At 71.5% G+C, this 48,009-nt stretch carries 46 protein-coding genes and 1 tRNA gene (1 of these 47 only partly in view); 9 read left to right on the top strand and 38 right to left on the bottom strand.

Annotated features, from left to right (window positions below; translation table 11 throughout):
• The 10 genes from JNB62_RS13630 to lepA form a co-directional block, all read right to left on the bottom strand.
• On the bottom strand, positions 1–589 hold the 5' portion of the coding sequence (locus JNB62_RS13630; RefSeq protein WP_220301448.1) for a hemolysin family protein. It extends 764 nt beyond the left edge of the window; the window shows 589 of its 1,353 coding nt (coding positions 1–589); its start codon is at positions 587–589; its stop codon lies off the left edge, out of view.
• A complete protein-coding gene (ybeY, locus tag JNB62_RS13635; RefSeq protein ID WP_141894442.1) occupies positions 586–1,056 on the bottom strand; it encodes an rRNA maturation RNase YbeY in 471 nt (156 codons plus the stop codon). Before ybeY ends, JNB62_RS13630 begins: the two co-directional genes overlap by 4 nt.
• Positions 1,053–2,159, bottom strand: coding sequence for a PhoH family protein (locus JNB62_RS13640; protein ID WP_220301449.1), 1,107 nt, complete (start codon positions 2,157–2,159; stop codon positions 1,053–1,055). The genes ybeY and JNB62_RS13640 overlap by 4 nt, the downstream gene beginning before the upstream one ends.
• Complete coding sequence (locus JNB62_RS13645; RefSeq protein WP_220301450.1) at positions 2,137–2,484, bottom strand: HIT domain-containing protein; 348 nt, start codon at positions 2,482–2,484, stop codon at positions 2,137–2,139. The genes JNB62_RS13640 and JNB62_RS13645 overlap by 23 nt, the downstream gene beginning before the upstream one ends.
• Before the next feature lie 55 nt (positions 2,485–2,539).
• Complete coding sequence (locus tag JNB62_RS13650) at positions 2,540–3,277, bottom strand: 16S rRNA (uracil(1498)-N(3))-methyltransferase (RefSeq protein ID WP_220301451.1); 738 nt, start codon at positions 3,275–3,277, stop codon at positions 2,540–2,542.
• Between the two features lie 3 nt (positions 3,278–3,280).
• On the bottom strand, positions 3,281–4,396 hold the full coding sequence (gene dnaJ, locus JNB62_RS13655) for a molecular chaperone DnaJ (protein WP_220301452.1): 1,116 nt from the start codon (positions 4,394–4,396) through the stop codon (positions 3,281–3,283).
• A gap of 49 nt (positions 4,397–4,445) precedes the next feature.
• The gene (gene hrcA, locus JNB62_RS13660; protein ID WP_220301453.1) at positions 4,446–5,486 is read right to left on the bottom strand and encodes a heat-inducible transcriptional repressor HrcA; all 1,041 of its coding nucleotides are present in this window, start codon (positions 5,484–5,486) and stop codon (positions 4,446–4,448) included.
• 120 nt (positions 5,487–5,606) lie between these two features.
• Entirely contained in the window at positions 5,607–6,824 is a 1,218-nt protein-coding gene (gene hemW / locus JNB62_RS13665; protein ID WP_220301454.1) for a radical SAM family heme chaperone HemW, read from the bottom strand.
• Positions 6,825–6,837: 13 nt separating this feature from the next.
• Positions 6,838–7,488 (bottom strand): DUF1990 family protein, encoded by a 651-nt coding sequence (locus JNB62_RS13670; RefSeq protein ID WP_220301455.1) that lies wholly within the window; start codon positions 7,486–7,488, stop codon positions 6,838–6,840.
• A 10-nt stretch (positions 7,489–7,498) separates the two neighbouring features.
• Positions 7,499–9,349, bottom strand: a complete 1,851-nt coding sequence (gene lepA, locus JNB62_RS13675; RefSeq protein WP_220301456.1) for a translation elongation factor 4 — start codon at positions 9,347–9,349, stop codon at positions 7,499–7,501.
• 63 nt (positions 9,350–9,412) lie between these two features.
• On the opposite strand from lepA, the gene JNB62_RS13680 reads away from it, so the two are divergent.
• Positions 9,413–10,132: an alpha/beta fold hydrolase gene (locus tag JNB62_RS13680; RefSeq protein ID WP_220301457.1), complete on the top strand. Its 720-nt coding sequence runs from the start codon at positions 9,413–9,415 to the stop codon at positions 10,130–10,132.
• A gap of 117 nt (positions 10,133–10,249) precedes the next feature.
• The gene (gene rpsT / locus JNB62_RS13685) at positions 10,250–10,510 is read left to right on the top strand and encodes a 30S ribosomal protein S20 (RefSeq protein ID WP_018170963.1); all 261 of its coding nucleotides are present in this window, start codon (positions 10,250–10,252) and stop codon (positions 10,508–10,510) included.
• A 78-nt stretch (positions 10,511–10,588) separates the two neighbouring features.
• Here rpsT and holA read toward each other — a convergent pair whose 3' ends face one another.
• From holA to JNB62_RS13710, 5 genes are all read right to left on the bottom strand, one after another.
• Positions 10,589–11,626 (bottom strand): DNA polymerase III subunit delta, encoded by a 1,038-nt coding sequence (gene holA, locus JNB62_RS13690; RefSeq protein WP_220301458.1) that lies wholly within the window; start codon positions 11,624–11,626, stop codon positions 10,589–10,591.
• 37 nt (positions 11,627–11,663) lie between these two features.
• The gene (locus JNB62_RS13695; RefSeq protein ID WP_220301459.1) at positions 11,664–14,009 is read right to left on the bottom strand and encodes a ComEC/Rec2 family competence protein; all 2,346 of its coding nucleotides are present in this window, start codon (positions 14,007–14,009) and stop codon (positions 11,664–11,666) included.
• A 1-nt stretch (position 14,010) separates the two neighbouring features.
• Positions 14,011–14,631 (bottom strand): ComEA family DNA-binding protein, encoded by a 621-nt coding sequence (locus JNB62_RS13700; RefSeq protein ID WP_308291808.1) that lies wholly within the window; start codon positions 14,629–14,631, stop codon positions 14,011–14,013.
• Positions 14,632–14,799: 168 nt separating this feature from the next.
• Positions 14,800–17,376 carry a leucine--tRNA ligase gene (gene leuS / locus JNB62_RS13705; protein ID WP_220301460.1) on the bottom strand — a complete coding sequence of 859 codons (2,577 nt, stop codon included), beginning with the start codon at positions 17,374–17,376 and terminating at the stop codon, positions 14,800–14,802.
• A 102-nt stretch (positions 17,377–17,478) separates the two neighbouring features.
• Positions 17,479–18,780, bottom strand: coding sequence for an anthranilate synthase component I family protein (locus JNB62_RS13710; RefSeq protein ID WP_220301461.1), 1,302 nt, complete (start codon positions 18,778–18,780; stop codon positions 17,479–17,481).
• A 42-nt stretch (positions 18,781–18,822) separates the two neighbouring features.
• Between JNB62_RS13710 and JNB62_RS13715 the strand changes: the two genes are divergently transcribed.
• The 4 genes from JNB62_RS13715 to JNB62_RS13730 are packed head-to-tail and all read left to right on the top strand — an operon-like array spanning position 18,823 to position 22,238.
• Complete coding sequence (locus JNB62_RS13715) at positions 18,823–19,512, top strand: DedA family protein (RefSeq protein ID WP_220301462.1); 690 nt, start codon at positions 18,823–18,825, stop codon at positions 19,510–19,512.
• 5 nt (positions 19,513–19,517) lie between these two features.
• Entirely contained in the window at positions 19,518–20,564 is a 1,047-nt protein-coding gene (locus tag JNB62_RS13720; RefSeq protein ID WP_220301463.1) for an App1 family protein, read from the top strand.
• Between the two features lie 45 nt (positions 20,565–20,609).
• On the top strand, positions 20,610–21,323 hold the full coding sequence (locus JNB62_RS13725) for an SOS response-associated peptidase (RefSeq protein ID WP_220301464.1): 714 nt from the start codon (positions 20,610–20,612) through the stop codon (positions 21,321–21,323).
• Positions 21,324–21,341: 18 nt separating this feature from the next.
• Positions 21,342–22,238: a 3-methyladenine DNA glycosylase gene (locus JNB62_RS13730; RefSeq protein WP_220301465.1), complete on the top strand. Its 897-nt coding sequence runs from the start codon at positions 21,342–21,344 to the stop codon at positions 22,236–22,238.
• A 3-nt stretch (positions 22,239–22,241) separates the two neighbouring features.
• Here JNB62_RS13730 and JNB62_RS13735 read toward each other — a convergent pair whose 3' ends face one another.
• From JNB62_RS13735 to JNB62_RS13765, 7 genes are read right to left on the bottom strand one after another with little or no spacing between them, the layout of a single operon-like run.
• Positions 22,242–23,447: a glycoside hydrolase family 3 N-terminal domain-containing protein gene (locus JNB62_RS13735; RefSeq protein ID WP_308291809.1), complete on the bottom strand. Its 1,206-nt coding sequence runs from the start codon at positions 23,445–23,447 to the stop codon at positions 22,242–22,244.
• Between the two features lie 27 nt (positions 23,448–23,474).
• On the bottom strand, positions 23,475–25,115 hold the full coding sequence (locus JNB62_RS13740) for an acyl-CoA dehydrogenase family protein (protein ID WP_220301466.1): 1,641 nt from the start codon (positions 25,113–25,115) through the stop codon (positions 23,475–23,477).
• Positions 25,112–26,197 carry a zinc-binding metallopeptidase family protein gene (locus JNB62_RS13745; protein WP_220301467.1) on the bottom strand — a complete coding sequence of 362 codons (1,086 nt, stop codon included), beginning with the start codon at positions 26,195–26,197 and terminating at the stop codon, positions 25,112–25,114. Before JNB62_RS13745 ends, JNB62_RS13740 begins: the two co-directional genes overlap by 4 nt.
• 45 nt (positions 26,198–26,242) lie before the next feature.
• Positions 26,243–27,385 carry a PQQ-dependent sugar dehydrogenase gene (locus tag JNB62_RS13750; protein WP_220301468.1) on the bottom strand — a complete coding sequence of 381 codons (1,143 nt, stop codon included), beginning with the start codon at positions 27,383–27,385 and terminating at the stop codon, positions 26,243–26,245.
• On the bottom strand, positions 27,382–27,858 hold the full coding sequence (locus JNB62_RS13755; protein ID WP_220301469.1) for a VOC family protein: 477 nt from the start codon (positions 27,856–27,858) through the stop codon (positions 27,382–27,384). Before JNB62_RS13755 ends, JNB62_RS13750 begins: the two co-directional genes overlap by 4 nt.
• Before the next feature lie 56 nt (positions 27,859–27,914).
• Entirely contained in the window at positions 27,915–28,982 is a 1,068-nt protein-coding gene (locus tag JNB62_RS13760; RefSeq protein WP_276572297.1) for a sensor histidine kinase, read from the bottom strand.
• 10 nt (positions 28,983–28,992) lie between these two features.
• The gene (locus JNB62_RS13765) at positions 28,993–29,673 is read right to left on the bottom strand and encodes a response regulator transcription factor (RefSeq protein WP_220301471.1); all 681 of its coding nucleotides are present in this window, start codon (positions 29,671–29,673) and stop codon (positions 28,993–28,995) included.
• A gap of 86 nt (positions 29,674–29,759) precedes the next feature.
• On the opposite strand from JNB62_RS13765, the gene JNB62_RS13770 reads away from it, so the two are divergent.
• Entirely contained in the window at positions 29,760–30,392 is a 633-nt protein-coding gene (locus tag JNB62_RS13770; protein WP_220301472.1) for a M15 family metallopeptidase, read from the top strand.
• Positions 30,393–30,450: 58 nt separating this feature from the next.
• Here JNB62_RS13770 and JNB62_RS13775 read toward each other — a convergent pair.
• The 10 genes from JNB62_RS13775 to rplU all read right to left on the bottom strand — a co-directional run bounded on the left by JNB62_RS13775 (position 30,451) and on the right by rplU (position 37,414).
• A tRNA-Ala gene (locus JNB62_RS13775) sits at positions 30,451–30,523 on the bottom strand.
• Positions 30,524–30,593: 70 nt separating this feature from the next.
• Entirely contained in the window at positions 30,594–30,974 is a 381-nt protein-coding gene (gene rsfS / locus JNB62_RS13780; RefSeq protein WP_220301473.1) for a ribosome silencing factor, read from the bottom strand.
• On the bottom strand, positions 30,974–32,218 hold the full coding sequence (locus JNB62_RS13785; protein ID WP_220301474.1) for a hypothetical protein: 1,245 nt from the start codon (positions 32,216–32,218) through the stop codon (positions 30,974–30,976). The genes rsfS and JNB62_RS13785 overlap by 1 nt, the downstream gene beginning before the upstream one ends.
• A complete protein-coding gene (nadD, locus tag JNB62_RS13790; protein WP_220301475.1) occupies positions 32,215–32,811 on the bottom strand; it encodes a nicotinate-nucleotide adenylyltransferase in 597 nt (198 codons plus the stop codon). The genes JNB62_RS13785 and nadD overlap by 4 nt, the downstream gene beginning before the upstream one ends.
• Before the next feature lie 10 nt (positions 32,812–32,821).
• On the bottom strand, positions 32,822–33,046 hold the full coding sequence (locus JNB62_RS13795) for a hypothetical protein (protein WP_141894414.1): 225 nt from the start codon (positions 33,044–33,046) through the stop codon (positions 32,822–32,824).
• 55 nt (positions 33,047–33,101) lie between these two features.
• Positions 33,102–34,361: a glutamate-5-semialdehyde dehydrogenase gene (locus tag JNB62_RS13800; RefSeq protein WP_220301476.1), complete on the bottom strand. Its 1,260-nt coding sequence runs from the start codon at positions 34,359–34,361 to the stop codon at positions 33,102–33,104.
• 33 nt (positions 34,362–34,394) lie between these two features.
• On the bottom strand, positions 34,395–35,219 hold the full coding sequence (gene proB, locus JNB62_RS13805) for a glutamate 5-kinase (RefSeq protein ID WP_220301477.1): 825 nt from the start codon (positions 35,217–35,219) through the stop codon (positions 34,395–34,397).
• A complete protein-coding gene (gene obgE / locus JNB62_RS13810; protein WP_220301478.1) occupies positions 35,216–36,736 on the bottom strand; it encodes a GTPase ObgE in 1,521 nt (506 codons plus the stop codon). The genes proB and obgE overlap by 4 nt, the downstream gene beginning before the upstream one ends.
• A 93-nt stretch (positions 36,737–36,829) precedes the next feature.
• Positions 36,830–37,087 (bottom strand): 50S ribosomal protein L27, encoded by a 258-nt coding sequence (rpmA, locus tag JNB62_RS13815; RefSeq protein ID WP_220301479.1) that lies wholly within the window; start codon positions 37,085–37,087, stop codon positions 36,830–36,832.
• Positions 37,088–37,105: 18 nt separating this feature from the next.
• Complete coding sequence (rplU, locus tag JNB62_RS13820) at positions 37,106–37,414, bottom strand: 50S ribosomal protein L21 (RefSeq protein WP_141894409.1); 309 nt, start codon at positions 37,412–37,414, stop codon at positions 37,106–37,108.
• 161 nt (positions 37,415–37,575) lie between these two features.
• Here rplU and JNB62_RS13825 point away from each other — a divergent pair, with 161 nt between their 5' ends.
• The gene (locus JNB62_RS13825; RefSeq protein ID WP_141894408.1) at positions 37,576–37,842 is read left to right on the top strand and encodes a DUF4031 domain-containing protein; all 267 of its coding nucleotides are present in this window, start codon (positions 37,576–37,578) and stop codon (positions 37,840–37,842) included.
• A 6-nt stretch (positions 37,843–37,848) separates the two neighbouring features.
• Here JNB62_RS13825 and JNB62_RS13830 read toward each other — a convergent pair whose 3' ends face one another.
• Together JNB62_RS13830 and JNB62_RS13835 are read right to left on the bottom strand one after the other, a co-directional pair.
• Complete coding sequence (locus tag JNB62_RS13830) at positions 37,849–38,937, bottom strand: glycosyltransferase (RefSeq protein WP_220301480.1); 1,089 nt, start codon at positions 38,935–38,937, stop codon at positions 37,849–37,851.
• 72 nt (positions 38,938–39,009) lie between these two features.
• A complete protein-coding gene (locus tag JNB62_RS13835) occupies positions 39,010–41,457 on the bottom strand; it encodes an Rne/Rng family ribonuclease (protein ID WP_220301481.1) in 2,448 nt (815 codons plus the stop codon).
• 317 nt (positions 41,458–41,774) lie between these two features.
• On the opposite strand from JNB62_RS13835, the gene JNB62_RS13840 reads away from it, so the two are divergent.
• The gene (locus tag JNB62_RS13840) at positions 41,775–42,383 is read left to right on the top strand and encodes a vitamin K epoxide reductase family protein (protein ID WP_220301482.1); all 609 of its coding nucleotides are present in this window, start codon (positions 41,775–41,777) and stop codon (positions 42,381–42,383) included.
• Positions 42,384–42,450: 67 nt separating this feature from the next.
• On the opposite strand, the gene ndk is transcribed toward JNB62_RS13840, so the two are convergent.
• The 4 genes from ndk to ileS form a co-directional block, all read right to left on the bottom strand.
• On the bottom strand, positions 42,451–42,864 hold the full coding sequence (ndk, locus tag JNB62_RS13845; protein ID WP_141894404.1) for a nucleoside-diphosphate kinase: 414 nt from the start codon (positions 42,862–42,864) through the stop codon (positions 42,451–42,453).
• Positions 42,865–42,881: 17 nt separating this feature from the next.
• Positions 42,882–43,334: a DUF4233 domain-containing protein gene (locus JNB62_RS13850; protein ID WP_308291810.1), complete on the bottom strand. Its 453-nt coding sequence runs from the start codon at positions 43,332–43,334 to the stop codon at positions 42,882–42,884.
• Positions 43,322–44,680, bottom strand: coding sequence for a bifunctional folylpolyglutamate synthase/dihydrofolate synthase (locus JNB62_RS13855; RefSeq protein ID WP_220301483.1), 1,359 nt, complete (start codon positions 44,678–44,680; stop codon positions 43,322–43,324). The genes JNB62_RS13850 and JNB62_RS13855 overlap by 13 nt, the downstream gene beginning before the upstream one ends.
• A partial coding sequence (gene ileS, locus JNB62_RS13860) for an isoleucine--tRNA ligase (RefSeq protein ID WP_220301484.1) occupies positions 44,677–48,009 on the bottom strand: 3,333 nt, incomplete at its 5' end. The genes JNB62_RS13855 and ileS, both read right to left, overlap by 4 nt.

Consider the following 48,009-nt stretch of genomic DNA (forward strand, 5'->3'; position numbering starts at 1 on the left):
TGTCGGTGAAGTCGAACACGGAATGGATGAGCTCACGGTCGTCCTGCTCGATGAGCTCGTTCTCGGCGGCCTCGTCGATGATGCTGAGCAGCTGCTCCTCGGAGGCGAAGGACGAGCCGCGCGACCCGCCAGGCGTGATGCGGGTCCCGATCACCACGAGGCCGTGCGCCAGCGGGCCGAGGATGATGCGCACGCCGCGGATCACGGGAGCTGCGCTGCGCAGCAGGCCCTTGGCGTGCAGGCGGCCGACGGTGCGAGGGCTCGCGCCCACGACGACGTAGGACACGCCGGTCATGAGCACCGCGGCGGCGAGCATCGCCCACCAGATGTTCGAGAACAGCAGCGTGAACGCGACCGTGACGAGCACGGCCGCCGTCGTCTCGGCCAGGACGCGGATGAAGAGCACGGCGTTGCTGTGCGCCTCGGGATCGGCGGCGATCCGCTGCAGCGCGTTCGCGTTGCGGCCGCCGGCACCGAGTTCGGACAGGTCGGCGCGCGAGGTCACGCCGAGCGCCGCGTCGATCGCGACCATCAGCGCGCCGAAGGCGAGCAGCAGCGCCGCCGCGACGAGGAGCAGGGCAGCGGTCATGCGCGGGGTCGTCGGCGTTCGGACGCCTGGAACGACGCGATGAGCTCGCGCTGCAGGCCGAACATCTCGCGCTCCTCTTCGGGCTCGGCGTGGTCGAAGCCGAGCAGGTGCAAAAGCCCGTGGGTGGTGAGGAGGATGAGCTCGTCGAGCGTCGAGTGCTTCGCGGCGACGGCCTGCGTCTCGGCGACCTGCGGGCACAGCACGATGTCGCCGAGGAGACCGGCCGGCGTGGGCATGTCTTCGGTGCCGGGGCGCAGCTCGTCCATGGGGAAGCTCAGCACGTCGGTCGGGCCGGGCTCGTCCATCCACTGCACGTGCAGCGCCTCCATGGCGCCCTCGTCCACAAGCAGGATCGCCACGTCGGCGTCGGGGCTGACGTGCAGCTCGGCGAGATTGTGCTCCATGAGACGCAGCAGCACCGCCTCGTCGACGGCGATGCCCGACTCGTTGCCGATCTCGATGGTCATGAGCGTCCTCGCTTCGGAAGGTGGTCACGGGGGCCGCCGGAGCGCGGCATCCCCGCGCGCCGCTCGGCGCGGTTGGCGAACTCGGACGCCTCGTCCCGCTCGCGGCGGGCGGCCAGACGCAGCTCGTCGTACTCGCTGTACGCGTCGACGATGCGCCCGACCAGGTTGTGGCGCACGACGTCGTCGCTCGTGAGGTAGGCGAAGTGGATGTCGTCGATGTCCTTCAGGACGCGCGTGACGAGCCGCAGCCCCGACGCGCCCTGCGGCAGGTCGACCTGGGTGATGTCGCCCGTCACGACCATGCGCGTGCCGAAGCCGAGCCGCGTGAGGAACATCTTCATCTGCTCGGGCGTGGTGTTCTGCGCCTCGTCGAGCACGACGAACGAGTTGTTCAGCGTGCGGCCGCGCATGTACGCCAGCGGTGCGACCTCGATGGTGCCCGTCGCCATGAGCTTGGGCACGATCTCGGGGTCCATCATCTCGTTGAGCGCGTCGTACAGCGGCCGCAGGTACGGGTCGATCTTGTCGGTCAGGGTGCCGGGCAGGAACCCGAGCCGCTCCCCCGCCTCGACGGCCGGACGCGTGAGGATGATGCGGTCGACCTCCTTGCGCTGCAGGGCCTGCACCGCCTTCGCCATCGCGAGGTAGGTCTTTCCTGTGCCGGCAGGTCCGATGCCGAACACGATCGTGTTCTCTTCGATCGCATCGACGTATGCCTTCTGCCCGAGGGTCTTGGGGCGGATCACGCGTCCGCGCGACGACAGGATCGCCTCGCCGAGCACCTCCGAGGGGCGCGGTCCGCCGTCCGAGCGGAGGATGCGATTGGATGCCGCCACGTCGGCCTCGCCGAGCGCGTGCCCGGCCTGGGTCATCGCGAGCAGCTCGTCGACGAGCGAACGCGCCGCCGCGACGGCGTCGGCCTCGCCGGTCAGGGTGATCTCGTTGCCGCGCACGTGGACGTCGACGCCCGGATGCTCCTTCTCGACGACGCGCAGCAGGCGGTCCTGCGGACCGAGCAGCTGCACCATGGCGACGCCGTCGGCGTAGACCCGGTCGGTGACGGGATTGTCAGCAGGGTGTTCAGGCACCGAGGCTCTTCTCATCGAGTCCGCCTGCCAGGACGTGCGCGTGCACGTGGAAGACGGTCTGGCCCGCGTGCGGGCCGGTGTTGAATACGAGGCGGAAGTCGCCGTCGGACAGTTCGGCGGCGACGGTGTTGGCGAGTCCGACGAGCTCTGCCATCAGGTCGGGGTCGGCTGCGGCGAGCTCGACGACGTTGCGGTACTCCTGCGAGCGCGGAAAGACCACGACGTGGACAGGAGCCTGCGGGGCGATGTCTTTGATCGCGACCGCGTTCTCGGTCTCACCGACGAATTCGGCAGGGATCTCTCCGTTCAGAATGCGGGTGAAGATCGAGGGTTCGGTCATGCGGCAAGTCTACCGACGCGGCCCCCGAGCGGGCCCAGGGGCCCACGCAGCCGGTTCACCAGCGTCCGAGGAGCGTGCTCACGACGGCGAGGGCGGCGGGTCCGGCGGTCGAGGTGCGCAGCACCGTGTCGCCCAGACGCACCGGCCGTGCGCCGCCCGTGGTGAGGGCGCCCAGCTCTTCCGGTGCGATCCCGCCCTCCGGTCCGACCACGAGCACGATGTCGCGGCCGTCCGCGGCGTCCAGCGCGAGGTCGCTCAGCGCGTCCTCGGCCGTCGGCTCCAGGACGAGGACGAGGGATGCCGCGGCCCGCTGCACGAGCGCGGCGGTGGTGGTGAGCTCCACGACATCGGGCAGCCACGCGCGGTGAGCCTGCTTGGCCGCCTCGCGGGCGATCGTCGCCCAGCGCGCCCGGCCCTTGGCGGCCTTGGCCGCGTCCCACCGCGACACGCTGCGCGACGCCTGCCAGGGCACGATCTCGTCCACGCCGAGCTCGGTCGCCGCCTGGACCGCCAGCTCGTCGCGGTCCCCCTTGGCCAGCGCCTGCACGAGCACGACGCGAGGGCGGGGGGCGGCGGCATCCATCCGCTGCTCGATGCGGACGACCACCTCGCGGGGCGCGACGGACTCGACCCTGCCCGTCAGCCACGCGCCGCGGCCGTCGCCGAGGGTGACCTCCTCGCCGACGCGCACGCGGCGGACGGTCGCGGCATGGTGCGCCTCGGTGCCCGTCAGCGTCACCGCGTCGCCGGCCGCGGCCGTCGCCGGCTCGTCGAGGAGGAAGTGCAGGGCCACGGATCAGCCGTTCCGGAAGCGGTCGCGCAGCTTCGAGAAGAGCCCCTGGTGGAACTCCGCGAGCTTCGGGGCCGGAGCCTTCGTGCGCTTGGCGAACTCCTCGATGAGGGCGCGCTCCTTGTGGTCGAGCCGCGTCGGCGTGACCACGTGCACGCCGACCTTGAGGTCGCCGCGCTGCGAGCCGCGCAGCGGTGTGATGCCGCGGCCCTTGACCGTCAGGACGTCGCCGGCCTGCACGCCCGGGCGCACCTCGAGGTCGACCGGACCGTCGAGCGACTCGATCGTCGTTGTGGTGCCGAGGATCGCGTCCGGCATCGACACCTCGAGCGTCGCGAGCAGGTCGTCGCCGTCACGGCTGAACACCTCGTGCGGCGTGACGGTGACCTCGATGTACAGGTCGCCGTTGGGACCGCCCGCGGGACCGACCTCGCCCGAGCCGGGCAGCTGCAGCCGCAGGCCCGTCTCGACGCCGGCGGGGATGTCGAGCGACACCGTGCGGCGCGAGCGCACGCGTCCCTGCCCCTGGCACGTGGCGCACGGGTATGGGATGGTCGTGCCGTAGCCCTGGCATACGTTGCAGGGCTGGGTGGTGACGACGTTGCCGAGGAGGCTCCGCACCTGGCGCTGCACGTGACCGGTGCCGTGGCAGATGTCGCAGGTGACAGGGGTGGTGCCGGGTTGGCAGCACGAGCCCTCGCACGTCTCGCACAGCACCGCGGTGTCGACCTCGATGTCGCGGTGCACGCCGAACACGACGTCGCCGAGCTCGAGGGTGACGCGCACGAGGGCGTCCTGGCCGCGCTCGCGGCGCGAACGGGGTCGCCCGCCGCGTGCGCCGCCGGCCGCGCCGAAGAAGGTCTCGAAGATGTCGCCGAACCCGCCGAAGCCGCCGGCTCCGCCGCCGAACGGCGAGTCGCCGCCGCCCATGTCGTAGCGGGCGCGCTGATCGGGGTCGCTCAGGACGTCGTACGCATGGGTCACCAGCTTGAACCGCTCGGATGCCTCCTCACCCGGGTTCACGTCCGGGTGCAGCTGGCGCGCCAGGCGCCGGTAGGCCTTCTTGATCTCGTCGGGGGTGGCGTCGCGTGAGACGCCGAGGACCTCGTAGTGGTCAGCCACTTTCGCCTTCCTGCCGCGGCCGGGCCGCGGGATCGTGTCTGCGCGTGTGTCAGCGGGAGGGATCGTCCTGCTCGAGCATGCGCGTGAGATAGCGCGCGACGGCACGGACCGCCGCGAGGTTCGTCGGGTAGTCCATACGCGTCGGCCCCAGCACGCCGACGCGGGCACGGGAGCCCGTCGCGTCGTAGTCGCTCGTGACGACGGATGCCTCGCCCAGCCCGAAAGGCTCGTTCTCGCGGCCGATGCTGGCAGCGAGGCCCTGTTCGTCGGCGACCATCTCGCCCATGAGGCGCAGCAGCGTCACCTGCTCCTCGATGGCCTCCAGGAGCGGGTAGATGCTGCCGCGGAAGTCGGACTCGCGCCGCGCCAGGTTGGCGCTGCCGGCCATCACCAGCTTGTCCTGGCGGAACTCCTCGAGCTCCTCGGCGACCGCCCGCACGATCTCGTCCGTCGCGCGCACGTGGGCCGGCGCCTGCGCGGACGGCGCCGCGAGGCGGTCGGCGATGCGCTGCAGCCCGTCCCGCACCGGGCGTCCGACGAGCAGCGTTCCCAGCTCCGCCCGGATGCGTGCGAGGTCGGCGTCGTCGAACTCGTCGCCGACGAACGTCAGCCGCTGAGACACGCGGCCGGTATCGGTGACGACGATCACGAGCATGCGGCCCCCGCCGAGCTGCACGAGCTCGACGTGCGTGACGTTCGCGCGGGCGAACGACGGGTACTGCACGATGGCCACCTGGCCGGTGAGCTGCGTGAGCGCTCGAACCGTGCGGACGAGCACGTCGTCCAGGTCGCCCGAGCCATCGAGGAACGACGCGATCGCCGCCCGCTGTCCGGGGCTCAGCGGGCGCAGCTCGGCCAGGTGGTCGACGAAGACCCGATAGCCCTTGTCGGTGGGCACGCGGCCCGAGGACGTGTGCGGGGCGACGATGAGGTCCTCGTCCTCCAGCAGCGCCATGTCGTTGCGGATCGTCGCGGCCGACACGCCGAAGGCGTGGCGCTCGACGATGGTCTTGCTGCCGACCGGCTCGCGCGTGTCGACGTAGTCCTGGACGATCGCGCGCAGCACCTGCAGACCTCGCTCGCTGACCATCCCGCCTCCTCGCCTCGCCGTGGACGCCATGCACTGGCACTCGCATGTCTGGAGTGCCAATTCTATCCGATCGGCATCCGGTCATCGCCGAGCGCGCGGCGCGAGTCGGCGCAGCCTCCGTCAGTCGGTGAGCGCGCGCACGACGGCATCCGCGAGCAGCCGGCCGCGACGGGTCAGCACGATGCGGCCGCGCACGGCGTCAGCGCCCTCGATCAGTCCGTCCGCGATGAGGGCCGCCACCGCATGCCGGCCCTCCCCGAGCAGCTCCGACACGTCGAGCCCCTCGCGGATGCGGGTGCGCAGCAGCACGCCCTCGAGTGTCCGGGCCGCGGCATCCGGGATCTCTCGTCCGGCACCGGGCGACTCTCCCGCCGCCAGCCGCTGGGCGTACGCCGCCGGGTGCTTCACGTTCCAGAAGCGCACGCCTGCCACGTGGCTGTGGGCGCCGGGACCGAAGCCCCACCAGTCGGCGCCGGTCCAGTACGACAGGTTGTGCTGCGAGCGGTGCTCGACGCCGCGCGACCAGTTCGACACCTCGTACCAGTCGTAGCCGGCCGCTGCGAGCAGGTCGTCGGCGAGCTCGTACATGTCGGCCTGCAGGTCGTCGTCCGGCGCCGGCACCTCGCCGCGGCGGATCTGACGTGCGAGCTTCGTGCCGTCCTCGATGATGAGCGCGTAGGCCGAGACGTGGTCGGGCTGCAGCGTCACGGCGGTCTCGAGCGACGCGCGCCAGTCGTCCAACGACTCGCCGGGTGCGCCGTAGATGAGGTCGACGCTCACGTCGAGCCCGGCCTCACGCGCCGCGGCCACCGCCGTGCGCACGTTGGCGGGATCGTGCGTGCGGTCGAGGGCCGCCAGCACGTGCGGGACGGCGGACTGCATGCCGATCGACAGCCGCGTGACCCCCGCAGCAGCGAGCTCGTGCGCGACGGCGGGCGAGACGGTGTCGGGGTTCGCCTCGACCGTCACCTCGGCGCCGTCGGCCAGGCCGAACGCGCCGCGGACGCCGTCCAGCATGCGCGCGAGGTCGCCGGGGGGCAGGAGTGTCGGCGTCCCGCCGCCGAAGAACACGGTCGTCGCCGGGCGCAGCCCGCCCGCCGCGCCGAGCACCGACGTGGCCAGGCCGACCTCGCGCAGGAGCGTGTCGGCGTACTGGTCCTGCCGCGCGCCGCGCAGCTCGGACGACGTGTAGGTGTTGAAGTCGCAGTACCCGCAGCGCACACGGCAGAACGGCACGTGCAGGTACACGCCGAACGGCACGGCGGGATCGACGTGGATGCCGTCGGGCAGGGCTCCGTCCGTCGGCATCGGATCGCCCAGGGGCAGGGCGGAGCCCATCAGCGTCCCGCCTTCACGCGGGCGTCGTGTACAGCGGCGAGATGGCGCGCAGGTACCGGGTGAACAGCTCGCGCCGGCGCCGCTTCGTCAGTCCCGGCAGCACCTTGTACAGGAGGCCGTGGGGAGCATCGAAGGCGCGCACCGTGAACCACACCTCGTCGTTCTCGTACCACTCGAGCATGAACGACTCCTCGCCGCTGACCACGGAGTCGCCCACGGTGCCGAGGGCGAATCCCACGCGGCGGGGCTCCTCGATGGCGAAGATCACGCGCAGCTCCGCGTCGGCCTTGAGGCCCTTGACGCGGCCGTGGACGCGCACGGTCGTGCCCGCGCCGACGTAGGGCGTGCCGTCGGCGTCGAAGCGCTGCTCGGCCTCGGACCGGCTGGGCGCGATGGGGTTGCCTTCGGCGTCGAACCCGACGCCCAGGTACGCGGGCCCGGACGCGGGGCGGACGTCCGTGACCTCCAGTCCGGCACCGCGCTGCGCGGTCCACGACATGAGGGCTTCGGAGGCGGCCCGGAAGCGCGTCTCGCCGCTGCCGATGCGCCACGACTCCTCCGCCGGGATGCTGCGCTCCGGCGGATACTGCATCAGGTCGGGCGCCTGCGTCGCCCCGACGGCGGCGTAGTCGACGGTGTCGTCCCGGAAGGTTCCTCGACGCATGTGAACCAGCCTACTTGGCGCCCTTGCCCTCGACGTCGCCCGACAGCGCGGCGATGAACGCCTCCTGGGGCACCTCGACGCGGCCGACCATCTTCATGCGCTTCTTACCCTCCTTCTGCTTCTCGAGCAGCTTGCGCTTGCGCGTGATGTCACCGCCGTAGCACTTGGCCAGGACGTCCTTGCGCATGGCGCGGATGTTCTCGCGCGCGATGATGCGGGCGCCGATCGCCGCCTGGATCGGCACCTCGAACTGCTGACGAGGGATGAGCTTGCGCAGGCGCTCGGTCATCATCGTGCCGTAGGCATACGCCTTGTCGCGGTGCACGATCGAGCTGAAGGCGTCGACCTTGTCGCCCTGCAGCAGGATGTCGACCTTCACGAGGTCGGACTCCTGGCTGCCTGCGGGCTCGTAGTCGAGGCTCGCGTAGCCCTGCGTGCGCGACTTCAGCTGATCGAAGAAGTCGAAGACGATCTCGCCGAGCGGCATGTTGTACCGCAGCTCGACGCGCTCCTCGCTGAAGTACTCCATGCCGAGGAGGCTGCCGCGGCGCGACTGGCACAGCTCCATGACGGTGCCGACGTAGTCCTTCGGCAGCAGGATCGCCGCCTTCACCATCGGCTCCGAGACCGACGCCACGCGGCCGTCCGGGTACTCGCTGGGGTTCGTGACGGTCACGTGCTCGCCCGTGTCGGTGGTGACCTCGTACACCACCGACGGCGCCGTCGTGATGAGGTCGAGGTCGAACTCGCGCGACAGGCGCTCGGTGATGATCTCGAGGTGCAGCAGTCCCAGGAACCCGCAGCGGAAGCCGAAGCCCAGCGCGACCGACGTCTCGGGCTCGTACTGCAGCGACGCGTCCGAGAGCTTCAGCTTGTCGAGCGCCTCACGCAGGTCGGCGTAGTCGCTGCCGTCGATCGGGTAGATGCCCGAGAAGACCATCGGCTTGGGGTCGGTGTACCCGGCCAGGGCGTCGGTGGCGGGCTTGCGGGCGTTCGTGATGGTGTCGCCGACCTTGGACTGGCGGACGTCCTTCACGCCGGTGATGAGGTAGCCCACCTCGCCCACGCCGAGCCCCTTCGTCGGGATCGGCTCAGGGCTCGACACGCCGATCTCGAGCAGGTCGTGGGTCGCCTTGGTCGACATCATCTGGATGCGCTCGCGCGGCTCCAGCTTGCCGTCGACCATGCGGACGTATGTCACCACGCCGCGGTACGAGTCGTACACCGAGTCGAAGATCATCGCCCGGGCCGGGGCATCCGCGTTCCCCTTCGGCGCGGGGATCTGCTCGACGATGCGGTCGAGCAGATCCTCGACGCCCATGCCGGTCTTGCCCGAGACGCGCAGCACGTCGTCGGGCGAGCCGCCGATGAGATTCGCGAGCTCGGCGGCGAACTTCTCGGGGTCGGCCGCGGGAAGGTCGATCTTGTTCAGCACCGGGATGATGTGCAGGTCGTTCTCGAGCGCGAGATACAGGTTCGCGAGCGTCTGCGCCTCGATGCCCTGCGCGGCGTCCACGAGCAGGATCGCCCCCTCGCACGCGGCGAGCGAGCGACTGACCTCGTAGGTGAAGTCGACGTGGCCGGGCGTGTCGATCATGTTGAGCGCGAAGGTGCCGTCGGCGGTCGCCCACGGCATGCGCACGGCCTGCGACTTGATCGTGATGCCGCGCTCGCGCTCGATGTCCATGCGGTCGAGGTACTGGGCGCGCATGTCGCGCTCGGCGACCACGCCGGTGATCTGCAGCATGCGGTCGGCCAGCGTGGACTTGCCGTGGTCGATGTGGGCGATGATGCAGAAGTTGCGGATCAGCTCAGGAGGGGTCGCAGACGGCTCGAGAGGCTTCAGGGCGCGCGGTGACATGTCCAGACGATTCTACGGGTCAGGATGCCGGGCACCCCGCGAACCGTTCACTAGCCTGGCTGCATGACGGTTCAGGTCGTGCTCGTGCACGGCATCCGGACGTCCGCCACCATGTGGCGCGCGCAGGTGGAGTACCTGCGGGCGCGCGGCAACCCGGTCGTCGCCGTCGATCTTCCCGGTCACGGGGCGCGCATGGCGGAGACGTTCACGCTGGACGCCGCGTTCGCGACGATCGACGAAGCCGTGCGGGATGCCGCCAGCCGCGGCCCCGTCCTGCTCGTGGGCCACTCCATGGGCGGACTGCTGTGCATCGAGTACGTCGGGCAGGAGGACCGTCCGCCGGTCGACGCCTTCATCGCGGCATCCTGCACCGCGATCCCGCGCGGTGTCGGACTGGCGACCTACCGCATGCTGGCGCGCGGGTTCGACTCGCTCCCCGACCGCGGCATGTGGCTCACCGACCGGGTGCTCGACCGCACCCTGCCCGCCGAGACCCGTGCCGACTTCGGCGCCGGCGGATACGCGTTCGACACGCAGGACGTCGCGCTGCGGAGCCTGTCGGTGCTCGACTTGCTCGCGGCGCTGCGCCGCATCGACGTGCCGCTGTGGTTCGTGAACGGCCAGTTCGACCAGCTGCGCGTCAACGAGCGCCTCTTCGTCCAGGTCGCGAAGAATGCCGAGCTCATCGTCGTGCCGCGCACGAGCCATCTCGTGACGGCCATGCGACCGCGGGTCTTCAACGCCGTGCTGGGGCTCGCGCTCACGACGCTCGAACAGACCTGATAGAATCCTTGTTTGGCTTGCGTGTGGGTTCGTCCCTCACGACCGCCGCGAGGCGCCCTCTCTCGCCGAACGGCATCATCAAACCGATTCACCTCCGAACGAAAGAACCGTCGACACGTGGCGAACATCAAGTCGCAGATCAAGCGCAACAAGACCAACGAGAAGGCCCGCGAGCGCAACAAGGCCGTCAAGAGCGAGCTGAAGACCGAGGTGCGCCGCACCCGCGAGGCCATCGCCTCGGGTGACAAGGCTGCCGCCGAGAAGGCGCTGAAGACCGCGTCGAAGAAGCTCGACAAGGCCGTCAGCAAGGGCGTCATCCACCAGAACCAGGCCGCGAACCGCAAGTCGGCGATCGCGAAGCAGGTCGCCGCGCTCTGACGCAGCGTCCGCTCCTCCGAGCTTGAAAAGGCCCGTCCCGCAAGGGGCGGGCCTTTCTCGCGTACAGGGTGGCGAGGATCAGGAGCCGTAGGGCGCGCGGGTGGCGATGACCGTGATCATGCGCTCGAGGGCGAACACCGCGTCGCGCGAGCCGCCCTTGACCTCGGCATCCGCCCGCGCCGTCGCCTGGATGGCCCGCCCGAGGCTCTCTTCGTTCCAGCCGACGAGGTCGCGCCGCGCGCGGTCGATCTGCCAGTCCTTCATGCCCAGGCGCGAGGCCAGCGCAGCCGACGACTCCCGCGTGCCCGCGACGCGCGCCATCGAGCGCAGCTTCATGGCGACGGCGGCCACCAGGGGAACGGGGTCGGCGCCCGAGGCGAGGGCGTGACGCAGCGCGATGAGGGACTCGCCGTAGCGTCCCGCGATCGCCGTGTCGGCGACCGTGAACGCGGACGTCTCGACGCGTCCGCCGTAGTAGCGCTCCACCACCTGCTCGGTGATGTCTCCGGGGACATCCGCGATGAGCTGCTGGCACGCGGCAGCGAGCTCGGTGAGGTCGTCGCTGAAGGCCGACACGAGGGCGCGAAGCGCCGGCGGCGCGATGCGCTTCTTGGCCGCCTGGAACTCGCCGGCGGCGAAGTCGTAGCGGTCGGAGTCGCGCTTGATCGCGGGGCACGCGATCTCGACACCGGACCCCTCACCCGCCCGGATCGCGTCCAGGAGCTTCTTGCCGCGAACGCTCGCCCCCGTGTGCCGGAGCACGACCGTCGCGCCGTCCTGCGGCGTGGCGAGGTACGACACGGCCTCGGCGAGGAACGCGTCCGAGCACTTCTCGACGCCGCTCACCCGCACCAGGCGCGGCTCGCCGAACAGGGACGGCGACGTGACGGCGAGCAGAGTGCCCGCCGCGTAGTCGTCGGCGCGGAGGTCGGTGACCTCCAGGGTCGGATCCTCCGCCCGCAGATACTCCCGCACACCGGCGATCGCGCGCTCGGCGCACACCTCCTCAGGACCCGACACGAGGACGATCGGCGCGGGCTGCGGAGCGCGCCACGACAGCTGAGGGATGGCGCTGCGCGGGGCCTTGGAAGCGGGGCGACGCGCAGAAGATGCCATACTCCCAGCCTACCGAGGCCTCCGACATGGCATCGCGTCAGCCGCCGCGCTCGCGCCACACCGCGGCCCCGGTGCGGCCTGCCCAGACCGCGACGAGTCCGTCCTGGTCCGTCCGGGCAGTGCGCGCCCCGACGTCGTCGAGCACCGCCAGCGTCTCGTCGCGCGGGTGGCCGTAGTCGTTGCCCGCCCCGACCGTGATGAGCGCGACCGCGGGCGCGGCGGCGACATAGAGGGCGGCATCCTGATCCGCGCTGCCGTGGTGGGCGACCTTGACGAGCGCGTAGGGCGGGTCGAGCACGCCGGACGCGAGCAGCGCGCGCTGTGGTGACGCCGAGAGGTCGCCGAGCAGAAGCGTCGCCGGGATCGTGCCGCCACGGACGTCGAGGACCACGCTCGAGTCGTTGCCCACGCCGAAGGCGCGGCTGTCGCGCTTCGGCCACAGGACGCGCCACGTCGCATCGCCGAGCGCGCCCGACATCCCGGCCGACGCCTCCACGGGACGGGCGCCGGCATCGGCGAGCGAGCGCACGACGGCCGCGCCGACGCCGTCGACGGGGCCGTGCAGCACGGTGCCGACGCGACCGACGACCGCCGGCACGCCGCCGCGGTGGTCGAGATCGCCGTGCGTGAGCACCAGCAGATCGATGCGCGTCACGCCGACGCGGTCGAGGCATGCGGTCAGCGCTGCGGGCTCCGGGCCCGTGTCGACGAGCGCGACCGTCCCGGCCGAGCGCAGCAGCACCGCGTCACCCTGACCCACGTCGCAGGCGAGCACGGCCCATTCGCCGGGGATCGTCCACCGCCCGGCCACCGTCGTGAGCGCGGCCGAGCCGAGCGCTCCGCCGACCACCAGGCACACCACGACGACCGATCCGCCGCGCAGCACCCGTCGCCGACGTGGACCGCCGCGCGGCAGCACCAGGATCGCGCCGATCGCCGCCCCGACGGCGGCGAGAGTAGCGGCACCCGGCCAGCCCTCCAGCCACGGCAGGGCATCGGCGGGCAGCGAGGCGACGGTGGCCGCCGATGCGGCGATCCATGAGGCAGGGAGCCACGCCAGGGCTGCGAGCCCGGACTGCAGCCAGGGCACGGGCGCCGCCAGGCAGGCCGCGAGACCGAGGACCGTGGCCGCCGGTGCGGCGGGTTCGGCGAGCAGATTCGCCAGCACGCCGTACACCGGCACCGTCGGCTCGATGAGCACCAGCAGCGGCCCGCACGCGAGCTGAGCGGCGAGCGGGATCGCCAGCGCCAGGGCCAGCGCGCGCGGCATCCCTCGCGAGAGCCCGGTGGCGAGCGGGCGTGCGAACAGCAGCAGAGCGCCGGTGGCCGCCACCGACAGCGCGAAGCCGAGGGATGCCGCGAGCCACGGATCGAGCACCAGGAGGAGCGTCACGGCGAGCGCGAGGATGGCCACGCCGGCTCCCGTGCGACCGAGGAGCACCGCGATCATCGCCACCGCTGCCATGGCCGCCGCGCGCACCACGCTCGGCTCGGGCGTCACGAGGATGACGAAGCCGACGAGCACCGCCAGGCCGATGCCGACGCGCACCCCGCGTGACGCGCCCAGCAGCGCGGCGAGGCCGAAGGCGATGCCGACGACCAGGGCGCAGTTCGCCCCGGACACGGCCGTGAGATGCGAGAGCGACGATGCCTTCATCGCGGCGTCGAGCTCGGGGGAGACGGTCGAGGTGTCTCCGACCGCGAGGCCGGGCACGAGCCCCGCCCCCTCACCGGGCAGTCCGGCCACGGCGGCGACCAGACCGTGACGCAGACCCGCTGTCGCGGCCGCGATGCCGCTGGGAGCCGCTGTCACTTCCACACCGCGCGAGGCCCACACCGTGACGACGGCGCGCTCCCCCGGCCGCCCGGGGGTCACGCTCCCACGCGCGATGACCTCAGCACCCACATCCAGCCTCTCGGGGTGCTCGACGTCATGCGGCGAGACGCGCACGACGACCTCGACGTCGGACGCGCGGCGCGCGGAGCCCGCGGCGATGGCCGACCCGCGGGCGTCGAAGGCGAGCGAGCCGTCGGCGCGGCGCTCCACCTTGCCCACGACGGTCGCCGTCACATCGACCGCCCGGCCGCCCGACAGCGCGGCAGCCTCGACCTGCGTGCGCGCCGGCTGCGCCACGGCCACGTGCGATGCGGCGGCAGCGGCAGCGGCGAGCGCCAGGATCGCGACCAGCGGCGCGGCCGACAGGCGGGACCGCGGCATCCCTCTCGGCCGGCGCATGGCGACGACCACGACGACGGCGGCGACGGCGATCCACAGGACCAGCGCCAGCGCGGCAGACCACGTCGGCAGGAGGATCGCCGCGGCGGCGACCGCCCACGCCGCCGCCGCGACCGGTGCGAGCCGCAGCCTGCGAGCGAGCGTCATGTCACACCGTGACCAGGTCGCGCAGCGACGAGAGCATCTTGTCGCCGATGCCCGGCACCGCGAGCAGATCGTCGACGCTCGTGAAGCGCCCGTTGTCGTCGCGCCACGCGATGATGCGCTCGGCCAGCGCGGGACCGATGCGCGGCAGCTCCTCCAGCTGGGACGCGTCGGCGGTGTTGAGATTGATCCGCCCGTCTGCGGTGGCGGAAGCGCCCGCGGACGCCGGAGCGCTCTCGCCGATGCGGGGAACCGGCAGCTGCTCGCCGTCGGCGAGGACCCTCGCGAGGTTGACCGCTGCCCTGTCGGCGTCGTCGGCGAAGCCGCCGGCGGCCGCGACGGCGTCCACGACGCGGGAGCCCGCCGGCAGCACGTACAGGCCGGGGGCGCGCACGGCTCCCGACACGTGCACGTAGAGATCCGCCGTCTCCGTCACGATGCCGGTCGGGGTCGCATCGATCGAGACCTCCTCGGCAGGCGTCAGGGCGCCGCGCAGGATGCCGATGCCGACGGTCACCGCGAGCGCCGCGACGACGAGCACGACGGCCGCGCCGACGCCGAGCCTCCGGCGCGGTGAGGCGGCATCCGTCACGACCTCGGGGTTGGCGGGCTCACCGGACGTCACGCCGCCACGCTAGGCGCCGCCGCGCGCTGCCGGACGGCGCGTGCCCGGGTCTGTGGACACGGGTGCGGCTGCGCCCCCTGTGGAGGACGCACGGCGTTCGCGCCGGCGCGAACGAGCGATGCCGTACCCGCGGGTGCAGGCACGGCATCGCTCATCGCATGGCAGCGGTCACTTCGTGGAGAAGCTCACGACCTTCGGCGGGCGCACGACGGCGCGCACGATCTCGCGGTCGCCGAGCGCGCGGACGACCTTCTCGTCGGCGCGAGCGAGCCGCTCGAGCTCGGCGGCGTCGATGCGGGCCGACACCTGCAGCGTGCCGCGCACCTTGCCGTCGATCTGCACGACCGCCGTCACGCGCTCCTCGACGAGGAGTGTCGGGTCGGCGGTGCGCCAGGGCACCAGGCCGACGAAGCCCTCGTAGCCGAGGATCTCCCACATCTCCTCCGCCGTGTGCGGGGCGAACAGATCGAGGACCATCGCCGTGACCTCGGCCGCCTCGCGCACCGCCGGGTCGGCGGGGCCGGCGCCCGAGTCGATCACCTTGCGCGTCGCGTTGACGAGCTCCATCAGGCGCGCGACGACGACGTTGAACTTCGTCTGCTCGACCAGTCCCGGCGCATCGGCCAGCAGGCGGTGCGTCACGCGGCGCAGCGACTCGTCGCCGTCGGCCCACACCACGTCGGGTGTGCTCGTCACGTCGTTCGCCACGCGCCAGGCGCGTGCCAGGAACTTCTGGGCGCCCGTCGTCGACACGTCCTCCCAGTTGATGTCGTCCTCGACCGGGCCGGCGAAGACCATGGCGACGCGCGACGCGTCGGCGCCGGGGTCGACCATGCTCGAGGCGAACTCGACGAGGTTGCCCTTGGACTTCGACATCTTCGAACCGCCCAGCAGCACCATGCCCTGGTTGATGAGGCTCGTGAACGGCTCGGTGAAGTCGATCAGGCCCATGTCGAACAGCACCTTCGTGATGAAGCGCGCGTACAGCAGGTGCAGGATCGCGTGCTCGACGCCGCCGATGTACGAATCGACGGGCGCCCAGCGGGCGGCCTCGGCCGAGGGGAACGCCTCGGTGTGGTCGTTCGGCGCGAGGAAGCGCAGGAAGTACCACGAGCTGTCGACGAACGTGTCCATCGTGTCGGGGTCGCGCAGCGCCGGCTCGCCGGTCTCGGGATCCGTCGTCTGCATCCACTCGGTCGCAGCGCCGAGCGGCGACGTGCCCTTGGGCTTCAGGTCCAGGCCGCGTGCATCGGGCAGCTCGAGCGGCAGCTGGTCGTCGGGCACGGGGACGATGCGTCCGTCCTGCGTGTGGATCATGGGGATCGGCGTGCCCCAGAAGCGCTGGCGCGAGATCAGCCAGTCGCGCAGGCGGTACGACTTCGCCGCCCGTCCCGTGCCGGCCGCCTCGAGCTGCTCGATGATGCGCGCGATCGCGTTGCGCTTCGAGAGCCCGTCGAGGGGACCCGAGTTGATCAGCCGGCCCTCGCCCGTCAGCGCGACACCGGTCTTGGCGGGATCGAGGTCGGCGAGCGACTCGAGCGGACCCGGATCCAGCGGCACGCCCTCGTCGTCGAGCTCGATCACGGGGATGGCGCCGGTGATGGATGCCGTCGTGTCGACGACCACCTTCACCGGCAGGTCGAAGGCGCGGGCGAAGTCCAGATCGCGCTGGTCGTGCGCCGGCACGGCCATGACCGCGCCGTGGCCGTAGTCGGCCAGCACGTAGTCGGCGGCCCAGATCGGCAGGCGGTCGCCGTTCACGGGGTTGATCGCGAACCGGTCGAGGAACACGCCGGTCTTCGGGCGGTCCGTCGACTGCCGCTCGATGTCGGTCTCGCGCTGCACCCGCTCCAGGTAGTCCTGGAAGCGCATGCGCACCTCGGCGCTCGAGCCCGCCACGAGTTCGGCGGCCAGGTCGCTGTCGGGCGCCACGACCATGAACGTCGCGCCGTACAGCGTGTCGGGGCGCGTCGAGAAGACGGTGACCTTCTCGGCGCGGCCTTCGATCTCGAAGTCGATGTCGGCGCCCACCGAACGGCCGATCCAGTTGCGCTGCATCCGCAGCACCTTCTGCGGCCAGAAGCCCTCGAGCTGGTTCAGGTCGTCCAGCAGGCGGTCGGCGTAGTCGGTGATCTTGAAGTACCACTGCGTCAGGTTCTTCTTGACCACCTCGGCGCCGCAGCGCTCGCAGTGGCCGTCCACGACCTGCTCGTTGGCGAGCACGGTCTGGTCGTTGGGGCACCAGTTCACCGGGCTGGCCTTGCGGTACGCCAGGCCGCGCTCGTACAGGCGCTGGAACAGCCACTGGTTCCAGCGGTAGTACTCGGGGTCGCTCGTGTGCAGGATGCGCGACCAGTCGTACGACGAGCCGTACTCGCGGAAGCTCTTCTTGTGCTGCTCGATGTTCGCGTAGGTCCACTCGCGCGGGTCCGAACCCGCGCCGCCCTTGATCGCAGCGTTCTCGGCTGGCAGCCCGAACGAGTCCCAGCCGATCGGGTTGAGCACGTTGTAGCCGCGGTGGCGCCAGAAGCGCGCCACGACGTCGACGTAGGCGTAGTTCTCGGCGTGCCCCATGTGCAGGTCGCCCGACGGGTACGGGAACATGCCGAGCACGTACTTGCGGGGCCGCGTGTCTTCGGGGCCGCCGGCACGGAAGGGGTCGGCCTCGGCCCAGCGCGCCTGCCACTTCTGCTGGATCGCGTACGCGTCGTAGCCCTCGGCGGGCGCAGTGGTGTCGGAAGACATGGTCTGACTCACGTGGGAAGTACCAATCCTGGGATGCCGGAATGCGGGCGCGACGCAGAACGCGCCGCCCAGCGCACCTTCCAGGTTAGCGGACCGGCCGCCTCACCAGCCCGGCGGAAGGCTCGCGCCCAGGGCCGCGAGAGGTCCGCGCGCCTTGAGCCCCACCTCGGCCACCTCGGCTGCCGCATCCGAGCGCCAGGTGATGCCTCCGCCTGCGCCCACGTATGCGCCGTCCGGGTGCACCACCACGGAGCGGATCACCATGGCGAGGTCCAGTGCCCCGTCCTCGCCCACCCAGCCGAAGCATCCGGCGAAGACCCCGCGCGGCGCGCGTTCGAGGCGCTCGAGGATCGTCATGGCCGACAGCTTCGGCGCCCCCGTCATCGACCCCGCGGGGAACGTCGCGTCCAGCAGTACGCCCACCGTCGTCTCCGACGTGAGCACGCCCGACACGGTGCTCACGAGCTGGTGGACCGCCGGGTACGACTCCACCTCCAGCAGGGCGTCGACCCCGACCGTCCCGGCCTCGCACACGCGCGACAGGTCGTTGCGCATGAGGTCCACGATCATGACGTTCTCGGCGCGCTCCTTCTCGTTCGCGCGCAGCTCGGCGGCCAGCTCGGCGTCGGCGTCGGCATCCGCACCGCGCGGCCGCGTGCCCTTGATGGGGCGCGTGCGCACGCGGGGACCGGTGACGCCGGGCACGACCTCCAGGAACTGCTCGGGGCTCGCGCTCAGCAGCGCGACGCGACCCGAGCGCACGAATCCGCCGTGGTGAGCCGGCGTCGCGGCCCTCAGCCGCAGATACGTCGCGAGCGGGTCGACGGCACCGGACACCTCGAAGCGGGTGGTGAGGCAGAGCTGGTACGCGTCGCCCTCGCGGATCGCATCGCGGCACTCCTCGATGAGCGCGGCGTACTCGTCCGGGGTGTGCCGGGCGTGGGCGACACCGCGCGAGGGGACGCCCGCCGTTCGGGGAGCAGGATCGGATGCCGCCGTCAGGGCGATCGCCGTGGCGAGCCGCGTCGCGTCGTCCGGCGCGGCTCGCACGGTCATCCGCCGGGCCGCGTGGTCGAAGGCGACGATGCGCTCGGCCCGGAGCCACAGCGAGGCAGCGTCGGCGTCGCGTCGCGCCGGCGCCCCCGCGCGCTCGGCGGCCTCGTCGTACCCCCACCATCCGACCCATCCGCCGCGGAACCCGGTGCCGCTCGTCGGGTCGATCGTGGTCGCACGGACTCGCCGGGAATCGTCGGGGACGCCCGTGCCCATGAAGCTCAGTCCTGCGGCCGCGTCCGGCCCGGCATCCAGCCAGAACGCGTGCGGTGAGTCGGCGAACAGCGTCACGAACGCGTCTGCCGGGTCGACCCATCCCGGCACATCGACCGCGACGAAGACCTCCGACATGTTCCCAGGTTAGAGGGGCGGCAGGCGCTCTAGGCTCGTGCCGTGAACGAGTTCCTCACGTGGCTGCTCGACGCCGTCCAGAGCGTCGACCCCCTCGTCAGGACGCTCCTCGCGGGCGTGGCGATCATGCTGGAGACGAGCGTGCTCATCGGGCTCGTCATGCCCGGCGACACGGTCGTGATCGTGGCCGCGACCGCCGTCTCGTCGCCGCTGGAGGGGATCCTGCTGGGCGTGGCGGTCGTCGCCGGTGCGATCGCCGGCGAGAGCATCGGCTTCTGGCTGGGTCGCGTGCTGGGTCCGCGCATCCGCCATTCGCGGCTCGGGCGCTGGATCGGCGAGGATCACTGGGCGCGCTCCGAGCGGTACCTGCAGAGGCGCGGCGGTCCCGCGATCTTCCTGTCGCGCTTCCTGCCCGTCCTGCATTCGCTCGTTCCGCTGACCGTCGGCATGAGCGGGTACTCGTACCGCCGGTTCCTGGCGTGGACGCTCCCGGCGTGCGTCATCTGGTCGACGCTGTACATCTCGGTCGCCGCCGCCGCGGCCGGCACCTACCGCGAGCTCGCCGACCAGCTGCACTACGCCGGCTACATCTTCGTCGCGGTCATCGCGGTGTTCCTGGTGCTGGTGTTCGTGGCCAAGAAGGTCATCGAGCGGAGCGAGCGCAAGCACCTCGAGCACGACCCCGTCACGGACGGCTCGGCCGGAGCGCCGACGCCGGACGTGAAAGACTGAGGGGGATGTCCGACACCGACACGTCCACCCCGCGCGCCAAAGTCCTGTGGCTCGCGCGTCTGGAGTACCGGTTTCACGCGTGGCGCGAGCGTCGTGCGCGGCGGCGTGGCCAGACGCCCACCGTCACCCCGTTCCCGGGCTATGGTGCGCCCGACTGGGTGCGTGTGCTCGGCCGCGTCATGATCGTTCCCCCCGTGAAGCCCGTCGGCGAGGGCGAGTACGCGGCGGTGCGCGGCTGGCGCAGCTTCGTGGCCGTGCCGATCGGCTACGCCCAGGTCACCGTCACCATCGCGGGCGTCGCCCACGAGGTCGTGGCCGACCGCGGCGGTGTGATCGACACCCGCATCCCGGCGCAGCTCGAGTCGGGCTGGCAGACGTTCACGATGTCGGTCGAAGGCGGCGAGCCCGTCGAGACGCGGGCGTTCATCGTGTCGCCCGACGTGCGGTTCGGGGTCGTCTCGGACGTCGACGACACCGTCATGGTGACGGCGCTCCCCCGCCCCCTGCTGGCGGCCTGGAACTCGTTCGTGGTCGACGAGCACGCGCGCCAGCCGGTGCCGGGCATGGCGGTCCTGATGGAGCGCGTGGTGCGTGAGAACCCGGGTGCCCCGCTCGTGTACCTGTCGACGGGGGCGTGGAACATCGCCCCGACGCTCATGCGCTTCCTGAGCCGGCACGTCTTCCCGCCGGGCGCGATGCTGCTCACCGACTGGGGGCCCACGCACGACCGGTGGTTCCGCAGCGGTCAGGCCCACAAGCTGTCGAACCTGCGTCGGCTCGCGGAGGAGTTCCCCCACGTGCGGTGGCTGCTGATCGGCGACGACGGGCAGCACGACGACGCGATCTACACGACGTTCACGGACGAGCACCCCAAGCAGGTCGTGGCTGTCGCGATCCGGCGTCTGTCGCCTGCCGAAGCGGTGCTGGCGGGCGGCCGCACCGCGGTCAACGACCACGCCGCCGCCGCCGTGCCGTGGGTGAGCGACGAAGACGGCGCCGGGCTGCTCGAGCGCCTGGAGGACGTCGGCGTCGTCGGCGCCGCACCGGCCTGACCCCCGGCCGCCCGGACGTCGGAGGCCGCGCGTAGGCTGACTGGCATGTGCGGACGCTTCGTGGTGGCCAGTGCCGGATCCGATCTCGTCGGCGTGCTGCGCGTCGACGTCGAGGGCGACGACCTGCCCGAGCCCTCATACAATGTGGCGCCGACCGATCGCGCGGCGATCGTGCTCGACTCGGCGAAGACAGAGCCGCCCACGCGCCGCCTCGAGTCGGCGCGGTGGGGCCTCGTCCCCTCGTGGGCGAAGGATGCCAAGATCGGAGCCCGCGCCTTCAACGCGCGTGCGGAAGAGCTCGAAGACAAGCCGATGTTCCGCAGCGCGCTCGAGAAGCGCCGCGCCGTGGTGCCCACGTCCGGCTATTACGAGTGGAAGACCGTCGACGGCGTCAAGACCCCGCACTACATCCATCCCGCCGACGGCGAACCGCTGTTCCTCGCGGGCCTGTACGAGTGGTGGCGCGACAAGACGAAGGGCGACGACGACCCCGAGCGGTGGCTGCTGAGCTTCACGATCCTCACGCGCGATGCGATCGGGCACCTCGGGTCCATCCACGATCGCATGCCGCTGTTCCTGGATCCCGACCACGCGGACGCCTGGCTGGATCCCACCACCGACAATGTGCGGGACGTGCTCGACGCGGCGATCGACGCCGCGCCGTCGCTGGCCGACACGCTGGACGACTACGCCGTCTCGAAGGCGGTCGGGAACGTGCGCAACAACTCGCCGGAGCTCATCGAGCCCGCGGAGGACTGAGCCGTCCAGGGGGCGCGGATGAGCCGCGCGTATCCTCGAACGGTGACGATCGCTCCCCCGGCCCCGACGGTGCTCGCCGCCCGAGAGTGGCGTGAGCGCGAGGCAGAGCACACCGAGCGCGCACGCGCGCTGACGCGCGCGCACCGCGAGCGCGCGGCCCGGCGGGAACCGCACCCGGTCGAGGACTTCCTGTTCACGTACTACTCGTACAAGCCGGCGATCCTGCACCGCTGGCATCCCGGCGAGGACGTCGAGCTGACGGATGCCGCGCGCGATCCCCGCGCGCAGTGGCGCTGGTACGCGGCCGGCCGCTCCCCCGACTCGCTGGTCGTCGACGGTGCCGCGCTCCGGTCCGCGCGCGGCACTCTCATCGCGAACGTCGGGACGATCGTGCGGGCCACAGCGGGTCGCACCCCCGGCTTCGGGTGCTTCGGTCTGCACGAGTGGGCGATGGTGTACCGGCAGCGCGAGCACCGGCATCCCGTTCCGCTGCGCCTCGGGCAGGACGCGACCGACGCCGTCGTCGAGGCGCACGACCTCCGCTGCACGCACTACGACGCGTTCCGCTTCTTCACCGCCGAGGCGGTGCCGCGCAATCGTGAGGCGCCCACCCGCGAGCGTCAGCCGGCACTCGAGCAGCCCGGCTGCCTGCACGCCGGGATGGATCTGTACAAGTGGGCGGTCAAACTGGGGCCCCTCGTTCCCGGCGATCTTCTGCTGGATGCCTTCGAGCTCGCCCGCGACATCCGCGTGCTCGACATGCAGGCCTCGCCGTACGACCTCTCGGCCTGGGGCTACGAGCCGGTGCGCATCGAGACGGCCGAAGGAAAGGCCGCCTATGTGCGCGCCCAGCGCGGGTTCGCCGAGCGCGGTCAGGCGCTGCGGACGAGGCTGCTCGCCATCGTCGACGCCTGACGGTCAGCCCGCCGGCGCGCAGTCGCCGCAGGGCACGAGTCCGCGCCCCTCGGCGGCCAGGCGCAGGCGCAGGGCCGTCACCCGCTCCGCGGCGTCTTCGAGGCGGGCCGCCGGCAGGGCGCCGGATTCGACGGCTGCGACGATCGCGTCGACGGTGCGCGGTCCCGTGTCGGGCGTCGAGAAGACGACGGTGAGCACGAGATCGTTGCCCGCGGCGAGCGCGGCGACCGCGTTGGCGGCGGGATCGGCATAGCGCGGGTCGCCGGAGGCCTGCAGCATGCCGAGGTCGTCGGTCACAGCGATGCCGTCGAAGCCGAGGTCCTCGCGCGCGATGCGATGCCACTCCGCCGACAGGCTCGCGGGAGCCGGATCGACGGCGGTATAGGCGAGGTGCCCGAACATCAGCATCGGCGCATCGGCATCGATCCCGGCCGCGAACGGCACTGCCTCGGTCGCGCGCCACTGGTCGTACGGCATCGCTGTCGCGGGGATCGTGGCGTGCGAGTCCGCTGCCGTCGCCCCGTGTCCGGGGAAGTGCTTGAGAGTGGATGCCGCAGCCCCCGCCTCGCCGCGGACCGCCGCCGCGACGCTCGATGCGGCGGCATCCGGCGTGGTGCCGAGCACGCGGCGGTAGATGAACGACGCCCGATCGGCGGTTTCGTCGGCGACGACACCGAAGTTGACGCCGATCCCCGCGCGTCGCACGAGCGCCGCTCGACCTGCGAAGGCGTCCTGGACGGCAGCCGGCGGGGCGCCCTTGAGCGTCAGCGCGGATGGGAACGCGTCCCACGGGAGGCGCGAGACGTCGCCGCCCTCCTGATCGACGGCGATGAGCGGCGGGAGCGCGGGATCGAGGGTGAGCGCCGCCGTGAGGGCGCGGAGGGATGCCTCGTCGCCGGGGACGTTCGCGCCCATCAGCAGGAAGCCGCCGATGCCGGTGGACTCCATGTAGGAGCGCAGAGCCGCGGCATCCGTCGTCGGGATGTGCCCCATGACGACGCTCGCTGCACGCTCGCGCACCGACATCGCCGCGACGCGGGCGGCCGCCGCTTCGCGCACGGCATCCGGTCGCGCGGGCTCGACCATGACGCCGGCGCCCGCCTCACGCGCTGCAGCCGGCGCTGCGGGCGCGCCGCCGACGCCCAGCGCGGTCGCGACCACGGCTGCGAGCACCACGCTCGCCGCCGCTGCCCGTCGCCCTGCTCTCACCCGTCCAGCCTAGGCTCCGCGGCCGGCTCAGTGCCGGGCGAGGAGCGCCCCGGCATCCGTCCCCGCGGGCAGGACGCCGTACTGCGCGGCGCGGTCGTGGCCGAGCCGCGCCGCGATGAACGCCTCGGCGGCGGACGAGGGCGCGTGGCGGAGCATGAGCGATGCCTGGAACGCGAGTGCCAGGCCCTCAGTGAGCCGTCGCGCCTGCGCGGCTGCCTCGTCGGCGTCAGCGGCCGACAGACGCTGCAACAGGGCGAGAGTGCGGTCGACGTGGGCATCGAGCAGGCCATCGACCCCCGTCGTGGTCGCCAGCTCGTCGGCGAAGGCCGCGGCCGAATCGGGATCCCGGAGCGCGCGCAGCACATCCAGCGCGATGACGTTGCCCGAACCCTCCCAGATGGCCATCACCGGCTGCTCGCGGTAGCGGCGTGCGAGCGGGAAGGACTCCGTGTAGCCGTTGCCGCCGAGGCACTCCATCGCCTCATAGGCGTGATGCGGTCCGCGCTTGCAGACCCAGTACTTCGCGACGGGCGTGGCCAGGCGTCGCAGGGCCGTGTCGCGGTCGGAGGCGTCGGCCTCGAAGAGCTGGGCCAGGCGAAGCCCCGTCAGCATCGCGGCCTCGTACTCGAGCGCGAGGTCGGCGAGGACCGACGTCATGGCGGGCTGATCGACGAGCAGCCGGCCGAACGCCGCACGTCCGCGCGCGTGCCATACGGCCTCGGCGACCGACTGGCGCATGCCGGCCGCAGTGCCGAGGACGCAGTCCAGTCGTGTGCGCTGGACCATCTCGATGATGGTGCGCACGCCGCGTCCCGGCTCGCCGAGGAGGAACCCGACGGTGCCGTCGAACTCGACCTCGGACGAGGCGTTGGAGCGGTTGCCGAGCTTGTCTTTCAGTCGCTGGATGCGGAACGTGTTGCGCACGCCGTGCGGCAGCACGCGCGGCACGAACAGGCATGACAGGCCGTCCTCGACGCCGCCGTCGCGCGTCTGCGCGAGCACCAGGAACGCGTCCGACATCGGCGCCGAGCAGAACCACTTGTGGCCGGTCAGCTCGTACGCGTGCCCGCCCATGGCCTCGCCGACAGTCGTGCCCGCTCGCACGTCCGAGCCGCCCTGCTTCTCGGTCATCGCCATGCCGACGAGCGCGCTGCGCTTCTCGCCGCCGAGCAGACGCGGTTCGTACTCCCGCGACAGCAGACGTGGCATCCACTCGTCCGCGATCCATGGAGAGCCTTCGATCGAGGCGACCGCCGCGTGCGTCATCGACACCGGGCACGCATGGCCCGGTTCGACCTGGGCGAAGAGCATGAACATGGCGCCTCGGGCGACGGAGGCTCCGGGGCGCGGGTCCGCCCAGGCCGAGGTGTGCGCGCCGCGGGCCACCGCGTCGCCGATCACGCGGTGGTACGACGGGTCGTACTCGACCTCGTCGATGCGGTTGCCCCAGCGATCGTGCGTCTGCGCCACCGGGCTGTGGACGTTCGCCCGCTCGGCGTCGCGCTGGAAGCTTGCCGACCCGACCAGCGCTCCCGCCTCGTGCAGCGCCTCGTCCGCCCACGCGGCGCCGAATCCGCGCACCGCCTCCGTGAGCGGCACGTTGACGGCGTACTCGTCGAGGTCGACGCGCCAGGGAGCCTGGTTCTCGACGCGATGTGTGGCGCTCATGGGCGCTCCGCATCGCCCGCCGTCGCCAGCGCGTACTGCTCGCGCGGGCTGAGCGGCGCACGCGTGACGATGTCGTGGATGAACGCGAGCTTGTGGCGCACCGGCGCGACGATCGTGAACGGATACAGATCGCCGAAACCCATCGAGCGGTTGATGCGGTTGAAACCCTGCGACATCCACTCCCAATCGGTCAGCAGCCGCTGGATCGGCTCGCCCTCGTACGAGCCCAGGGGCACGACGTCGGTGTCGCGCAGGTTCGTGACGGCTGCGTCGAGATGGATGCCGATGACCGCGGCCGTCTGCAGGGTCCCGGTGATGTGCAGATAGTGCGCGAAGGTCTCGGCGAAGTCCTCCCACGGGTGCATCGTCGCGTACTCCGAGATGAACGACTCGTGCCAGTCGGCGGGCGCCCCGAGCTTGTAGTGGCGCTGCAGCGCGTCACGGTAGCTCGCTCGCTCGTCGCCGAACAGTTCGCGGCAGCGATCCCACAGGGCGGGCTCGGTGAGCAGCACGTTCTGGTAGTAGTGCCCGACCTCGTGGCGCAGGTGCCCGAGGATGGTGCGGTACGGCTCACCGAGCTTGACCCGCAGCGCCTCGCGGCGATCGTCCAGACTCTCCGCCAGGTCGATCGTGATGATGCCGTTCGCGTGGCCGATCGTGACCCGCTGACCGTCGGAGAGACTGGAGATGAGGTCGAACCCGAGGCCGCCCTTCTGGACGTCCCAGCCGACGATCGGCAGCCCGAGGTCGGCGAGCTGCAGGAGCAGGCGCCGCTTGGCCTCCTCGGTCTTCGCGAGCTTCTCGAGCGCCACCGTGTCGTCGGAGGCGGGACTGCGGCGCGTCAGGCGGCACGAGAAGCAGCGGCCGGCCGGCGCGTTCTCCCACACGAGCCAGTTGCACGCCCACTCGCGGTTCGAGCAGGCGTACCAGATCTCGCCGTCGATGACGGCCTGCCCGTGATGCAGCCCCTGGAACTCGCGCGACGGCAGGTGATACCCGATCTCGGCTTCGCAGTTCGGACACCGCAGGGTGTCGAGGTAGACGAAGTGGCGGCAATGCGGACAGCGGGGCTGCGAGCTCACCGTCTCACCGTAGCGTGCCGGGTGGGCACGCGGCCGTGCGACAGGTCACGGCGACGGCGTGACGGGCACGCGCAGCAGCAGGTCGTCCTGCGGCCCGGGATCGCCGCGTCCGTCGGTGTTGTTCGTCAGCACCCACAGCGAGCGGTCGGGAAGCGCGACGACGTCCCTCAGTCGCCCGAACTCTCCGGCGAACGCCGCGACGGGCTCGCCGGCGACCGCACCGTCGGACGTGTCGACCTGCCACAGCCGCTCGCCCCGCAGCCCTGCGACGAACAGTGTTGCGCCGACGGCGGCGAGACCGCTCGGACTGGCCTCGCTCGTCGCCCACTGCGCCACCGGGTCGACGTACCCGTCCCGCTGCGCGATCCCTTCCACGACCGGCCAGCCGTAGTTCGCTCCCGGTTCGATGCGGTTGAGCTCGTCCCACGTGTTCTGCCCGAACTCGCTGGCCCACATCGTGCCGTCGGCCGTCCAGGCGATCCCCTGCACGTTGCGGTGGCCCATCGACCAGACGCGCGTGCCCCACGGGTTGCCGGGAGCGGCGTCGCCGTCGGCGGTGAGCCGAAGGATCTTGCCGCCCAGCGCGTCACGCTCCTGGGACGACTCGGAACGGCCGGCATCGCCGGTCGTGACATACAGGTAGCCGTCCGGGCCGAACGCGAGGCGCCCGCCGTCGTGATTCGTCGCCTTCGGGATGCCGTCCAGTACGACGTCGGCCGCGCCGAGCTCGAACGCGCCGGGGTCGCCGACGAGCGGCATCCGCACGACACGGTTGTCATCGGCGGCCCCGAAGTACGCGTAGAGCTCGGGCCCGTCCGCCCTGTCACGCAGCGCGAGGCCGTGCAGACCGGACTCGCCGCCCGGGACGACGCCCGGCACGATTCCCACGGTGCGCAGCACGCCGTCCGGTGTCAGCTCGAGGACGGCGCCGTCGTCACGCTGCGAGATGAGTGCGCCGCCGTTGTCCAGCGGCACCACGGACCAGGGAGACGCGAGCCCCGAGCCGAGCGTGGCGACGTCCGGCGAGACCCTCCACCAGCCCGTCTCCGCGGTCGCGGAGGGCGACGGAGCGATCGTGGGGGCGACCGTCGACGGTGCGGGCCGGGGCTCCGACGCCGAGCATCCGGTGGCGAGCGCCGACGCCAGGACGAGGCATCCGATCGCCGCGAACCGGAGCCGAGGCCTCATGTGGCCGCCACGGCGGCCTCGAGCGCGGCGAGGTCGATGCGGCGCATGCGGAGCATCGCCTGCACGGCGCGGTGCGCGATCTCGGGATCGGGATGCCGGATCAGCTCGACGAGGCGGTCGGGGATGATCTGCCACGAGAGCCCCCAGCGATCCTTGAGCCACCCGCACGGCTGCTCCTCGCCCCCGTCGGCGACGAGGGCGTCCCAGTAGCGGTCGACCTCGTCCTGGTCACGGCACGACACGTACAGCGACACCGCCTCGGTGAAGGGGAACTGCGGACCCGCGTCCATACCGAGGTAGTCGCGCCCGCCGAGCCGGAAGCGGACGTGCATCACCTTGCCGCCCATGCCCGGAACCTCGTCGGGATAGCGATCGAGGGCGAGGATCTCGGAGTCGGGGATCAGCGTGGTGTAGAACGTGACGGCCTCTTCGGCAGTGTCGTCGAACCACAGGAAGGGTGTCACGTCGGTCATGCCTCCCACCCTCCCGGACGCCTCCCGCGCGCGCAACGGGGCATGCGACGTCCGGATCAGGTCGGCGTCGCGGGAAGCCTCACCGTCACGCGCAGTCCGCCCTCGGGCCGTCCGGCGAGGGCGATGGTGCCCTCGTGCGCCTCGGCGATGCTCTTCACGATCGCGAGCCCCAGCCCGACACCCGCGTGCTGGTCCCCGCGCGTGCGCTCACTCCCCCGCTGGAACGGCTCCGTCAGGGTTCCGACGAGCATCGGGCTGAGCAGGGGGCCGGTGTTCTCCACCGTGAGCTGCGCGTACGCACCGTCGCGCGCGGTCGCGACGTCGACGGCTCCGCCGTCGGGCAGATTGTGGACGATCGCGTTGTGCACCAGGTTCGCCACGAGCTGCCGCAGCAGCGCCGGCGAGCCGAGCACCGCCACAACCTCGCCCGACGTCGAGATCGACACATGCCGCGCCTCGGCGACCGGCAGCAGCGTCTCGACGGCATCCTCCGCGACGAGCGACAGGTCCACCGGCTCGCGCACGAACGCGCGCTGCTCGGCACGGCTGAGCACGAGCAGCGCCTCGGTCAGGTCGATCGCACGAGCGTTCACGAGGCGCAGTCGTTCGATGAGCTCGTCCGCGTCGCGGTCCGGATCGCTACGGGCGACGTCGAGCAGCGTCTGCGTGATCGCCAGCGGAGTGCGCAGCTCGTGCGATGCGTTCGCGGCGAACCGGCGCTGCTCGTCCACGTGCGCCTGCAGCCGGTCGAGCATCGTGTCGAAGCTGTCGGCGAGCTCGCGGAACTCGTCGTCGGGTCCCTCCAGCTCGATGCGGTGCGACAGCGAGCCCGCAGAAGCACGGCGCGTGGCATCCGTGATCCGACGCAGCGGGGCGAGCATGCGCCCCGCGAGGATCCAGCCGCCGACGAGCCCGAACGCGAGCAGGGCGACCAGCGCCCACGCCGCGCGCGGAACGAACGCCCGCTCGAGGTCGCCGCGATTCGGGATGACCGGCCCAGGGCCGCTGAAGTTGCCGTCGGGCACGTAGCGCAGCAGGAACACCCAGACGACGGCGAGCAGCAGCGCGCCGGCGACCATCAGGAACCCGGCGTAGCTGAGCGTGAGCTTGAGCCGGACGCTCATGCCCCGCCGCCTAGCCAACGCCCGCCTCGTCCTCCGTCTCGATGCGGTATCCCACTCCCGGCACCGTCGCGATGACCCAGGGCTCGCCGAGGCGCTTGCGCAGCGCAGACACCGTGATGCGCACCGCGTTCGTGAACGGATCGGCGTTCTCATCCCACGCCCGCTCCAGCAGGTCCTCGGCGCTCACGACGCCGCCCTCGGCGGCCACGAGCACCTCCAGCACGGCGAACTGCTTGCGGGTGAGCGCGATGTGACGGCCGTCGCGGAACACCTCGCGGCGGAACGGATCCACGCGCAGCCCGGCGAGCTCCCGAACGGGCGGCCGGCTGTGCGCACGCCTCCGGTCGAGTGCGCGCAGGCGCAGCACGAGTTCCTGCAGCTCGAACGGCTTGGTCAGGTAGTCGTCGGCCCCGAGCTCGAAGCCCGAGGCCTTGTCGTCGATCCGGTCCGCCGCCGTCAGCATGAGGATCGGGATGCCGGTCCCCGACGCGACGAGATGCGCGGCGATGTCATCGCCCGAGGGTCCGGGGATGTCCCGGTCGAGCACCGCGATGTCATAGGCGTTGACGCTCAGCATCTCCAGCGCCGTGTCGCCGTCGGCCGCGACATCGGCCGCGATGGCGGCCAGCCGCAGACCGTCACGGATGGCCTCCGCCATCAGCGGCTCGTCCTCGACCACCAGCACGCGCATGCCTCGATGCTACGAGGCGGCGCATATCGTCCGTGTAGCGAAAACCTCATACGCTCCGGCAACGCGCGCGCGAGTGTGCTGATGTCATGCACAACTCCCCTCGCCCGACGCGACTGCGTCGCACCCTCGTCGGTCTCGTCATCGCGTTCGCGCTGGTCATCGCCGCCGTCGTGGGGCTCGTCGCGTACCGTTCCGCCTCGGCTGCCGCGCCCACCCCCGCCGGCGGAGGCACGGCCGAGGTCGATGAGACTCGCGACGGAGCGGTCACCGAGGCCGACGGCATCCTTCCCGAATCCGCCGGCCCGTTCGACGACGGCTACCCGGGAGTCGCGCGGCTGCAGCCGGCGCTGCTCGACGCGCTGCGCCGGGCCGCGACCGACGCCGCCGCGCAGGGCATCGACATCCGTGTCAACAGCGGCTGGAGGTCGGCGGAGTATCAGGAGCAGCTGCTGCGGGAGGCGATCGCGCAGTACGGCTCGGAGGCCGAGGCCGCCCGCTGGGTGGCCACGCCCACCACCTCCGCGCACGTGGCGGGCGACGCCGTGGACATCGGCCCGTACGCCGCAGCCGACTGGCTCATCGCGCATGGGCAGGACTACGGTCTCTGCCGCACGTACGACAACGAGGCGTGGCACTTCGAGCTGAACCCGGATGCCGTCCGGAATGGCTGTCCGCGGCCCTACCGCGATCCGACGGAGGATCCCCGCATGGCAGGCTGACCGGCGCCGCGGGAGCACCGAAAGCAGAAGGCCGCCCGATCGGGCGGCCTTCTCTCGGTGGACCTGAGGGGACTCGAACCCCTGACCCCCTGCATGCCATGCAGGTGCGCTACCAGCTGCGCCACAGGCCCTCACCGTTTCCCGCTCTCGCGGGGCAACTCGTCTAGCTTACAACACTCCGAAGGGTGCTCCGAACCACGGTCAGTCTTCGGCGGCCGCCCGCGCGGGAAGCTGGATCGGGACGACCGGGCAGTCCTTCCACAGACGCTCCAGGCCGTAGAACACGCGCTCCTGCTCGTGGAAGACGTGCGCGACGAGGTCGCCGAAGTCCAGCAGGACCCAGCGGGACTCCTGCCGGCCTTCACGGCGCAGGCGCTTGTGGCCGGCCTCGAGAAGCTTCTCTTCGATCTCGTCCGCGATCGCGGCCACGTTGCGCTCGCTGCGGCCGGTCACCAGCAGGAAGATGTCGACGAGCGGCAGCGGCTCGGAGACATCCAGCGCGATGAGATCCTCGCCGCCCTTCGCGTCGGCCGCGGCCGCCGCGATCTGCAGCATGTCGAGCGACTGCGGGGTCGCGGTCATCAGAAGACTCCTGTCACGAAGGCGAGGATGAGGACGCCCACCAGGGCGAGCGCGAGCACACCGGCGGTCACGGCGAGCGACATCATGAGCTTGCCGCCCTTCTCGGGCGCCGGCGGCTTGATGACCTCGCCGGGCATCTTCACCGTGCTCACGGCGGCGCTCGCGGCGATCGGCGTCGGCGACGAGTGCACCGGCAGCTCGCCGTCGACCAGCGTCGCGTCGATCTCCTTGCCGTCGGCGGTGCCCTTCGCGTGTCCCGTCGAGCCGAGACCCTCGGGCAGGTTGAACGTGCCTGTGACGATGACCTCGCCCGTGGCGGTGACCGGCGCGACGAGCCCCGACACCTCGGGAGCCTGCGACACGATGAGCGCGCTGGGCAGCGCGATGGCCCCGGTGGTGCGCGAGAGCAGCTGGTCGAACGACGGCGGGATCTCGGGGGCGTGCTCGGGCTCGCGCGCCGGCTCGGTCTCGGACTCGAGCAGTCCCGCACCGAGCAGCGGGCTCACGACGGCCTTCTGCTCTTCGGCGAGAGGGCTCTCGACGCCGGCGAGGGCGGAGTCGAACGCGTCGATGCCGGTCCGCTCTTCCTTCAGCGGCTGCATCCACGACACCTCAGGGGCCGTCGGAGCGGTGGCGGGGGCCGCCGCGACGGGAGCAGGTGGCTCCTGCTCGCTCTCGCGCGGGATGCCGAACAGCGCGTGCATGCCGCTGTCGGTACTGACCTCGCCCGTCGCGGGCTGCTCGACGAACAGCGACGGCGTCGGCTCGGGTGCGGTTGCCGCAGCGGGCTGCGGCTGGGTGAACACCGGGTGCTCGACAGCGGGCGCGGGCGCCGGCGCCGGATCCGGGGCGGGTGTGTAGGCGAACGCCGGCGCTCCCGTCGCGGCGGCGTGCGCGGCGACGACCTCGGGCGTGATCACCGGCACCGAGGCCGTGCGGATGCGCTCCTGCTGACGGGCCTGGCGGCGCGTCAGAGGCGACACGCCGAGGTCGACGCTCGCGTCCGCGACGGGCGCGGGCGGGACGGCGGCGGGCTCGGCCGGCCGCGGGAACGGGGCGGCCGGAGCGGGGACGACGGCCGCGGGCGGCGGCGTGGGCGCGACGAACTCGACGGGTGCGGGGGCCTCGGGCGCAGCGTCGGCGGTCGGAGCCGCGGTGATGACGGGCGTCGAACCGGTGTTCCGCAGCTCGCGGATCTGCTTGCGGGTGAGGGCGGGCGTTGCCGGTTGCTCGGGTGTACTCATTCCTTGCTCCGGTAGAGATGATGCTTCGCAATGTATTGGACGACCCCGTCGGGCACGAGGTACCACACCGGGTGTCCTCGCTGCACCCGATCACGGCAGTCCGTCGACGAGATGGCGAGGGCGGGGATCTCGAGCTGACTGACGTCGTCGCTGGGCAGGCCGTCCGTGTTCAGCACGTGTCCCGGGCGAGACACCGCGACGAAGTGGGCGAGATCCCACAACTCATCATGGTCTCTCCAACTGAGAATTTGCGCTATGGCGTCTGCGCCCGTGATGAAGAACAGCTCCGCGTCGGGGCGCTGGGCCTTCAGATCGCGGAGCGTGTCGATGGTGTACGTGGGTCCGTCGCGGTCGATGTCGACGCGACTCACTGTGAAGCGGGGATTGGATGCCGTCGCGATGACGGTCATCAGGTAGCGGTGTTCGCTCGGCGAGACGTCGGCTTTCTGCCACGGCTGACCGGTAGGCACGAAGACCACCTCGTCGAGGTCGAACCACTGGGCGACCTCGCTCGCAGCGACGAGGTGCCCGTGGTGGATGGGATCGAACGTCCCACCCATGACCCCGATCCTCGAGGCCTTCACGCCGACCATGCGGACTGCCTCAGTGGCCGTGCCCCGCTCGCTGGACGTCGTTGGCGTGGGCCTTGGCATATGCCTCGGCCTTCTGCGAGTGGCGGTTGGCCACGTTGCGGTACGACAGCGTCACCATCGCGAGCGCGCCGAAGACGACCAGCGCCACGATGCCGTAGCCGACCGTCTCGAGGGCGACGTTGCCGGTGTGCTCTGCCTCTTCGGCGGCGATGGCGATGATCGTGGCGAGTGTCATTCGGGCTCCGTTTCGGGTTCGCCTCTGGGGCGCGGGACTGGACCAGTCTATTCCGTCACGCGCGGACTTGTCCGGCGCCGCGCGCCAGCCACTTCGAGCTGGTGAGCTCGGCCAGGCCCATCGGACCGCGCGCGTGCAGCTTCTGCGTCGAGATGCCGACCTCAGCGCCGAACCCGAACTCGCCGCCGTCGGTGAAACGGGTCGAGGTGTTGGCCATCACGACGGCCGAGTCGACTTCGGCGAGGAAGCGGGCCTCGCTGGCGGCATCCCGCGTCACGATCGACTCCGTGTGGTGCGTGGAGTACCGCCGGATGTGGTCGAGTGCGTCGTCGAGATCGTCGACGACGCGCATGGCCAGGTCGAGACTCAGGTATTCGGCGGCCCAGTCCTCGTCGGTCGCCGGCGTGACGCCTTCGGCCAGGCGAGCGACCGCCGGATCGCCGTGGACGGTGACGCCGCTCTGCTGCAGCGCGGCCACCACGGGGCCGACGAGGCGTTCGGCGGCACCGCGGTGCACGAGCACGGTCTCGACCGCGTTGCACACGCTCGGCCGCTGCGTCTTCGCGTTGACGACGATGTCGCGGGCCCACTCCAGCGGCGCGGTCTCGTCGAGCACGATGTGCACGACACCGGCGCCGGTCTCGATCACGGGCACCGAGGACTCCGTGACGACGGTCTCGATCAGCTGGGCGCTGCCGCGCGGAACCAGCACGTCCACGATGCCGCGTGCGTGCATGAGCTCACGTGCGCCCTCGCGGCCGAACTCGTCGACGGTCTGGATCGCCTCGGGGTCGACGCCGCGCTCCGCGAGGGCCCCGCGCATGGCGCGCACGAGGGCCGCGTTGGTGAGCTCGGCGGCCGTCCCGCCCCGCAGCACCACGGCGTTGCCGGAACGAAGTGCCAGCGCGGCGATGTCGACGGTGACGTTGGGACGCGCCTCGTAGATCGAGCCGACGACGCCGAACGGCACCGCCACCTTGGTGAGCGAGACGCCGTTGTCGAGCGTCCGCTCGTCGAGCACGCGGCCGACCGGATCGGGAAGCGCCGCGATCTCGCGCACGGCGGCGGCCAGCGCTCCCACCCGCGGCTCGTCGAGCCGCAGGCGGTCCTGCAGGGCGACCGACAGGCCGCTCTCACTCCCCCGCCGCAGATCCTCGGCATTCGCGGAGACGATGTCGGCCGACGCCTCCTCGATGGCGTCGGCGATCGCGAGCAGCGCCTCGCGCTTGTCGGCGTCGCCGAGCAGCCCGATGCTGCGAGAGGCGTCCTTCGCCAGGAGCATCCGTTCGCGGGCCGTGGTGGCGGTGGTGGTCATCCGCCCAGTTTAGGACGGCGGCAGGGCCTGAGGTCAGCCGATGCGCACGGCGCCGGTCACCGGCGTCGCGACCGGTTCGGGGTTCGGCGCGAACCACGTGCCGATGTCGTCGCCGGCGAGCGCCTCGCCGACGAGATCGGCGCTCGTGACGAGGACGCCGATCCCGGATGCCGCCGCCAGGCGTGCCGCCGAGACCTTGGTCGCGGCACCGCCGGTGCCCACGCTGTTGACCACGACGGAGCCGAACTCGAACCCGTGCAGGTCGTCGCCGAACGCGACATGCGGGATCGGCAGGGCGCCGGGCTCGTCCGGCGGCCGCGTGTACAGGCACTCGATGTCGCTCAGCAGCACCAGCGCGTCGGCCCCGATCAGCTGGGCGACGAGCGCAGCGAGCCTGTCGTTGTCGCCGAAGCGGATCTCGTGCGTGGCCACCGTGTCGTTCTCGTTGACGACCGGCAGGATGCGCAGGCCCAGCAGGCGCTCCATCGCGCGGCGCGCGTTCTCACGGTGCGTCGCGTTCTCGAGGTCGCCGGCGGTGAGGAGCACCTGCCCCGCGACGATCCGGAAGGGTCGCAGCGCCTCCTGATAGCGGTAGATCAGGATGTTCTGCCCGACGGCGGCCGCGGCCTGCTGCGTCGCGAGGTCGGTGGGACGCTCGTCCAGCAGAAGGAAGGGCATGCCGGTCGCGATGGCGCCCGACGACACCAGCACGACCTCGGTGCCTCGCCCGTGCGCGGCGGCCAGGGCGTCCACGAGCGGGCGGATCTTGTGCGCGTTGTCGCCGCTGATGGACGAAGACCCGACCTTGACCACGACGCGGCGCGCGGTGGGGATGTCACCGCGCTCGCGAGCGCTCACTCGTCGCCCTCGTCATCCCAGTCGGGGCGCGGGCCGCGCTCGGCGAGGCGCTCGGCCTCGAGCTCGGCGCGTGCCTCCGCCTTCGCGTCCATCATGTCGTGGTACATGTCGCGCCGTTCGGACGTCGTCCGTCGTGTGCTGCGCAGCAGGCGGGGGTCGGTGCCGCGCGGCGCCGTCATCAGCTCCGCCGTGGACGACACGGACGGCTCCCAGTCGAAGACGATCCCGTCGCCCTCGCCGATGACGACCGTCGCGCCCGGAACGGCGCCGGCACGGTACAGCTCGTTCTCGACGCCCAGCTTCTCCAGGCGGTCGCCGAGGTAGCCGACGGCCTCCTCGTTCTGGAAGTCCGTCTGCTGCACCCACTTGAGCGGCTTGTCGCCGAGGATGCGGTACACGTTGCCGTACGTCCCGCCCTCCACGCGGATCGTGAACTCCTTGTCGGCGCCCTTCGGGCGGATCACGATCCGCTCGGGCGCCGGTGCCGCGGCCTGCTCGGCGCGGTGGGTCGCCACGATGTCGGCGAGGGCGAAGGTGAGCTGGCGCAGTCCCTCGTGGCTCACGGTCGAGATCTCGAACACGCGGAAGCCGCGCTCCTCGAGATCCGGCCGCACGAGATCGGCGAGGTCCTTGGCCTCGGGCACGTCGACCTTGTTGAGCGCGACGAGCTGGGGACGCTCCAGGAGCGGGAGCTGGCCCTCGGGCACCGGGTACGCGGCGAGCTCCGCGAGGATGACGTCGAGGTCGGTCAGCGGGTCGCGGCCGGGCTCGAGCGTTGCGCAGTCGAGGACGTGCACGAGAGCCGTGCAGCGCTCGACGTGGCGCAGGAACTCCAGCCCGAGCCCCTTGCCCTCGCTCGCCCCCTCGATCAGCCCGGGGACGTCCGCGACGGTGAACCGCACGTCCCCGGCCTGCACGACGCCCAGATTCGGGTGCAGCGTCGTGAACGGGTAGTCGGCGATCTTGGGCCGGGCGGCCGAGATCGCCGCGATGAGGCTCGACTTGCCCGCTGACGGGAAGCCCACCAGGGCCACGTCCGCCACCGTCTTCAGCTCGAGGAGGACGTCGCCGGTCCATCCCGGCGTCCCGAGCAGCGCGAAGCCGGGCGCCTTGCGCTTCGGCGTGGCCAGGGCCGCATTGCCGAGTCCGCCGAGTCCGCCCGGGGCGGCCACGAACCGCATGCCGGGCTCGATCATGTCGACGAGCGTCTCGCCGTTCACGTCCTTCACCACGGTTCCGACCGGAACGGGGAGCTCGAGCGACTCTCCCGCGGCGCCGGAGCGGTGATCGCCCATGCCGAAGCCGCCGTTGCCCGCGGAGCGGTGCGGCGAGTGGTGGTACGACAGCAGGGTCGTCACCTGCGGGTCGGCGACCAGCACGATGTCGCCGCCGTGGCCGCCGTTGCCGCCGTCCGGGCCGGCGAGAGGCTTGAACTTCTCGCGCTTGACCGACACGCAGCCGTTGCCGCCCTTGCCCGCGCTCAGATGGAGCGTCACGCGATCGACGAACGTGACCATGCGGTCCCCCTCAGGCCTGGGTGCTCCCCAGAGTAAAGGGAAGGGGCGAGCCGAAGCCCGCCCCCTCCTCGAAGTGTGTGTGAAACCGGTGGACTACTCCGCCGCCGCCACGATGTTGACGACCTTGCGGCCGCCCTTCTGGCCGAACTCGACCGAGCCCGCGGCGAGCGCGAACAGCGTGTCGTCGCCACCGCGGCCGACGTTGGCGCCCGGGTGGAAGTGCGTGCCGCGCTGGCGGACGAGGATCTCGCCGGCGTTGACTGCCTGGCCGCCGAAGCGCTTCACGCCGAGGCGCTGAGCGTTGGAGTCACGACCGTTGCGGGTGGAGCTTGCGCCCTTTTTGTGTGCCATCTCTGCGTCTCCTGTGGCTTACTTGATGCCGGTGACCTTGACGCGCGTGAGGTCCTGACGGTGCCCCTGGCGCTTCTTGTAGCCGGTCTTGTTCTTGAACTTCTGGATCACGATCTTCGGGCCGCGCTCCTCACCGAGCACCTCGGCGGTCACGGTGACCTTCGCGAGCTTGTCGGCATCGGTCGTCACGGCGTCGCCGTCGACGAAGAGCACCGCGGGGAGCTCGATCTTGTCGCCGACCTTCGCGGCCTGGCGGTCGAGAACGACGATCGTGCCGACCTCGACCTTCTCCTGCCGGCCGCCGGCGCGCACAACTGCGTAAACCACTTCACACCTGTTTCTTCTGGGAGCACGCGCACGCGCTCAGGACGTCAACGAAGACTTGGTGCGGATGTCTCGACGCACCAAGGGTCTACTTTACCAGATGCCGGAACAGTCCGCGAAAGCGCACGACGTCGTGTCGCGCCACGCATGAATAGTATCTGGACGTGACGATCCTGATCGACGACCCCCGCTGGCCCGCCCACGGGCGGCTGTGGGCTCATCTCGTCAGCGACGAGTCGGTCGCCGAGCTGCACGCGTTCGCGCAGGCGAACGGCATCCCGCGCCGTGGTTTCGACCTCGACCACTACGACGTGCCCGAAGAGGCGCACGCCCGGCTGATCGCGGCCGGCGCGGTGCACGTCGACGGCCACGAGCTCGTGCGCCGGCTGATCGCGTCGGGTCTGCGGGTCAAGGCGCGCGACCGGCACTGACGGCGCTCACGCGGCCGCCGACATCTCCAGCACCGCCGCGGCACGTGCGGGCCCGTCGAAGGCGCGAACGGCCTCCCCCAGCCTCTGGGCGCGCTGGTGGACGACCTGATCGGCCAGGAGCGCGACGATCGCCGCCCGGATCCGCGCCGGATCGGAACGGCGCGACATCGTCAGCCCCACCCCGGCGCGCGCCACGGCTCGTCCGACGCGCGGCTGATCCGACGTGCCGTCCAGGGGCAGCGCGAGCACCGGCACACCGTGTGCCAGGGCGGCGAGCGTCGTGCCGTGCCCGCCGTGACCCACCACGACCGAGGCGGACGGGAACAGCTCGTGGTGGGGCATCCACCCGCGGACCTCGACCGCGCGCGGCACGCGCAGCTCGTCCGCAGAGACCGCGGGGCCCAGCGTCGCGACGACGCGGACGTCGAGGGTCTCCGTCGCGTCGAGCACGCGCTGCCACGTCGGGACCAGGTCGGGGAACCGGAAGGTGCTGAGGCTCACGACGACGGTGGGCTCCGACGGCGTCGCGGCCACCGCCGCCGTCATGGGGCCCGCGTACACGACCGCTCCCGGACGCGCCGACAGGGCCGGCTGCGGCGCGAACGGCACGACGAGATCGGGGACGGATGCCACGACGATGGGCATGGCGTGCGACCGGGCCGCTCCCACCCGCATGCCCTGCACCCATGCGACCGCACCGAGGGCGCGCATGCCCGACGCCAGGAAGCCGTGCAGCGTGTGCTCGAGCACGGCGTAGCGCCGCCCCATGCGATCGAGCGTGTCGAGCACGCCGATGAGCAGGCAGTCCACCACCACGACGTCGGCGGGGTGGTCCACCAGGAACGACACGGTGTCGTCGGCGATGCCGTGGTCGAACACGAGCCGCAGCAGCCCGCGCGGTCCCGTCTGCAGCACGAAGTCGGGGGCGCTGGCGTAGGGCGTGAACGGCAGCCCGGCCTCGCGGTAGGCAGCGGCCTGAGAGTCGTGGCCCAGCACCCGCACATCGTGGCCGCGCTGCTGGAGGGCGCGCGCAATCGCGATCGTGGGCATGCGGTTTCCGCCGCCGTCCCACGTCACGAACACATAGCGCGCCATGGCGCCTCCCCAGGTCCCCGCCGCCCAGAATAGCGGCGGAGGACCCGGGGCGACAGTGCGCGCCGCGAGGGGTCAGTCCTCGGCGGGTGTGTGGGGCACGGGGGTCCCGGTGAGGGCAGCGGTCGTGACGCGACGCCGTGAGCGGCCCTGGCCGGGTGCCTTGGGCTCGGGAAGGGCGTTCAGGACGGAGTCCAGCAGCATGTCCTTCTCGGTCTTCGGCTTGGACTCCTTCTTCGCCGACTCCGCCCGCTTCTTGCGCGGCTTCTTGGGGCGCTCGACCGGAGCGGCCTCCTCCGCGGGAGCGGCCGGGGCCGTCTCGTCGGCGTGGTGGATCGTGGAGGCCGCGATCTGGGCGAGGGCGGACTTCATGCCCTCGGTGATGACGTGCGTGCCGGTCGAGCCGTTCGACGCCGGCGGCGTGCTGCCGCCGCCGCGCGGACGACGGCCGCCCGACGGAGCCGTGCCGGCGCCGGGGGCACGGTGCTTGACGACCGGGTCGTGGTGGACGATGAGCCCGCGGCCGGCGCAGACCTCGCACGGCTCGCTGAAGGTCTCGAGCAGGCCGAGGCCGAGCTTCTTGCGCGTCATCTGCACGAGACCGAGAGAGGTGACCTCGGCGACCTGGTGCTTCGTGCGGTCGCGGCTCAGGCACTCGACGAGCCGGCGCAGCACGAGGTCGCGGTTGGACTCGAGCACCATGTCGATGAAGTCGACCACGATGATGCCGCCGATGTCGCGCAGGCGCAGCTGGCGGACGATCTCCTCCGCCGCCTCGAGGTTGTTCTTGGTGACGGTCTCTTCGAGGTTGCCGCCCGAGCCGACGAACTTTCCGGTGTTGACATCGACGACGGTCATCGCCTCGGTGCGGTCGATGACGAGCGATCCGCCCGAGGGCAGCCACACTTTGCGGTCCAGCGCCTTCTCGATCTGCTCCGTCACGCGGAACTCGTCGAACGGGTCGTGGTCGCCCTCGAAGCGCTCGACGCGATCGAGCAGGTCGGGAGCCACCGACTCCAGGTATTTGGTGATCGTGTGGTACGCGTCCTCGCCCTGGATGAGCATCTTCGAGAAGTCCTCGTTGAAGACGTCGCGGACGATCTTGACGAGCAGGTCCGGCTCGGAGTGCAACAGCGCCGGGGCCTGGATCGTCTCGACCTGCTTCGAGATGTGCTCCCACTGGTTGGTGAGGCGCTGAACGTCGCGGGTCAGCTGGTCCTCCGTGGCACCCTCGGCGGCCGTGCGCACGATGACGCCCGACGACTCGGGAAGGACCTCCTTGAGGATCTTCTTGAGGCGTGCACGCTCGGTGTCGGGCAGCTTGCGCGAGATGCCGTTCATCGCACCGCCGGGGACGTACACGAGGTAGCGGCCGGGGAGCGAGATCTGGCTGGTCAGGCGCGCGCCCTTGTGGCCCACCGGGTCCTTCGTGACCTGCACGAGCACGCGGTCGCCGGTCTTGAGCGCCAGTTCGATGCGGCGGGGCTGATTGCCCGTCTCGACGGCATCCCAGTCCACCTCGCCCGAGTAGAGCACGGCGTTGCGGCCGCGGCCGATGTCGACGAACGCGGCCTCCATGCTGGGGAGCACGTTCTGCACGCGACCGAGGTACACGTTGCCGATGAGCGAAGCGTCCTGGTTGCGGGCGACGTAGTGCTCGACGAGCACGTTGTCTTCCTGCACGGCGATCTGGATGCGCCCGTTGCGCGAGCGCACGATCATGACGCGGTCCACGGCCTCGCGACGCGCGAGGAACTCGGCCTCGGTCACGACCGCGCGGCGACGGCCGGCCTCGCGGCCGTCGCGGCGACGCTGCTTCTTCGCCTCCAAGCGCGTGGAGCCCTTGATGCGCTGCGGCTCGGTGATGAGCTCGACGGCGCGCTGGCGCGGCTGCGAGGGCTCCGAAGTGGATGCCTCGTCCCGGCCCTCTCCGCCACGACGACGGTTGCGGCGGCGCGACGAGCCCGAGGCGGCCGCCTCGGCCTCCGGCTGCTGCTCACGGCCCGGGCGAGCCGGAAGCGGCGTGATCGCGGGTGCGTAGAAGTGCAGGTCGGTCGACACGGCCGACACGAACACCTCGGGCAGCAGGCCCAGGCTGACGGCGGTGGCGGGGCCGCTCGGCTCGGGCGCTGCCTCGGGCTCCGTGGCAGGAGCGTCCGCAGCGGGAGCGTCCGCGGCGGGAGCGTCCGCGGCGGGAGCGTCCGCGGCGGGAGCGTCGGCGTCCGGCATGTCCGACTCGGACTCGGGCGCTGCGGTCTCGGACTCGGGCGCCTCGGTCTCAGCGGGCTCGGTCTCGCCGGCGGCCACCTCGGTCGGCTCCCCCGCTTCCACTGCGGCAGCGGGTTCGGCGGCCTCGGTCGATTCCCCCGCCTCGGCGTCGGGCTCAACCGCGCGGACGGGTGCGGCATCCCCCTCGCCGGCGTCGGCGGCCGACGCCGCGGGCGCCTGAGGCGCGGAGTCCGCGTCTAGCGGCGCGTCCGATTCGTTCTGAGGGGTGAATTCTGCATCGGTTCCATCGGCCATCACTGGCGTACTCCTAGCGGGACGACACCGCGCGTCGCCCGGCGAAATCTCGTGCGGCGCCGCCCATGCCCTCCGGACGGGGCGGTGCCGCGAACTCACTCGGTCTGCAGCGGAGGTCCGGCGCTAGGCGGAGGCTCGCGCTGCCAAGGGCATTCGTCGCCCTGAAGTCTTCTGGTGATGATCGTTGCGGCGCGGCCGCTCGTCATCGACCCCTATTATCGCACTTCCCCCGGCAGAATGCCCATTCGCGCCGCGCCGCGGGTTTCGCACGGCCGCGGGCTGGGCATCCGCGCAGGCGCCGATGCCATAATCCGAGCATGGTCACATCCCCCGCCGAGCGCCCCGAGGCGCGGACGCACTACGCCCTCGCCCTCGTGCTGATCGTCGGCGGGCTGCTCGGCCTGCTGGCGTCCTTCGCGCTCACGATGGACGACATCAATCTGCTCAAGAACCCCGACACCGCGTTGACCTGCAACCTGAACGCGGTCGTCAACTGCGGCAAGAACATCGAGTCGTGGCAGGGCAGCATCTTCGGGTTCCCCAACCCGATCCTGGGTCTCATGATGTTCCCCGCGCCCGTCGTCGTGGGATTCGCGCTCCTCGCGCGGGCGCGGTTCGCAGGCTGGTTCTGGTGGATCTTCAACGCCGGCCTGCTGTTCGCGATCGCGTTCGTGTACTGGCTGGCGTTCCAGAGCATCTTCGACATCGGCACGCTGTGCCCGTGGTGCTCGCTGGTCTACCTGGTGACCATCCCGATGTTCCTCGGCGTGACGGTGCGCAACCTTCGCGCGGGACTGGCCGGGCGCGCGCTCCAGAAGTTCGGCGACGCGATCTCGGGCTGGGTGCCGCTCATCGCGATCGCGGGGTACGTCATCATCTTCGGCGCCGCACAGCTGCACCTGAACATCCTCGCCACGCTCTTCTGAGCCGGGTCCTGACGCACAAGGCCGGGGCGCCTCCTCACGGAGACGCCCCGGCCTTGTGCGTCGAGCCTCAGAACCAGATGTCGAGCTCGCGCGCCGCCGACTCGGGGCTGTCGGAGCCGTGCACGAGGTTCTGCTGCACCTTGAGACCCCAGTCGCGGCCGAAGTCGCCGCGGATCGTGCCGGGCGCAGCCGTCGTCGGGTCGGTGGTCCCTGCCAGCGATCGGAAGCCCTCGATCACGCGGTTGCCGGCCAGACGGATGGCCACAGACGGACCCGACATCATGAACTCCACGAGCGGCTCGTAGAAGGGCTTGCCCTCGTGCTCGGCGTAGTGGCGCTCGAGCGTCTCGCGGTCGGGCTCGACGAGGCGGATGTCGACGAGGGCGTACCCCTTCGCCTCGATGCGGGCGAGGATCGCGCCGGTGAGGCCGCGCGCGACGCCGTCGGGCTTGACGAGGACGAGGGTCTCTTCGGTGGCCATGGGAGTCTCCGTTCGGATCAGACTTCTTCGGGGCTGTCGGGGGATTCGGCCGCGAGCCTTGCGTTGCGCCGGTCGAGAGCGGCCCCCTTGATGGTGGCATACCCGTACATGACCCCGAAAATGACGGCGACGATCGCGAAGGCCGGCACCAGGAACGCCCCCAGCAGCACCACGCCCTGCAGCGCCCATCCGACGACGATGCCCCAGCGGTACCGCGTGACGCGCGTCGTGGCGACCATCAACACGGCCACGACGACGCCCGCGACGATGCCCCACCACGGCTCGATCCCGTCCGGGAACGCCTTCAGCCCGTACACGACGAGTCCGCCGAGGAACGCCACGATCGACTCGAAGCCGAGCACGATCGTCGCCAGCGACTCCTCCGCGCCCCGCGCACGCCGTACGCGGACCCGCTGCTCGGCTCCCGCTGATCCGGGGCCGGTGGGCTCCGAGCCTGTCACTCGCTCCACCCCGCCTTCCAGTCCTCGGCGGCCGACAGCGTGAGCGCCTCGCCGGCGAGCACGACCGAGCCCGCGATGACGACGGCGCGACGATCGGATGCCGCCGCCCAGGCGCGCGCCGCGTCCGCGGCCTCCGCCAGATCGCGGTGCACCGACACGCGCAGGTCGTGGGCCTCCGCGAGGTCCGCGATCGCGTCGGCGTCCTCGGCACGGTCGGAGTCGGGAGAGGTCGCGAACACGTGCGCGGCGACCGGGGCGATCGCGTCCACGATGCCCGCGGCATCCTTGTCGGACAGCACGCCGAGCACCACGCCCCATTCGTCGAAGTCGAACGACTCCCGCAGCGCGCTCACGAGGGCGCGCGCACCGTGCGGGTTGTGCGCGGCATCGACGAGCACCGTCGGCGCCGCACCGACCAGCTGCAGCCTGCCGGGCGAGGTCACCCCGCCGAGGCCGTCCGCCAGCACGTCGCCCGCGATCGGCTGTGCGCCGCCGCCGACGAGCGACTCGACGGCGGCGATCGCGAGCGCCGCGTTGAACCCCTGGTGCGCGCCGTACAGCGGCAGGTACTCGTCCTCGTACGTGGCGGCCAAGCCGCGCACCGTGATCTGCTGCCCGCCCACCGCGAGCCGCTGCTGCGCGAGCGCGAAGTCCGCGCCTTCGAAGGCGATCGACGCGCCGCGCGCGTCGGCGGCGGCCCGCAGCACGGCTTCGGCGGCGGGAACCTGCCGGGCCGAGACGACGGCCGCGCCGTCCTTGATGATCCCGGCCTTCACCGTCGCGATCTCGGCGATGGTATCGCCCAGACGGTCGGCGTGGTCGAGGTCGATCGGCGCGAACACCGCGACGTCGCCGTCCGCGGTGTTCGTCGAGTCCCATGCGCCGCCCATGCCGACCTCCAGCACGAGGACGTCGATGGGCGCATCCGCGAACGCCACGAACGCCAGCACCGTCAGCAGCTCGAAGAACGTGAGCGGCGCGTCGTCCGCGGCTTCGAGCTCGGCATCCACGATGTCGACGAACGGCACGATCTCGTCCCACGCGTCGGCGATCGCGGCGTCCTCGATGGGCTCGCCGTCGATCATGATGCGCTCGGTGAAGCGCTCCAGGTGCGGACTCGTGAAGAGCCCCGTGCGCAGGCCGTGGGCGCGCACGAGACTCTCGATCATGCGGCTCGTCGAGGTCTTGCCGTTGGTGCCGGTGACGTGCACGACGCGGTAGGTGCGCTGCGGGTCGTCGAGCAGCTCGAGCACGCGGCGTGTGCGCTCGACACGCGGCTGCACCCAGCGCTCGCCCTGCCGCTGCAGCAGCGCCTCATAGACGGCGTCGGCCCGACGCCGGTCGCGATCGCTCATGCCGATCCCTCCGCCTTCGTGACGGCCACCGTGAACTCGCCGCGGTTGGCGAACGTGCCGGCGGCGAAGGTGGCCTGGTGGTCGTGGCTGTCGACGAGCGCGTCGGGTGCGACCAGCACGGCGTGCTCGACGGCGAGCGTCTCACCCGCGACATCCGCAACGTCGAAGGCCGACTGGACGGCGGCGCCGTCCTCGGCGTCGTCGAACACCAGCGTCAGGCGGATGCGGTCGCTCACGTCGAAGCCGGCCGCCTTGCGGGTGTCCTGCACGGCACGGATCACGTCGCGCGCCAGACCCTCGGCCTCCAGCTCGGGAGTGGTGGCGGTGTCGAGCAGCACGAAGCCGCCGCCTGCGAGCAGGGCGATCGCCGTGCCCTCGTCGACGCCGCCCGCCTCGAGGGTGAGCTCGTACTCGCCCTCCTGCAGTGCGACGCCGTCGACGACGACGACTCCGTCGACCTCTTCCCAGATGCCCGACTTCGCGCCGGCGATGACGTGCTGCACCTGCTTGCCGAGGCGGGGGCCCGCGGCGCGGGCGTTGACGCTCAGCCGCTTGCTGATGCCGTAGCGCGCCGACAGGTCGTCGGCCAGCTCGATCAGCTCGACGGCCTTGACGTTGAGCTCATCGCGCAGGATGCCGTCGAACTGGCCCAGGGCGGCGGCATCCGGAACCGCCACGGTGAGGCGCGGCAGCGGGAGACGCACGCGGCGCCCCTCCTTCTTGCGCAGCGCGTTCGCGACGCTCGACACCTCGCGCACCGCATCCATGGCGCTGCGGATGTCGGCGGCGCCGGGGAACTGCGACGCGTCCGGCCAGTCCTGCAGGTGGACGCTCCGCCCGCCGGTCAGGCCCTGCCACACCTTCTCGGACACGAGCGGGATGAGCGGCGCGGCCACGCGCGTCAGCGTCTCAAGGACCGTGTAGAGCGTGTCGAAGGCTTCGCGGCTCTTCGGATCGTCGGACACCCCCAGCCAGAAGCGGTCGCGCGAGCGGCGGATGTACCAGTTCGTGAGCGCCTCGGTGAAGTCGCGCAGCTTCGCCGCGGCGAGTGTCGAGTCGAGGACGTCGAGGTCGGCGGCGACCTCCCGCACGAGGTCGCCCGTGAGCGCGAGGATGTAGCGGTCGAGTACGTCCGTCGAATCCGTGCGCCAGGAGGCCTGGTACCCCTCGCCGCCGGCGCCTCCCGCCGCGTTGGCGTACGTCGCGAAGAAATACCACGCGTTCCACAGCGGCAGCAGGAACTCGCGCACGCCGGCGCGGATGCCCTCCTCCGTGACGATGAGGTTGCCGCCGCGCAGCACCGAGCTCGACATGAGGAACCAGCGCATCGCGTCCGAGCCGTCGCGGTCGAACACCTCGCTGACGTCGGGGTAGTTCTGCAGCGACTTCGACATCTTCAGCCCGTCGCTGCCGAGCACGATGCCGTGGCACGACACGCCCGTGAACGCCGGACGGTCGAACAGCGCGGTCGACAGCACGTGCATGACGTAGAACCAGCCGCGCGTCTGGCCGATGTACTCGACGATGAAGTCGGCCGGCGAGTGCTCGTCGAACCACTCCTGGTTCTCGAAGGGGTAGTGCACCTGGGCGTAGGGCATCGAGCCGGAGTCGAACCACACGTCGAAGACGTCCTCGATGCGCCGCATCGTCGAACGCCCGGTCGGGTCGTCGGGGTTCGGCCGCGTCAGATCGTCGATGAACGGACGGTGCAGGTCGACCTCGCTCTCCGCGTTGCGCGGCAGACGTCCGAAGTCGCGCTCGAGCTCTTCCAGCGAGCCGTACACGTCGATGCGCGGGTGCTCCGGGTCGTCGCTCTTCCATACCGGGATCGGCGAGCCCCAGTACCGGTTGCGGCTCACCGACCAGTCGCGCGCGCCCTCGAGCCACTTGCCGAACTGGCCGTGCTTGACGTTCTCGGGCACCCACGTGATCTGCTCGTTGCCGGCGAGCATGCGGTCCTTGATGTCGGTGACGCGCACGAACCAGCTCGACACCGCGCGGTAGATGAGGGGGTTCCGGCACCGCCAGCAGTGCGGGTACGAGTGCTCGTAGCTCGCCTCGCGCAGCAGGCGCCCCTGCTGGCGCAGCAGGCGGATGAGCGGGCGGTTGGCGTCCATCCACAGCTCGCCGGCGACCTCGGTCACCTGCGGCAGGAAGCGTCCGCCGTCGTCGAGGCTCATGATGAGCGGGATGCCGGCGGCCTCGGTGATCCGCTGGTCGTCCTCGCCGAAGGCCGGGGCCTGGTGCACGATGCCCGTGCCGTCGCCCGTGGTGACGTAGTCGTCCACGAGGATGCGCCAGGCGTTCTGGGTGCCCCAGACGGCGGCATCCGCGTAGTAGTCGAACAGACGGTCGTACGCGACGTCCTCGAGCTCGGCGCCGAGCAGCGTCCGCTCGACGGCCTCACGCGCGGCCTCGGCCGACTCGTAGCCGAGGTCCTTGGCGTAGCCGGCGAGCAGCTCCTCGGCGAGGAGGTAGCGATGCGACTCGGCCTCGGCGTGCTCGTCGTCGCGGTGCACGTCGGCGGCGCCGTTCGAGCCGCCGGGCACGACGACGTAGCGGATGTCGGGGCCGACGGCGAGCGCGAGGTTGGTCGGCAGAGTCCACGGCGTCGTCGTCCACGCGAGAGCGCGCACACCGGTCAGGCCCAGCGCCTCGGCCTTCGCGCCGACCAAGGGGAACGTGATCGTCACGGAAGGGTCCTGACGCATCTTGTACACGTCGTCGTCCATGCGCAGCTCATGCGCCGACAGCGGCGTCTCGTCGCGCCAGCAGTACGGCAGCACGCGGTGGCCCTCGTAGGCCAGGCCCTTGTCGTAGATGGTCTTGAACGCCCACAGCACGGACTCCATGTACGTGAGGTCCAGCGTCTTGTAGCCGCGCTCGAAGTCGACCCAGCGCGCCTGGCGGGTGACGTAGTCCTCCCACTCGCGCGTGTAGGCGAGCACCGACTCGCGCGACTTCGCGTTGAACGTGGCGATGCCCATCGCCTCGATCTCGCTCTTCTCCGTGATGCCGAGCTGCTTCATGGCCTCCAGCTCCGCCGGCAGGCCGTGCGTGTCCCAGCCGAAGACGCGGTCCACCTTCTTGCCGCGCATGGTCTGGAACCGCGGGAACAGGTCCTTCGCGTAGCCGGTCAGCAGGTGGCCGTAGTGCGGCAGGCCGTTGGCGAAGGGCGGTCCGTCGTAGAACACCCACTCCTCGGCGCCCTCGCGCTGGGCGATGGAGGCCCGGAAGGTCTGGTCGGCCTCCCAGAACGCGAGCGTCTCCTGCTCGATGTCGGGGAAGCGCGGGCTCGGGACGAGGGGGGCAGGCGCCGCGTCGGCGGC

Source organism: Microbacterium jejuense, assembly GCF_019511665.1.
Classification (GTDB): Bacteria; Actinomycetota; Actinomycetes; order Actinomycetales; family Microbacteriaceae; genus Microbacterium; species Microbacterium jejuense_A.

Coding starts and splice junctions, on each gene's coding strand:
- ybeY (WP_141894442.1), bottom strand. CDS start 1,056: ATGACCATCGAGATCGGCAACGAGTCGGGCATCGCCGTCGACGAGGCG.
- JNB62_RS13640 (WP_220301449.1), bottom strand. CDS start 2,159: ATGAGAAGAGCCTCGGTGCCTGAACACCCTGCTGACAATCCCGTCACC.
- JNB62_RS13645 (WP_220301450.1), bottom strand. CDS start 2,484: ATGACCGAACCCTCGATCTTCACCCGCATTCTGAACGGAGAGATCCCT.
- hrcA (WP_220301453.1), bottom strand. CDS start 5,486: ATGGTCAGCGAGCGAGGTCTGCAGGTGCTGCGCGCGATCGTCCAGGAC.
- hemW (WP_220301454.1), bottom strand. CDS start 6,824: ATGGGCTCCGCCCTGCCCCTGGGCGATCCGATGCCGACGGACGGAGCC.
- JNB62_RS13670 (WP_220301455.1), bottom strand. CDS start 7,488: ATGCGTCGAGGAACCTTCCGGGACGACACCGTCGACTACGCCGCCGTC.
- lepA (WP_220301456.1), bottom strand. CDS start 9,349: ATGTCACCGCGCGCCCTGAAGCCTCTCGAGCCGTCTGCGACCCCTCCT.
- JNB62_RS13680 (WP_220301457.1), top strand. CDS start 9,413: ATGACGGTTCAGGTCGTGCTCGTGCACGGCATCCGGACGTCCGCCACC.
- holA (WP_220301458.1), bottom strand. CDS start 11,626: ATGGCATCTTCTGCGCGTCGCCCCGCTTCCAAGGCCCCGCGCAGCGCC.
- JNB62_RS13695 (WP_220301459.1), bottom strand. CDS start 14,009: ATGACGCTCGCTCGCAGGCTGCGGCTCGCACCGGTCGCGGCGGCGGCG.
- leuS (WP_220301460.1), bottom strand. CDS start 17,376: ATGTCTTCCGACACCACTGCGCCCGCCGAGGGCTACGACGCGTACGCG.
- JNB62_RS13710 (WP_220301461.1), bottom strand. CDS start 18,780: ATGTCGGAGGTCTTCGTCGCGGTCGATGTGCCGGGATGGGTCGACCCG.
- JNB62_RS13720 (WP_220301463.1), top strand. CDS start 19,518: ATGTCCGACACCGACACGTCCACCCCGCGCGCCAAAGTCCTGTGGCTC.
- JNB62_RS13725 (WP_220301464.1), top strand. CDS start 20,610: ATGTGCGGACGCTTCGTGGTGGCCAGTGCCGGATCCGATCTCGTCGGC.
- JNB62_RS13730 (WP_220301465.1), top strand. CDS start 21,342: ATGAGCCGCGCGTATCCTCGAACGGTGACGATCGCTCCCCCGGCCCCG.
- JNB62_RS13740 (WP_220301466.1), bottom strand. CDS start 25,115: ATGAGCGCCACACATCGCGTCGAGAACCAGGCTCCCTGGCGCGTCGAC.
- JNB62_RS13750 (WP_220301468.1), bottom strand. CDS start 27,385: ATGAGGCCTCGGCTCCGGTTCGCGGCGATCGGATGCCTCGTCCTGGCG.
- JNB62_RS13755 (WP_220301469.1), bottom strand. CDS start 27,858: ATGACCGACGTGACACCCTTCCTGTGGTTCGACGACACTGCCGAAGAG.
- JNB62_RS13760 (WP_276572297.1), bottom strand. CDS start 28,982: ATGAGCGTCCGGCTCAAGCTCACGCTCAGCTACGCCGGGTTCCTGATG.
- JNB62_RS13765 (WP_220301471.1), bottom strand. CDS start 29,673: ATGCGCGTGCTGGTGGTCGAGGACGAGCCGCTGATGGCGGAGGCCATC.
- JNB62_RS13770 (WP_220301472.1), top strand. CDS start 29,760: ATGCACAACTCCCCTCGCCCGACGCGACTGCGTCGCACCCTCGTCGGT.
- rsfS (WP_220301473.1), bottom strand. CDS start 30,974: ATGACCGCGACCCCGCAGTCGCTCGACATGCTGCAGATCGCGGCGGCC.
- JNB62_RS13785 (WP_220301474.1), bottom strand. CDS start 32,218: ATGAGTACACCCGAGCAACCGGCAACGCCCGCCCTCACCCGCAAGCAG.
- nadD (WP_220301475.1), bottom strand. CDS start 32,811: ATGGTCGGCGTGAAGGCCTCGAGGATCGGGGTCATGGGTGGGACGTTC.
- JNB62_RS13795 (WP_141894414.1), bottom strand. CDS start 33,046: ATGACACTCGCCACGATCATCGCCATCGCCGCCGAAGAGGCAGAGCAC.
- JNB62_RS13800 (WP_220301476.1), bottom strand. CDS start 34,361: ATGACCACCACCGCCACCACGGCCCGCGAACGGATGCTCCTGGCGAAG.
- obgE (WP_220301478.1), bottom strand. CDS start 36,736: ATGGTCACGTTCGTCGATCGCGTGACGCTCCATCTGAGCGCGGGCAAG.
- rpmA (WP_220301479.1), bottom strand. CDS start 37,087: ATGGCACACAAAAAGGGCGCAAGCTCCACCCGCAACGGTCGTGACTCC.
- JNB62_RS13830 (WP_220301480.1), bottom strand. CDS start 38,937: ATGGCGCGCTATGTGTTCGTGACGTGGGACGGCGGCGGAAACCGCATG.
- JNB62_RS13835 (WP_220301481.1), bottom strand. CDS start 41,457: ATGGCCGATGGAACCGATGCAGAATTCACCCCTCAGAACGAATCGGAC.
- JNB62_RS13840 (WP_220301482.1), top strand. CDS start 41,775: ATGGTCACATCCCCCGCCGAGCGCCCCGAGGCGCGGACGCACTACGCC.
- ndk (WP_141894404.1), bottom strand. CDS start 42,864: ATGGCCACCGAAGAGACCCTCGTCCTCGTCAAGCCCGACGGCGTCGCG.
- JNB62_RS13855 (WP_220301483.1), bottom strand. CDS start 44,680: ATGAGCGATCGCGACCGGCGTCGGGCCGACGCCGTCTATGAGGCGCTG.